Genomic DNA, 50,280 nt, shown 5'->3' on the forward strand with positions numbered 1-50,280 from the left:
CCCGCCCCGCGTGACCCGCCCCGCGTGACCCGCCCCGCGTGGCCTCTGGCCGCTCCGGAACCGGGCGCTGGCACGGGTGGCACGTGGCCCCACCCCGCGCCGGGTGGCGGGCTGGACTGGGTGAGCAGTTGAGGGTCCGGTGCGGTGGGAGCCCCGGTGCGCGCGCGGGCGGGCCGGGCACGATGTGGGCTTCGGGGCGGGCGAGGTGGCTCAAGCGGGTGAGAAGGCCTGGTGTGGTGGGTGTTGCGGGGGTGCGGCTCCCCAGTACGTCCGATGAACGGACGCGTTGCCAAAGCGCCTGGTTTGTGTCCTGCATGTAACAACACCTCAACGGCCCTACCCGTTCGGTCGCCGGAGGGCTAGGTTTCCGCCAACTCGGCGGGGTCGTGCCACGGGGCGCCGGAAGTCATGTTCGATGCCCTGTAGCGCCCGTCGAAGCAGGAAGACCGAAGCGGTTCCGATCATCATGACCGGTACCCRCACCGCATCCTCCGCGGCCGCTGGCGGCCCGCCGGAATCCTCCGGTGGATCGTGGCGGTCCGCGGGTCGGGGCGTCACGCTGGCGGGTCGTCCGGGCACACGTAGGAGGAAGTTGATGGCAAGACGCAGGCTCCTGGGCGCGCTGGCGCTCGCGACGGCGGTATCGCTCACCGCCGCCGCCTGTGGCAGCGATGACGGAGACTCGGGTGGCTCGGATGGTGGCAAGCCGTCCTACACCATCGGCTTCCAGGGCCCGCTGTCCGGCGACAACCAGCAGCTGGGCATCAACGGTGAAGACGGCTTCAAGCTCGCCATCGACGAGGCGAACAAGAAGGGTGACCTTCCGTTCACCCTGAAGACCGTCAGCTCCGACGACGTCGGCAGCCCGGACCAGGCTCCGGCCGCGGCGCAGAAGCTCGTCGACAACAAGGACGTCATCGCCCTCGTCGGCCCGATGTTCTCCGGCGCGACGAAGGCCAGCGAGCAGTTCTTCTCGGACGCGAACCTGCTGTCGGTGAGCCCGTCGGCGACCAACCCGACGCTGACCTCGCTCGGCTTCACGACGTTCTTCCGGGTCATCCCGACCGACGACGTGCAGGGCAAGGCCGCCGCCGACTACATCTCCAAGGCCCTCAAGCCGACCAAGGTGTACTCGGTGGACGACGCCAGTGAGTACGGCACCGGCCTGTCCAAAGTCATCGAGACGGAGCTGACGGCGAACGGCACGACGTTCGTCCACGAGAGCGTGAACCCGACCAAGGACTACACGTCCGAGGCCACCAAGCTCGTCGCCGAGAAGCCGGACGTGATCTACTACTCCGGCTACTACGCCGAGTTCGCGCTGTTGACCAAGGCGCTGAAGGACAAGGGCTACACCGGCAAGATCCTCTCCGGTGACGGTTCGCTCGACCCGCAGTTCATCGCGCAGGCCGGTGCCGCCGCTGCCGAGGGCGCCCTGATCAGCTGCCCGTGCCTCTGGGCGCAGGCGGACCCGAACGCGGCTGGCTTCGTCAGCGCCTACAAGGCCCTCAACGGCCAGGACCCGGGTACCTACTCGGCCGAGGCGTACGACGCGGCCAACGCGATCATCGAGGTCCTCAAGAAGCTCGGCCCCGGCGCTGACCGCGCCGCCGTCTCCGCGGCCTTCAAGACCATCGACTACAAGGGTCTGACCAAGCAGATCAAGTTCAGCGACAAGGGCGAGGTCAGCGACCAGGCCGTCTTCATCTACACGGTGAAGAACGGTGCGATCAGCCTGGTCGGCCCGGTGTCGAAGCTGGTCCCGACCAGCTGACCAATCGGTCGGTCGGTTGGGACCCCCGCCGCGGGCCTCGCGCCCGCGGCGGGGAGTGCCGCTCACCCGGCAGGTTCGTGACGGACGGGCGGCGGGCGTACGCGTCCGCCGCCCGTTCCGACGTTCGCGGCAGGTCAGGGAGTGGCAGCGGTGGGTCCGGCGGCCCGGTGGGCCGCCGGCAATAATCGCCGCGGCTGGGGAGTGCCGTGCCGAGACGTGGCACCGCCAGCCCCACCATGAACGAGTGACCGCGAGGCGGTGGCTGCCTCCGGTCATGCACCTCAGGTTTTGCGTAGTGATGTTGCCTGCCTGATGCGCGACCATATTCTGGTCAGCCGCCCCAGGCCGGAACGACTTTGCCCCAGGCTGGAAAGATCTTGCCTCGGGCCGTGCGGCCCTGTTCCGCCGCGCCGTGGCTGTAGATGATATTGACAAGGCGGATGCATGGGCTTCGTCCACCAGTTCTGGCAGCTGACCATCGACGGGCTGATGTCCGGCTCGTTGTACGCCGTGATCGCGCTTGGCTACACGCTGGTGTACGGCGTCCTGCAGCTGATCAACTTCGCGCACAGCGAGGTGTTCATGCTGGGCGCGTTCGGCGGCCTGTTCGCGGCCAGAGGATTGGTCAACGGCTTCAGCGACACCCCGTCCGGCCTGGCGTCCGTGGGGATTGTCCTGGTCGGCCTCGCTGTCGGCGCGCTGTGCGGCGCCGCCGCCGCGTTCACCCTCGAGCGGGTCGCCTACCGGCCGCTGCGCAAGCGGAACGCGCCCCGGCTGGCCTACCTGATCAGCGCCATCGGCGCCTCGCTGTTCGCGGTGAACATGGCCGGCAAGCTGTGGGAGCGTCAGAACGTCACGATGGAACTTCCGTTCACCAACGGCACCGTCTTCCACGTGTTCAGCGCCGAGGTCAACACCAAGACCCTGGTGATCATCCTGGTGGCGGCGGTGATGCTGGTCCTGCTCGACACGCTCGTCGCCCGTACCCGGCTCGGCCAGAGCATCCGCGCCGTCGCGCAGGACGCCGACACCGCGACCCTCATGGGCGTCAACGTCGAGCGGGTTATCCTGCTGACGTTCATCATCGGCGGGCTGCTCGCCGGTGCCGGCGGGTTCCTGTACGCGATGACCTTCAGCGCCTCCAACAACATGGGCTTCATCCCCGGCGTCAAGGCRTTCACCGCCGCGGTGCTCGGCGGCATCGGCAACGTGCGCGGGGCCATGCTCGGCGGCATCGTGCTCGGCCTGGTCGAGAGCTACGGCGGCTACATCTTCCAGGCCTCCTACAAGGACGTCATCGCCTTCCTGGTGCTGGTGCTGATCCTGATGGTCAGGCCGACCGGCCTGTTGGGCGAGCGGCTGGGGAGGGCAGCATGAGCACGACCTCGGCGACTCCCGCCTCCCCTTCGGTGGCGCCAACCCCGCCACCGTCACGACCGGGCGGCGCGGCGGGGCTCGGCCGCGCGGCCACCGCGGCGCTGTTCAGCCTGGCGGGGCTTCGCCAGCTGGGCGTCTGCGTCCTGATCGGCCTCGCCGTCGCCCTCATGACCGGCCCCAACGGCAAGGCGGCGAAACCACTGGGCGCCGTCCAGGACGCCATCCTCGCGCCGCGGATCGTCAAGTTCCTGGTCTTCGCCGTCCTGCTGTGGCTGCTCACCGCGCTCTGGCCGCTCGCTCGCCCCCTGTGGTTGATGGTCAAGGCGGCGGTCAGCGAGCCGGTGACGGCCGTGGCCGAGAAGCGCTTCGCCCCGCTCGGCCTGAACCTCGTTCTGCTGGTCGTGGCGATCATCATGCCGATGTTCTTCTCGAACGCGGCGGTCACGTGGATGGTCGACGGCGTCGGGATCTACGCGCTGCTCGCGCTCGGCCTCAACGTCGTCATCGGCTACGCCGGCATGCTCGACCTGGGCTACATCGCCTTCTTCGCGATCGGCGCCTACGCGACCGCCTACTTCGGCTCCAAGACCGCGATCCCCGCGCACTTCCCGCACTCGCTCAACCCGTTCTTCATCTTCCCCATCGCGTTCCTCCTCGCGGCGGTCGCCGGCGTCCTGCTCGGCGCCCCGACGCTGCGGCTGCGCGGTGACTACCTGGCGATCGTCACGCTGGGCTTCGGCGAGATCATCCAGCTGATCGCGAACAATGCCCATTGGACCAACGGCCCGCGCGGGGCGTTCGGCGTCCCGCACCTGTCGATCCACCTCCTGGGGATCAACTACTCCTGGAAGCTCGATCCGAAGCCGTACTACTACCTGCTGTTGGTGATCATCGTGCTGGTGATGATCGCCTTCGGCCGGCTGGAACGGTCGCGGATCGGCCGGGCGTGGGCGGCGATCCGGGAGGACGAGATCGCCGCCGAGGCGACGGGCGTGCCGACCCTGCGCCTCAAGCTGCTCGCGTTCGCGATCGGTGCGTCGGTGTCCGGGTTCGCCGGGGTGCTGTTCGCGAGCAAGCAGTTCTTCAACCCGCAGATCTTCAGCCTGCAGGCGTCGTTCCTGGTGGTCACGATCGTGATCTTCGGCGGGATGGGTAACCGGCTGGGTGTGGTCGTCGGCTCGGTCGTCCTGCAGGGGCTCGCCTTCTACCTGCGTGACACGGTGCCGGCGACGGACCGGTTCATCTATTTCGGCGCGGTGGTGATCGTCATGATGATCTTCCGTCCGCAGGGCATCATCCCCTCGCGGCGCCGTAAGCGTGAGATCAGCCTCGCCGAGCACGGCGTCGGTCATGCCGACTCGCTCGGCAGCGCGCCGACCTCGGAGAGCGGGGCCCGATGAGCAAGCACCGCGCGACGGGCGCCGGGGGCGCCGTCCTCGTCCCCGGCGGCCCGGGCAGCGTCGTGGATACGACCGACGAGGCCGGCGCGGACCTGGTGGTCAACGCGCGCGACCTGACACTGCGCTTCGGCGGCGTGACCAGCCTCGACGGGGTGACGCTGCGGCACCGTCGCGGCGAGATCCTCGCGGTCATCGGACCGAACGGCGCCGGCAAGACGTCGCTGTTCAACTGCCTGACCGGCGCCTACAAGCCGCAGCAGGGCTCGGTGGCGTTCTCGCCGGAGCCCGGCAGATCGCACTCCATCGTCGGGAAGACGCCGCACTCGATCACCAAGCTCGGCGTCGCGCGGACGTTCCAGAACATCCGGCTGTTCCCCGCCCTGTCCGCGCTGGAGAACGTCCAGATCGGCGTCGAGATGCGCCAGCGCTACGGCTCGATCGGCGCGATCTTCGGAACGCCGCGGATGCGGCGCGAGGAGCGTTCCGGGGTCGAGAGGTCGCTCGAGCTGCTCGACCTGGTGGGGCTGCGTCACCGGGTGCACGAGCTTTCCGCGTCGCTGCCGTACGGTGAGCAGCGCCGCCTGGAGATCGCCCGGGCGCTCGGCACCAACCCGAAGCTGCTGCTGCTCGACGAGCCGGCGGCCGGCACCAACCCGTCGGAGAAACTGGAGCTCGCGGAGCTGATCCGTACGATCGCCGGCACCGGCGTCTCGGTGCTGCTGATCGAGCACGACATGCGCCTGGTCATGTCGGTCGCGGCGAACGTCACCGTGTTGAACTTCGGGCGGGTCATCGCGCACGGCACGCCGGCGGAGGTCCAGCGTGACCCGGCCGTCGTCGAGGCGTATCTCGGTAGCCAGGACGACGAGTCCGCGGGCGGGGACGACGCGCCGGACGACGCGCCGACGGAACGGCTGACGCGTAACGGCGGCACCGGAAGGGACCAGCACTGATGCTGTTGGAGCTCGTCGACGTCGAGGTCGCGTACGGCGCCGTCACGGCGCTGCGCGGCGTCCGGCTGACGGTCGACGCCGGAGAGATCGTCACCCTGCTCGGGGCGAACGGCGCCGGCAAGACGACGACGCTGCGCACGATCTCCGGCCTGCTGCGGCCCCGGGCCGGGCAGGTGCTGCTCGACGGCGAGCTGCTCTCGAAGATCCCGGCGCACCAGCTGGTGCGCCGCGGGGTCGCGCACTCGCCCGAGGGCCGCCGGATCTTCCCGTCGATGTCCGTGCGCGAGAACCTGCTCATGGGGGCTTTCCACGACCGCAAGCACGTCGGGCCGGACCTGGAGCGCGTCTTCGGGCTGTTCCCCCGGCTCAAGGAGCGGGTCTCCCAGGCCGGCGGCACGCTGTCGGGCGGTGAGCAGCAGATGCTGGCGATCGGCAGGGCGCTGATGAGCCGGCCACGGCTGCTGCTGCTCGACGAGCCGTCGATGGGCCTCGCTCCGCTGGTGGTGCAGACCATCTTCGACGTGATCGCGCAGATCAACGCCGACGGGGTCGCGGTGCTGCTGGTCGAGCAGAACGCGGCCCAGGCGCTGAAGATCGCCAATCGTGGCTACGTGCTGGAGACCGGCCAGGTAGTGCTGGACGGGCCGGCGGGCGACCTGCTCGCCGACGACCGGGTCCGCCAGGCATACCTGGGCGAGGACGTGTCCGTGCCCGAGCAGGAAGTTCCCCACCAGCTGGCCAAGTAGCGACGCGGCGCTCACTGGCGCGTCCGTCGCCACCGCCACCACGACCGCCACCACCTTCCCGCTGTCCCGCCGTCGCCGTCACAGTCGTTCGCCTCGCCGGCAGCCAGCCGGCGGGGCCCCGCCTCGGCTGGCGGGGACCCGCGGAACGGCTGACGCGGACGGAAGAAGGCTGGAGCCTCCCACGTCTCAGGACCGGGGCCAGGGGTTGTCCAGCGGCCGGCAGCCACCCAGCTCGGCGGGCAGCTTGAGGGTGACGAGGTCCGGGGCTCGGTGGTCGCGGGACTGGAATCCGGCGACCCAGGGATGACTTCGGCTGATGCTCTCGACGGGCTTCCAGTCTCTGCCGTCGCGGGAGTCGGTGCCGAAACGCCGGACGCCGACCACGAGCAGCAGGACCGCCAGGACGATGAGGGTTGCGATGACCATGTGAAGAGAGTGCGTCCGCGCGGTTATCGCGGTCCATCTAATTTTTGTGGCCGAGACCGTTAAGCTGTTCTACGTGATCGATGTCCGACGGCTCCGGCTGCTCCGCGAGCTCGACAATCGGGGGACGGTGGCCGCGACCGCCGCCGCGCTGCACCTGACCCCGTCCGCCATCAGTCAGCAGCTCGCCGCGCTCTCGCGTGAGACCGGTGTCATGCTGCTGGATCCGGTCGGCCGGCGGGTACGGCTCACCCCGGCCGCCAGGGTGCTGCTGCGGCACGCCGACGAGATCTTCGCCCAGCTGGAGCGGGCCGAGGCGGACCTCGCCGCGTTCGACGAGGGCCGGCTCGGCGAGGTGACCATCGCCGCGTTCGCGACGGCGATCACCGGGATCGTCGCGCCAGCGCTCCAGGAGCTGCGGATAACCCATCCCGGCCTGCAGATCACCATCGTCGACGTCGGACCGCCGGACTGCTACGACATGCTGATCAGCGGCGAGCTGGACATGGCGTTCGACTTCGTGGCGACCAGGCCGGACGACGCCCGCTTCGAGATGGTCAAGATGGTCGACGATCTGTTCGACGTCGCGCTGCCCTGGGACCATCCGCTCGCCTGCCTGGATCAGGTGCACCTGGCCCAGCTCGCCGACGACGACTTCATCGCCAGCCGGCCAGGGACGGCCTGCCTGGAGATCATGCAGGCCGCGTGCGCGGCGGCCGGGTTCGCGCCGCGGCTGCGGCACCGCACCGACGAGTTCATCGCGGTCCTCGGCCTGATCGGGGCGGGGTGCGGGATCGGGCTGATCCCGCGGCTCGCCGGCCTCTCCTCGACGGACCAGGTCGTGCTGCGGCCGCTGGTCGACGCGCCGGCGCGCCGACTCGCGGTGTCGCTGCGGCGCGGCTCCGCGGGCGCGCCGCATCTCGCGGCCGTGCTGCGCGCGCTGACGACCGCCGCCGGGTCCGCCCTGACGGAGCCGCCGACGGTGCCCCCGCGCAGCGTCCGGCCGGCGTCCGTCCTGGCGGCGGTGCCGGCCCAGGCCGGCTGACCCGGGGGCTGGCTGACCCGGGGCCGGTTGACCGGGGGCTGGATGATCGGGGGGCTGGCTGGCGGCCGATGGCGACCCATCGACTACCTGGCGTAGTCAATCGCCGATTGTTGTTGCGCCAATGACTTGCGCGCGCACGCGCGTTACCAGGTCAGCCGGCTGTCGCCGCGCCCCCTCTCGCCGACCGCTGGCCGTGGCCGTCACCCCGCGCGACCATCGCCGGCCAACGGAAAGCTGACGGATGGTCAGGGCACGCGGGGTTTCCGTCGGTGATGGCCCGCGAAGGCTCCGAGTCCTGATACACCAGCGCTACAGCACAAACGAATAGCCGATCAAGAAGCAGGGACAGTCATGCATCCGACGGTGGAGCGTTTTCAGACGCGCCTGCGGGACCTGGGCGCCATGGGCGAGGCCAGGGAGCTGCCGAACAGCTCGCACACCGCCACCGAGGCCGCGGAGGCGCTCGACGTGTCCGTCGGCCAGATCGTGAAGAGCCTGGTCTTCCTGGCCGGCGAGAAGCCCATCATGGTGCTGGCGTCGGGTGACAACCAGGTCGACACGGAGAAGGTCGCCGAACTGCTCGGCGAGCCGGTCGGGCGTGCCGGCGCGAAGACCGTCCGCGAGGCCACCGGCTACGCGATCGGAGGGGTGCCGCCGGTCGGCCACGCCACCGAGATGCGCATTCTCGTCGACCGCGACCTGCTCGCCCACGCCGAGTTGTGGGCCGCCGCCGGGACCCCCAACGCCGTCTTCCAGACCAATCCCGACGAGCTCATCGCCATCACCCGCGGCGAATGGGCCGACATTCGCCACGAGTTCTAGGAGCTATCCCACCGCTCCGGCAGGGACCCCGGGGACCCCTCGTCTGGCTGCTGACCAAGCGCCGTAGCCGCTGACCTGGCCGCTCAGGGCCAGGCGGCCGCCGGACGGGCGGTGTCTACCGCCGGACAGAACCCTGGCGAGTGACGATAGTCACGATAGTCTGCCGCAGACCGCTGATCCCGATTGTCCGAGGCCGGTGAGTGCGCCATGCGAATGGGCCGGGAAAATCTTCGAAAGACCACGGACCGGGCGCCGCGCGGCGCGGCGGCGGCCCACGGTGGCAGGCATTTCCCGACCGGTTGGACGCGCGGCCGCAGCTACACCCTTACCCAGGACGTGGAACTCGCCGACGACGTGCCCTGGCAGACCGACGACTGGTCGGCCGACGACTGGAGCGCCTGACGCGCCAGCCTAGGGCTGGACCGGGCCGAGGACCTTGTCCAGGTAGTCGTTGGTGAGGACGCCCTTCGGGTCCGCCGCGGCCCGGACGGCGAGGAACTCGTCGAACTTCGGATAGCGGGGGCGAAGCGCCTCGGCGTCCTGGGTGTGCAGCTTCCCCCAGTGCGGCCGGCCGCCGGCCGTGGTCATGATCTTCTCGACGAGGGCGAAGTACTCCTCGTGCGGCGTGCCGTGGTCGACATGGACCGCGACGTATCCGGTCGCCCGCCCGTACGCCGTCGACAACCAGATCTCGTCGGGGGCCGAGACCCGGACCTCCACCGGGAACGAAATCCTCAGGCCAGATTTCTCCAACGCACTCGTCAGCTCACGGACGACACCGACCAGCTCGTCTCTCGGAACGGCGTACTCCATCTCCTTGAACCGCACCCGCCGCTCCGAGGTGAACACCTTGTACGACACGTCGGTAAAGGTGCGGGAGCTGAGCGCGCGGGAGCTGACCTTCGCCGCGGGCGCAATCGTGCGCGGCAGGCGGCGGCCGGTGGCCACGACCATGCCGAACACCCGGTTGGACAGGAAGTCGTCGTCGAACCAGCCGCGTAGCCGGGGCAGCGGGTCGAGCCCGTCGGACAGCGGCGCGCGGGTGTTGCGTTTCGTCAGCGTCCGGTCGGTGTGCGGGAACCAGTAGAACTCGGCGTGGTCGGCGCCGCCGACGAACTCGTCGAACCCGTCGAGCAGGTCGGCCAGCCGCGCCGAGCCCTCCTCGGCGCGCAGCGCGAACAGCGGTACCGCCTGCAGGGTCACCGACGTCACCACGCCGACCGCGCCCAGGCCCACCCGGGCGGCGGTGAACAGGTCGGCGTGCTCGTGCGCCGAGCAGAGCACGATCGTGCCGTCGCCGCGTACCAGCTCGAACGCGCGTACCTGGGTGGCCAGCCCCCCGAACCTGGCGCCGGTGCCGTGCGTGCCCGTCGCGAGCGCGCCGGCGATCGTCTGCTGGTCGATGTCGCCCAGGTTGGTCAACGCCAGCCCCGCCTCGGCGAGCAGCCGGTTGAGCCGGCGCAGCGTCATCCCGGCGCCGACCGTCACCAGCCCGCTGCCCGCGTCCAGCGCGAGCAGGTCGGCGCAGCGGTCCATCATCAGCTGGGTGGTCCGCTCGTCCGGCCTGCCGACCGGAGTGAACGAATGCCCGCTGCCGATCGGGCGCACCCTGGTGCCGTCGTCGAGCGCCTTGCGCACCAGCGCGGCGACCTCGTCGGCATCCGTCGGGTGCGCCACCGCCATCGGTGTCGCCACCTGGTTACCAGCCCAGTTCGACCACGACGCCGACGCGTCGGACCGCATACGCCGCCAGCCGGCGGAAGAGCCCACGGATCACCTCCGAATATCCGCACCCAGCTTCCCTGTACCCCGCGCGCGGCGCGACGCGGGGGTGGGTGTGCGCGACCAACTGCCCGCCCTTGGCCGAATCTGGGGTGATCCGGCTCCCGTCGTACAGATATGGCGAACGAGCCCGACAGCCGACACGATGGGGATGTGGTAGCGCTGGAGAATCTGGTAGGGATCTTTACGCGGCCGGCTGCCTCGTCACGGTCCGGTCATCCACCAGCGGCGCCGCCACAGCCCGACTGGGACCGGCTTGCGACGGCCACCGCCACGCTCGACCMGCCGTTCGCCGTCGTTGACCTGCCGGCGCTGTGGGCGAACGCGGCCGACCTGGTCCGGCGGGCGGCCGGCAAGCCGATCCGGGTCGCCAGCAAGTCAGTGCGGTCGCGGGCGGTGCTGCGCGCAGTCCTGGCGACCGACGGATTCGCCGGCATCCTCGCCTACACCCTCCCCGAGGCGATCTGGCTCGCGGAGGAGTTCCCCGACGTCGTCGTCGGCTACCCGACGGCCGACCGGGCCGCGCTGCGCACGCTCGTCGACCACCCGTTCGCGGCGAGCCGGGTGACGCTGATGATCGACTCCGTCGAGCAGCTCGACCTGATCGACACGGTCCTCGGCGCGGCCCGGCCGCAGCTGCGGGTCTGCCTGGACCTGGACGCCTCGCTGCGGCTGGCGGCCGGCCGGGTACACCTCGGGGTGCGCCGCTCGCCCGTGCACAGCGCCGAGCAGGCGGGTGAGCTCGCCGAGGCCATCGCCACCCGGCCGGGCTTCGCGCTCGTCGGCCTGATGGCGTACGAGGCACAGATCGCCGGCATGGGCGACGCGCCGCCCCCGCCCCCACTCCCGTCGGCGGCCGAGCCCGCCGACGGCTCCGGCTCTGGTTCCGGCTCGGGCTCTGGCTCGGGCTCGGCTCCCCGCCTCGAGCCCGCGCGCCGGGCGGCGGCGTCGGCGCGGGCCGAGGCGGTCCGGCGGATGCAGGCGCGATCGAGGGCCGAGCTCGCCGAGCGGCGGGCGGCGGCGGTGGCGGCCGTGCGGGAGGTCGCGCCGGGGCTGGAGTTCGTCAACGGCGGCGGCACCGGAAGCGTCCACCTGACGACGGCCGAGCCGGCCGTGACCGAGATCGCCGCCGGCTCCGGCCTGTACGGGCCGACGCTGTTCGACATCTACCAGGCGTTCACGCCCGCCCCGGCGGCACTGTTCGCGCTGCCGGTGGTGCGCCGGCCAGCGCCCGGCATCGTCACCGTCGCCGGCGGCGGCTGGATCGCCTCCGGCCCCGCCGGCCCGGACCGCGTACCTCGCCCGGTCCACCCCGCCGGCCTGCGGATGATCGGGACGGAGGGGGCGGGCGAGGTGCAGACCCCACTGCGCGGCCCGGCCGCCGACACCCTGCGGATCGGCGACCGGGTCTGGTTCCGCCACGCCAAGGCGGGTGAGCTGTGCGAGCACGTCAACGCGCTGCACCTCGTCGGCGCCGACGGCTCCGTCCAGGCCGTCCCGACCTATCGCGGCGAGGGCCGCGCCTTCTGAACCGCGTGTGCGGCCCACTGGGCTTACCAGGTCGTCCTCCCGCTGCGCGCGAGGAAGTGGCGGCGGCTGGCCGGCAGCGCCAGCAGCGTCGCGCAGGCGGCGGTGAACGCGAAGAACACGAACGACGCCGACTCGTGGTAGACGGTCAGCTTGACCAGGCCGAACGCGGTCTGGGCGGCCAGCAGCCCGGCGGCGAGTCGGGCAACCTTGTCCCCGCCGCGGCCGAGCCGCAGCCCGGCGACGACGCCGGTCGCGGCCATCAGCATCGCCCAGCCGGCGACGAGGTACTCCGCGTCGCTCAGGCTCGTCGTCACCGAGAAGCCGATGGACGCGGCGAGCTGGAACAGACCGAGCGGCACCAGGAACAGGGCCTGCGCGGCGCGGATCGTGCCCGGGACGCGTAGACGGGCGCCGGCCGCCGGTCCGGCCGCGACGACCTCGGGCGCGATGCCCTCGGGCGCGGCGACGTCCGTGGTGGTGATGCGGGTGGTGGTCATCGAGCGCTCCAATGCGGTGGGAGACGCGCTCCTGCTCGGAGCGCCGGCCCCGCTCGTCGCGGCGGGGTCGTGGCACTCACAGTCCGGGCGAGGGCGTCCCGGGCGCATGGTCCCGATGTCGCCTTTCGGCGGGGACACCCCGCCCCACTGGCTGGGACCTCGCGTCCCGAGAAGGACGTGACGGCCGCATCGGGTCCGCGGGACGCGCCCCCGCCGAGCATGAGCGCCACCACCGGGCCGCCTCGGTCCGGTCACCTCGGGAGGCGTCATGACCACGATCACCAGCCAGGCCCGCTCCACCGGCCAGGCCCCCGCCACCGCGCCCGCCGGCCAGGTTCGGTCCACCGCGACCGCCGGCTTCGTCGCGTCCGCCACGGCTTCGCCGGCGGACGTGGACGCCGCGCGCCCCGTCCACGTCCGCCGAAAGGCCCTGCTCGGGGCAGCCGCGGCGGGCGTGTGTGCCATCGGTTTCGTCTATCTGTCCCTCGACTCGCTCGTGCACCCGGGTGCGAAGTACTACCGGGACGTCGTGTTCCTCTGGCCGTGGCTGTCGGGCGCGGCCGCGCTCGTCGCCCTGCACCTGGTCCAGCGGCGGCCCGGCCGGCGGACGGAACGGGTCGGCGCGTGGCTCACGCTCGGCGGCATGGCGCTGTCCGTCCTCGGGATGGCGCCGCGCATGGCCGGCGGCGACGAGCCCTGGACGGCTCTGCTCGGCCCCGCGATGCTCGCCTGGGTCGTCGGCATGGTGGTGCTGGCGGTCGGCACGTGGCGGGCGGGTGTCGTCCCCACCTGGGCGGCCGTCGCCCTCGCCCTGGCCGAGCCGTCGACCGTGGCCCTGGCCTGGGTGCTGCGCTCGGTCTCGCCCCTGGAGGACGTCGGCAGCTACAGCGGTGCCCTCGGCAACGCCGTCGCCTGGCTCCTGCTCGCCTGTGCCCTGCTCACCACCGCCGACCAGCACCGCGACCCCGCCACGCGAACCATGCKCCAGAGATAGCCGAATGGTAGGCGCTATCTATGAAGACGCCATCTGCATAGATAGCGCCTACATACATCTACAGACGCCGGGACAAGGCCGATCGAACAGGGCTGCTGGGTGGCTCGTGGGGTCGCGGTCGCGGGTGGAGGCGGGCCGGTCGCGAGAATGGGGCATGCTCAGTCACGACGATGTTGACGACATCACGACCAGGGCGGCGCGGGACGGGCGGCACGGGGCCGCGGCCGCGCGGTTCGAGGAACTGGCCGCCCAGCCCGAGCGCCACGGCGGGGAGGTCAACCGAGCGGCGCTGCTCGTCGAGGCCGGCAGCCAGCACGGGCTCGCCGAGGACTGGGACGCGGCGATCCGGTGCTACCAGGAGGCCATCGCCGACGGCGGCTGCGAGGGGATCGACCCCCGGGTGTGGCTGCACGACGCGTATCTGCGCGCGGGGCGGCAGGACGACGCCGCGGGTCTGCTGCGCGAGCTGAAGGCCAGCCGCAGCAAGGATCCGGACCTCTACGCCGCGGTCGCCGAGTCCCTCGAGGTGAGTGGGCAGCTCTCCGATGCCCATACCTGGTTCACCATGGGCTACCACCGCTGTGAGAACGCCGACGTCCCCGAGTTCATGATCGATCTTCTGCTCGTCGGTCGCCGCCGGATCCGCGCCGAGCTCGGCTACCCGCTGGACGACCTCGACGAGCTGGCCGACGACTACCTCGCCGCCGTCGGGGACTGACCTCGGCGAACGGCTCGACCGAGATCGCATCTGGTAGCCACATCGATACGGCTGAGCCGGCCGCTGGCGGGCGAACGTGGCCGGCCGGGGTGATGCCCTGGGACCGTCCCAGGTCCCGTCACAGGCGTCGCGCTGGCGTCTCACCCTCCACCCGCGAACTGCGTTGGATGGCCGTGCGTATAGGCACCCCCATCCGACACGCTTCCGCCAGCGATCGGTGAAGTGTGTCGGATGGGGGTGTCTAGAGGCTCGCCTATCCGACACAGAACCGGGGTCGGGGTCAGGCGGTCGGGTCGGGGGCCAGGACGGGGCGCAGGGTGTCGAGCACCGTCGGGTCCTCGATCGTCGGCGGCACGGCTGGGGAGCGGCCGTCGGCGATCTCGCGCATGGTGCGGCGCAGGATCTTGCCGGAGCGGGTCTTCGGCAGCGCGGCGACGACGTCGACCCGCTTGAAGGACGCCACCGGACCGATCTCGGCGCGCACCCGGGCGACGAGCTCGTCGGCGAGGACCGCCGGGTCGATGCCCACGCCGCTCTTGACGACCACCAGCCCGCGTGGCACCTGGCCCTTGTACGAGTCGGCGACCCCGACGACCGCGCACTCGGCGACCGCCGGATGCGCCGCGAGCACCGCCTCCAACTCCCCGGTCGAGAGCCGGTGGCCGGCGACGTTGATGACGTCGTCCGTGCGGCCCAGCACGTACAGGTAGCCGTCCTCGTCGACGTAGCCGCCGTCGCCGGTCAGGTAGTAGCCGTCGAACGTCGACAGGTACGACGACACGTAGCGGTCGTCGTCGCCCCACAGCGTCGGCAGGGTGCCCGGCGGCAGCGGCAGCCGGATGGCGATCGCGCCCGCGGTGCCGGCCGGTACCTCCACAGCGGCCGGGTCTGACGGGTCGAGGATGCGGACGTCGTAGCCCGGCATCGGGACCGTCGGCGAGCCGGCCTTCGCCGGCAGCCGCTCGAGGCCGATCGGGTTGGCGGCGATCGGCCAGCCGGTCTCGGTCTGCCACCAGTTGTCGACGACCGGCACGCCGAGCATGCTCGTCGCCCACTCGTAGGTGGCCGGGTCGAGCCGCTCGCCGGCCAGGTAGAGCGCCCGCAGTGAGGCGCCCACGTCGTACTTGGCGAGGTGCGTGCCGGCCGAGTCCTCCTTCTTGATCGCCCGGATCGCCGTCGGGGCGGTGAAGACGACCTTCACCCCGTGCTCGGCGACCACCCGCCAGAACGCGCCGGCATCCGGCGTGCCGACCGGCTTGCCCTCGTAGAGGACGGACGTCGCGCCGACGAGCAGCGGGCCGTAGACGGTGTACGAGTGGCCGACCGCCCAGCCGATGTCGGAGGCGGTGAACATGACGTCGCCGGGGCCGATGTCGTAGACGTTGGTCATGGACCAGGTCATCGCGACGGCGTGGCCGCCGTTGTCGCGGACGATCCCCTTCGGGTGGCCGGTGGTCCCGGACGTGTAGAGGATGTACAGCGGGTCGGTGGCGGCGACGGTGACCGGGTCCGCCGGGGTGGCGCCGGGGACGACGTCCGCCCAGTCGTGGTCGCGGCCGGCGACCAGGTCGCACCGCTGTTGCTCGCGTTGGACGATCAGGCACCGCGTCGGCGGGTGGGCGGCGAGACGCAGCGCCTCGTCGAGCATCGGCTTGTACGGGACCAGCCTGGTCGGCTCGATGCCGCAGGAGGCGCTGACGACGAGCGTCGGGCGCGCGTCGTCGATCCGGGCGGCGAGCTCCGCGGGCGCGAAGCCGCCGAAGACGACCGAGTGGACCGCGCCGAGCCGGGCGCAGGCCAGCATCGTGATGACCGCCTCGGGGATCATCGGCAGGTAGACGATGACCCGGTCGCCGCGGCCGACGCCGAGCGCGGCGAACGCGCCGGCGGCGCGCGCGACCTCGTCGCGCAGCTCGCGGTACGTGTAGCGGCGCAGGGTGCCCGTCACGGGCGAGTCGTAGATGATGGCCGCCGCGTCGCCCCGGCCGTTCACCACATGCCGGTCCACGGCGTTGAAACAGGTGTTCAGCTCGGCGTCGGGGAACCAGCGGTACAACGGCGGCCGGCTGGCGTCGAGGACCCTTTCCGGCGGGCGGGCCCAGTCGATCGCGCGTGCGGCCTCGGACCAGAACTCCTCCGGCCGGGCGAGGCTCTGCTCGTAGATCCGTCGGTAGTCACCCATCTCGCGCTCCCTCTCGGTCTCCACCGCCCGGCCCGCCTCGACCATGCCTGCCCGCGCCGCCCGCCATGGACGGAGATCCGCGGCGTCCGCGTTCGCCGTTCGCCGTTCGCGGTCGCGTCCAGCGCGGTCACGGTCGCACGGGCGGCCGGCCAGCCACCACCATCGTCCGCTCCGCGACACGGCCGCCACGACGCCTGACCTGCCCGTCTGCCCAGGACCTGCGGGCCCCGACAGACAGGCCAGGCGGGGAAGGCGTCAGACCGGCTCGGGGAGAGCCTCGCCGGTCCGGGGCGGCGGCACGGTCGCCCGCTCCGCGCCCGCGCCGGTCAGCGACCGGACCTCCATCTCGGCGTACTTCGCCTCGTCGACCCGTTCCCGGCTGGTGACCGTGCCGAGCCAGCCGAGGAAGAACGCGAGCGGGATCGAGACGATCCCCGGGTTGTCCAGCGGGAACCAGTGGAAGTCCACCGACGAGTCCTTGATCATGGAGGCGCTGCCGGCCTTCCCGGAGACCACGGGGGAGAAGACGATCAGCACGATGGCGGAGATCAGGCCGCCGTAGATGCTCCAGAGCGCGCCGCGGGTGTTGAAGCGCTTCCAGAACAGCGAGTAGAGGATCGTCGGCAGGTTCGCCGACGCGGCGACCGCGAACGCCAGCGCCACCAGGAAGGCGACGTTCTGGTCCTTGGCGAGGATGCCGCCGACGATCGCCACCAGGCCGATGACGACCGCGGTGATCCGGGCCACCCGCACCTCCTGCTCGGGCGCGGCCGTGCCCTTCTTCACGACGCTGTTGTAGACGTCGTGCGCGAACGACGCGCTCGCCGTGATGGTGAGGCCCGCGACGACGGCGAGGATCGTCGCGAACGCCACCGCGGCGATGATGCCGAGCAGCAGTGTGCCGCCGAGCTCGAAGGCCAGCAGCGGCGCCGCCGAGTTCGCCTTGCCCGGTGCCGCGTTGATCTTGTCCGCGCCGACCAGGTACATCGCGCCGTAGCCGAGCACCAGGGTGAACAGGTAGAAGACCCCGATGATCCCGATCGCCCAGGCGACGCTGCGGCGAGCCTGGATCGAGCTCGGCACGGTGTAGAACCGCATCAGGACGTGCGGGAGCCCGGCGGTGCCGAGCACYAGCGCCATCGCGAGCGAGATGAAGTCGATCTTCGTGGTGTTGGTGAGGCCGTACTTGACGCCGGGATTGAGCACGGCGTCCTTCTTGGGACTGGCCGCGGCCGCGTCGCCGAGGACCGAGGACAGGTTGAAGCCGGCCTTGCCGAGCACCCAGAAGGTCATCAGCGCGGCGCCGAGCACCAGCAGGACCGCCTTGATGATCTGCACCCAGGTCGTGCCCTTCATCCCGCCGACGAGGACGTAGACGATCATCAGGACGCCGACGATGGCGATCGTCAGGTTCTGCCAGGCCGTGCCCTTGACCCCGAGCAGCAGGTTCACCAGTCCGCCGGCGCCGGTCATCTGGGCGAGCAGGTAGAACAGGCTGACGGTGAGCGTCGAGATGGCGGCGGCGGTGCGTACCGGGCCCTGGCGCAGCCGGAAGCTCAGCACGTCGGCCATCGTGTAGCGGCCGGTGTTGCGCAGCAGCTCGGCGACCAGCAGCAGCGCCACCAGCCAGGCGACGAGGAACCCGATCGAGTAGAGGAACCCGTCATAGCCCTGCAGGGCGATGGCGCCGGCGATGCCGAGGAAGGACGCCGCCGAGAGGTAGTCACCGGAGATCGCGATGCCGTTCTGCCGGCCGGAGAACGCGCGCCCACCCGCGTAGAAGTCGGTGGCGGTGCGGTTGGCCCGCGAGAAGCGGATGACGATCGCGAGGGTGACGACGACGAACAGGGCGAAGATCGAGATGTTGACGGCCGGCCTGCCGACCGTGTCGGCCGCGAGGTTCACCGTGGTCCCCGTGCTCCCTGTGGTCACCGCGCATCACCCCCGACCTGCGTGCCCTCGAGCTGCGTGCCCTCAAATCGAGCGCGCAGTGCGGCCGCCGCCGGGTCGAGCCGGCGGTCGGCCCAACGGACGTAGACCGCCGTGATCACGAACGTCGACAGGAACTGGCCGAGCCCGAACAGCAGGCCGACGTTGATGTTCCCGCCGACCTTGTGTGACATGAAGCCGGACGCGAAGGCGGCCAGCAGCACGTAGAGGAAGTACCAGGCCAGGAAGAGCGCGGTCATCGGGAACACGAACCGCCGGAAGCCGCGCCGCAGCTCGCCGAACTCGGGACTGCGCTGTAGATCGAGATAGCTCTCCTGCCCGCTGGCGGACGCGCCAGGGGCGGCCTCGCCGGGGGATGACTGGATGGTGCTCACGCGGCTGCCTCCACTCCGCTGGAGGCCACCGGCCACGCCTCCGCCTCGCGGTCGCGCGGCCCCTGGCCCGGTGTGGCCCGGACGTTGGGATACTCCGGGCGATCGGTGTGACGGCCGTCACCGTAGGGGCGTGCGCGGGCGCCGTGGAGACCGCCGCGCGGACCAAGCTGTCGGCGGCACGAACCCGGCGCCCGACGGGCCGGCACGCCGCGCCGAGCGGTCGGTCGGCCGAGCCCGGCGACGAGCGGTCGATTCCGCGCGACGAACGGCCCGCGCGATGACCGGCCCCGTGCGGCGACCGGCCCGTGCGGCGACCGGCCCCGTGCGGCGACCGGCCCGTGCGGCGACCGGCCCCGTGCGGCGAACGATCCAGCGCGGCGACCGGCCCCGCGCCGCGAACGATCCAGCGCGGCTGACGGCCCCGCGCGGCTAACGGTCCGGCGGGCCGAAGGCCAGCGCCCGGTCGGAGGGCGTGCTGTCGGGGGGCGTGGCGCGGGCGGCGCGGACCCCTTCGGGGACATGCAGGCGGGTCAGCACCCGCCCGACGCCCGCGGGCACGGTGGCGGGCGTGCGCAGCGAGACCAGCACCATCACCGCGAACGCGAGCGGCACCGTCCACGCGGCCGGCTGCGCCAGCAGCGCGCCCGCGAGCCCCGCGGGTGCCCAGCCGAGCATGGTCGCCATCGCCGCGGAGGTCGCCGTCAGGCCGCCGACCGCGAGGCCGCACAGCGCTCCGGCCACGCTCAGCCGGCGCCACCAGATGCCCAGCACCAGCAGCGGGCAGAACGTGGAGGCGGCGACCGCGAACGCGAGGCCGACCGTGTCGGCGAGGCCGACCCTGGTCGCCAGCAGCGTGCCCGCCGCCGGCGCGGCGACGGCGAGCACCGCGCCGGCCCGGAAGCCGGCGACGCCGGTGCGGGTGCGGTGGCGCAGCAGGTCCTGGCTCAGCACCCCGGCGACCGAGACCGTCAGCCCGCTGGAGGTCGACAGGAACGCCGCGAACGCGCCGCCCATCACCAGCGCCGCCAGCGCCTCGCCCGCGGCCCCCGGCAGCACCCGCGCCGGCAGCGCGAGCACCACGGTGTCGGTGCGCCCCGTCAGCAGCAGGTCGGGGGCGTACACCCGGCCGAGCGCCGCGTACACCGGCGGGAACAGGTAGAACGCGCCGAGCAGCCCGATGACGGCCGCGGCGGTGCGCCGGGCCCCGCCGCCGTCGGGGTTCGTGTAGAAGCGGACGATCACGTGTGGCAGGCCCATCGTGCCGAGCAGCAGTGCGACCAGCAATGAGTACGTGCGGTACAGGGTGTGGTCGCGGTGCGCGGAGCCGGCCGGCGCGGAGCCGGTGCCACCACGGCTGAGGATCGTCTCGGCGCGCGGAACCGGCGTCCCGACCGGGAGAGTCACCGTGCTGCCGGCCGCGAGCACCGCCGTCCCCGTCGGCCCGAGCGCGACCGGGTCGAGGCGGACGGGGCCGGCGACCGGCTCTCCGTCCAGAACGCCGTACATCGTGAACGTCGTGGGGGTGTCGACCCGGACCCGGACCGTGTCAACGAGGCGGACGGTGACCGGCCGGACCGTCACCGGGTGACTGTCGGCGGGCGCGGCCGGGGCGCCGTCGCGCCACCACACCGCCAGCAGGAAGAACACCGGGATCGCGATCGCGGTGAGCTTCAGCCAGTACTGGAACGCCTGCACGATGGTGATCGAGCGCATCCCGCCGGCCAGCACGTTGAGTACGACGACCCCGGCGACGATCACCACGCCCAGCCAGGCCGGGGCGCCGGTGGCGGCGCGCAGCGCGAGGCCGGCGCCCTGGAACTGCGGGAGCAGGTAGAGCCAGCCGATCCCGACGACCAGCACCGAGGCGACCCGGCGTAGCCGCGCCGAGCCCATCCGGATCTCCGCGAAGTCCGGCAGGGTGAACGCGCCGGACCGGCGCAGCGGGGCCGCGACCAGCACCAGCAGCACCAGGTAGCCGGCGGTGTAGCCGATCGGGTACCAGAGCATGTCGGCGCCGGCCGCGAGCACCAGCCCGGCCACGCCGAGGAAGCTCGCCGCCGACAGGTACTCGCCGCCGATCGCCGACGCGTTCCACCGCGGGCTGACCACCCGGCTGGCCACGTAGAAGTCGCTCGTCGTCCGGGACAGCCGCAGGCCGAGCGCGCCGACGGCGAGGGTGGCGACGCAGACCATCGCGACGGCGAGCGCCGCCGGCCAGGCGGGCGCCGTCACGGCCGCTCGCCGCCGGCCTCGTCTCGCCCGGACAGCAGGTCGGTGAAGTCGTTCTCGGTGTGTTCGGCGGCGCGCACGTAGGCCCTGGCGACCACGACGAGCGTCGGGTACACGGCCACGCCGAGCACCAGCCACGGCACGCTCACCCCGAGGCCCGGGACGCGCGTCCCGGCGAGGTCGGGCACCAGCGCGAACAGCGCGGGCAGCAGGCCGAGCACCACCCCGAGCGCCACGAGCACACCGATCGCGAGCCGGCGCTGGTCGCGCAGCAGGCCCCGCAGGTAGACGTCGCCGAGGACCGTCTGCTCCTCGAGGTCCCGGCTGGCCATGCCCCGGGCTGGCCGCACGGCCGTCCCGGGCCGCTCAGCGGGCCGGCCTGATCTGCTCCGCCGATCGGGCAGGAAACCCGAGCCTCCGGACCTCCCAGATCGACTCCGCAAGCTCCGTCGATCCGGCAGGAACCCCGGATCCGGTGGGGACCCCGGCGCGGACGTTGTCCGCGGTCCCGTCACCCGCACCCGACGCGGCGGTGACGCCGCCTTCGGAGGCGGCGGGTCAGCCGGAGCGTCCGGGGGCACGGGTGAGGCTCGCCGCTCGGATCAGCCGGTCGCGCAGCGCACGGGTGTGCCGGCGGCTGACGGGCAGTACCCGGTCGCCGAGCCGGACGGTGCAGTGGCCGTCGTCCATGCGCAGTTCGTCGACGTAGGCGGTCGCGACCAGCGTGCTGCGGTGGATCCGGACGAAGCCCGCCGCGGCCCAGCGTTCCTCCAGCGTGGACAGCGACACCCGGACGAGGTGCCCGCCGCCGGCGGTGTGCAGCCGGACGTAGTCGCCCTGGGCGACGGCGTAGCGCACCTCGGACCGGTGGACGAAGCGGGTGACGCCGCCGAGCTCGACCGGGAACGTCTCGTCCTCGGCGGTGGTCATCCCGTCGTCGGACCGCCCGCCGGCGACGCCGACGAGGGCCGGTCCGTCGACCGGGCCGGTGAGGCCTGCGAGGGAGGCGGCGCCGGTGAGGGCGGCGGTACCGGCCGGGCCGGGCCGGGCGGGTGCCGTGGCGGCGGCTCCGGGCGCCTGGCGAGCGGCGCGGATCGTTTCGACGACCCGGCGCACGGCCTCGGCCAGCCGGTCGGGGCGCACGGGCTTGAGCAGGTAGTCGGTCGCGCGCAGGTCGAACGCGTCGACGGCGTGGCCCTCGTGCGCGGTGACGAAGACGACCTGCGGGGGCGCGGCGAACCGGCCGAGCACGCGGGCGAGGTCCAGGCCGTCGAGCCCTGGCATCCGTACGTCACAGAACACCGCGTCGAACGCCTGGGCGTCCAGCGCCCGCAGGGCCTCGGCGCCGCCGTCCACCGCGCGTACCAGCCCGATCCGCGGGTCGGCGTCCAGCAGCCAGGCGAGCTCGTCCCGGGCCGGCGCCTCGTCGTCCACCACCAGCACGGCGAGCGCCCCCGGCGCCCCTGCCCCTGACCCCGCTGCCCCTGACCCTCCTGCCACCGGCCGGGCTGACGCAACACCCGCACTCATGATCACGGATCGTAGCCGCCGGGGCGCCCGGTATCCATAGCCCGATCTTCCTCGGCTCGATCTTCCTCGCCGCTAGGGGACCTGGACGCCGGGGGCGAACTTGGGGACGCGGAAACTGACCTTGGTGCCGGCACCCAGCGCCGTCTCGACGACCAGGCCGCACTCGTCGCCGAAGACCGAGCGCAGCCGGGCGTCGACGTTGCCGAGACCCACCGAGTCGCCCACGTGCGCGCCGGCGAGGATGCGGCGCACGACCTCCGGATCGCTGCCCGCGCCGTCGTCCTCGACCCAGATGTGTGCCGCCGCGCCGTCGTCGGTCGCCCCGAGGGACACGTGCCCGACGCCGGGGCGCCCCTCGATGCCGTGCCGGACGGCGTTCTCCACCAGCGGCTGCACCGCCAGGAACGGGATGACGACCGGCAGCACCTCGGGCGCGACGAGGATCTGCACGGCCAGCCGGTCGCCGAACCGGGCCTGCTCCAACGCCAGGTAGCGCTCGACGTTGCGCAGCTCGTCGGCGAGCGTCGTGAACTCGCCGCTGCGGCGGAACGCGTAGCGGGTGAAGTCGGCGAACTCCAGCAGCAGCTCGCGTGCCCGCTCCGGGTCGGTGCGCACGAACGACGCGATCGCGGCCAGCGAGTTGTAGATGAAGTGCGGGCTGATCTGTGCCCGCAGCGCGCGCAGCTCCGCCTCCACCGCCCTGGTGCGGGACGCCTCCAGCTCGGCGAGCTCGACCTGGGTGGAGACCCAGCGGGCCAGCTCCTCGACCGCTCTCGCCAGCCCCGCGCCGACCGTCGGCGCGTAGGCGATCAGCGCTCCGACCACCTCGTCACCGCTGGTCACCGGCGCGACCACGGCCGCCCCGATCGGGCAGCCCGGATCGTCGCAGCGCCCGGCCCCGACGGCGTTCGCGTCGTCCGTGGCGAGCTGGTCGTCCGTGGCGAGCTGGATGTGGTCCGCGGTGAGGACGGCGGCGCGGCCGGCGGTGAGCGCCGTCGCGGCATGGCGGACGGCGTCCGCGCCGTGCCGCGACTCGCCGGGGCCGTCCCAGGCCAGCGTCCTCGTCGTGTCCGTGATCGCGACGGCCGACGTGCCGAGCAGTGCGCGCAGGTGGCGGACGGCCCGCGCGGCGCCGGCCGGGCCGAGCCCTTCTCGCAGGTGCGGCGCGGCGAGCGACGCCGTGTGCAGGGTGGCGAACGTGGCGCGCTCGGCGGTGGTCCCCAGCCCGGCGGGGGTGCGGACCGTCCGCAGCAGGAGCAGAACTCCGAGCGTCGCCGCGCCGCCGGCCACCACCCCGATCGCCAGCCAGACCAGCTGAACATCGCCGATCTCCACGCCGGCACGGTAGCCCGCCAGACCCGGCGAAGGCGGCCCAAGACGGATGACCGGCGGGAGAACCGCGATTTTGGRGCGCGCGACTGAGAACATTTGGGACATGACGTCGGGGCAGAAGGATGTGCGGTCTAAGGAGGCGGAGGGCAAGGGCGGGCCGGACGAGCCGGGGACGCTGCCGGGTCCAGAAGATGGGCAGCAGCTGCCGCGGCGGCAGCCGGGTCCGCTGCCGCGGCGGCGGACGAGTCCGGGTCCGGCGGACGAGCCGGGGGCGCTGTCGGGTGCGGCGGACAGCCCGGAGCCGCTGCCGAGCCCGGCGGGCGAGCCGGCGACGCGGCCAGGTCCAGCGGACGGCCCGGAGCCGCCGCTGGATCCGGTGGACGAGCCGGAGGCGCGGCCAGGTCGGGCGGAGGCGCCACGGGCGCGGCCGAGCCTGGAGGAACGGCGGCGCGGGCTGCCCGCCGGGCGGCCGAGCCGGCGGCGGGTGGTGCTCGCGGGGATCGGAGCGGTCGCCGGCGTGGCCGGGGTGACCGCGGCCGCCGGCGGCGCGGTGTACGCGGGCTGGCTGCCGGGGCGGTCGCGGCTGATCCGGGCGGTCGAGGGCTGTGGCGAGCCGGGCGCCGTTCCGGCGGTCGAGCCGGGGCCGGTCAGCGTCACGTCGTTCAGGAGCGCCGCCCGCCGCCGTCAGGTCGACCTCGTCGTCGCCTACCCGCCCGGCTATGAGCCGCGCGCCGCCACCGACGACGAGGCGCCTGGCGGAGCGCCTGGCGGAGATGACGCGGCCGGTGACGACGCCGGTCTCACGCTGCCGGTGTGCCTGGTGCTGCACGGACGCGGCGACACGGCGCGCGGCCTCGTCGGCCCGCTCGCGGCCCAGGCCTTTCTCGCGGCCGCGGCCGCCACCGGCGTGGCCCCGTTCGCGCTCGCCGCGGTCGACGGCGGTGAGACCTACTGGCATCGGCGAGCGGACGGCGATGACCCGGAGACGATGCTGCTCGGCGAGGTGCTGCCCAGGCTGGCCGCCCAGGGGCTGAGCACGGACCGGTTCGCCGCGTACGGCTGGTCGATGGGCGGCTACGGCGCGCTGCTGCTCGCCCGGCGCCATCCGACGCGGGTGGTGGCCGTCGCCGCGAGCAGCCCGGCGGTGTGGCACTCCTACGGCGACGCGGCTTCCGGCGCGTTCGACTCGGCGGCCGACTTCGACGACCATCGCGTCCTCGGCGTCGGCCCCGCGCGCGGCGTCGCCTACCGGATCGACTGCGGTAACGCGGACCCGTTCAGCCGCGTCGACCACACGCTCGCCGCCGAGCTGGCCGCCGCCGAGCGCGGCTTCCCCGTCGGCTGCCACGACTTCGGTTTCTGGCGCCGCCAGCTCCCCGCCCAACTGGCCTTCCTCGGCCGCGCCCTGTCGACCTGACCGGCGGGAGCCCGCTCGGCGCGGGAACCCGACCAGCCCAGGAACCTGACCAGCACGGGAAGAGGCCGACCCGGGCCGGCGGTTGACCTGGACGTGATGTCGCAGCCTTCAGGGCCGGTCCCGGCTCCCTTCCCGGTGCCGCTGTCCGTGCTCGACCTTGTCCCGGTGGGCAGCGGGGTGACGGCCGGCGAGGCCATCCGCAACTCGCTCGACCTGGCCCGGCGTACCGAACGGCTGGGCTTCGTCCGCTACTGGCTGGCCGAGCACCACGGCATGCCGGGGATCGCGAGCTCGGCGACGGCGCTGCTGATCGGCCAGGTCGCGGGGGCGACGTCGACGATCCGGGTCGGCTCCGGCGGCGTGATGCTGCCCAACCACTCCCCGCTGGTGGTCGCCGAACAGTTCGGCACCCTCGGAGCGATGTTTCCCGGCCGGATCGACCTCGGCCTCGGCCGTGCCCCCGGCACCGACCAGGCCACGGCCCGGGCGCTGCGCCGCATCACGGGTGGTGCCCTCACCGAGGACGAGTTCCCCGACCAGCTCGCGGAGCTGACCACCTTCCTCGCCGGCGCCGAGTTCCCCGCCGGCCACCGGCTGCACGGGGTGAGCGCCTTCCCGCGTGCCGAGGTGCCGCCGATCTGGCTGCTCGGGTCGAGCGGCTACAGCGCGCAGGTCGCCGGGATCCTGTCGCTGCCGTTCTCGTTCGCGCACCACTTCAGCTCGCAGAACACGATTCCGGCCCTCGACCTCTACCGGTCGTCGTTCCGCCCGTCGCAGGGGCGGGAGCGGCCGTACGCGATGGTCGCCGCCGCGGTGCTGGTCGCCGAGACCGACGAGCGGGCTGACTGGCTCGCCGGGCCGATCCGGCTGACGATGATGCGGTTGCGCAGCGGCCGCCCGGCGGCCTACCCGACGCCCGAGGAGGCCGCGGCCTACCCGTGGACCGACCTGGAGCGCTCCGCGGCCCGGCAGGCGACCGCGTCGCACGTCGTCGGCTCGCCGGAGACGGTCCGCGCCGGGCTCCAGCAGCTGCTCGACGCGACCGGCGCCGATGAGCTGATGCTCACGACCAACGTCCACGGCCACGCCGACCGCGTCCGCTCCTACGAGCTGCTCGCCGAGCTCGCCAGGGACCTGATCCCTCGGTCACGCCCACCGGCCAACGCCAACACCAACGCCAACGCAGCCGCCTCCGGCCGAGGCCACCAGCGGGGCTGACGTCACCAGCGGGCTGAGTTCACCAGGCGGCCCGAGGCCGTCAGGCGGGCGTGGACAGGGCCGGTTCAGGCGGCGCTGGTGTTGGCACCCGCTTCGGCGTCGTCGACGAGGAGCGGCCGGGACGGCCGTGCGGGGCGGGTCATCTTCGACGGGTGCAGGACGCGCTCGGTGATCCGGGCGACGAAGCCCCGTGGCAGGAAGCGCGGGGCGTTGGCCGACAGCCGGTACTGCCAGCCGTCGATCACGTAGGGCGCGCCGCGCCGCAGGCCACGGAAGGCGGTGGCGACGACCTCGTCCGGCGTTCGCATCCGGCCGCCGGTGGCCACCTGGTAGCCGAGGTCGTCGAAGAAGCCCGTCTCGGTCTGCGCCGGGCACAGCGCCATGATCCGCACGCCGCTGCCGCGGTACTCCGCCCACAGCGCCGTGGTGAACGACAGCACGAACGCCTTCGCCGCGCCGTAGACGGCCATGTGCGGCACGGCCTGGAACCCCTGCACCGAGCTGAGGTTGATCAGCGTGCCGCGCCGGCGCTCGAGCATGCCGGGCAGGAACAGGTGGGTCATCCGCTCGACGGACGAGCACAGGAGCATGACCTCGCGGTGGTTCTGCTCCAGGTCGAGCGTGTGGTAGTTGCCGTGGACGCCGAAGCCGGCGTTGTTGACCAGTACGTCGATCGTGAGGTCGAACTCGGCGACCTGCGCGGCCAGCTTGTCCGGCCCCTCCTCGACGGCGAGGTCGACGCCGATCTCGTGGACCGCGACCGGGTGGCGGGCGCGCAGCCAGGCCGCCGCCGCGGGCAGCCGCTCGTTCGGCAGCGCGGCGATCACGATGTCGGCCCCGCGGCGGGCGAACCCGTCCGCGAGCGCCAGCCCGATGCCCGATGAGGCGCCCGTGATCAGAGCCGTCTGGCCCCGATAATCATCCATAAGATCACCAGCCGCCGCTCCGATCCGACAATTCACATTCGATCGTAGGCTGACCGGATTGCGCCCCCATAGCGGGCGGTCGGTTAGTCGACAGCGGCGGACCAGGATTGCGGCCCGCGCGAACCCTGACGGAAGTGCCTGGTCAGGGCCGCGTCAACCCTCACGGAAGTGCCTGGTTGGGGTCCGGGCCGAATTGGCACCGGCGCTCCTCGACGTCCGTTGTCGAACAGCGAGCACGTCAGTTGTCGAGCAGTGAGCGCAGCGCCTTGCGGTCGGTCTTGAGGACACCGGTGAGCGGCACCGAATCCACGATCCTGACCTCGCGCGGGTACTTCACCGCCGAGATCCGCTCGCGGGCGTACGCGACGAGGTCCGCCGGCGTCACCGCCGCGCCGGGGGCGAGCTGGACGAACGCCACCACCTCCTCGCCGTGCGCCGGGTCCGGCCGGCCGACGACGCCGCAGGCGATCACGTCGGGGTGGGTGAGCAGCACGTCCTCGACGTCGCGCGGGTAGACGTTGAAGCCGTTGCGGATGATCACATCCTTGATCCGGTCGACGACGTAGAGGTAGCCGTCCTCGTCGAGCCGGCCGACGTCGCCGGTGTGCAGCCAGCCGCCGCGCAGCGTGCGCGCCGTCTCCTCGGGCGCGTGCCAGTAGCCGCTCATCAGCGACGGCCCGCGCAGGCAGATCTCACCGGTCTCGCCGGCGGTCGCCCAGGTTCCGTCGTCCAGCTCGATGCGCACCTCGACGCCGGCCGCCGGCCGCCCGACGCTGCCCAGCCGCACGGCGCTGCCCGGCGTCGACGTGGCGATCGCCGCGACCTCCGTGCAGCCGTATCCCTCGGCGAGCGTGGCGTGCGGCAGCCGGCGCGCCCACTCCAGCGAGACCTCCCGCGGCAGCGGGGCGCTGCCGCTGACGACCTTGTGCAGGCTTCCGGTCTCGTACTCCTCGACCGGCACCTCGAGCAGCATCCGGACCATCGACGGCACCAGCGCGCTCGAGTGGACGCCGTGCCGGGCGACGAGCGTCAGCCAGCCGACCGGGTCGAACCAGCGCATCAGCACCGCCGTCGACGGCCCGGGCGCGTGCAGGGCCATGACGCTGATGGTGAGCCCGTAGACGTGCGAGAGCGGCAGCGGCGACAGGCCCACGGGGGGCAGGCCGACGTCCGGGGAGTCCTGCTGCCGGGCGAGGTGGGCGGCCCAGGCGGCGGCCGACAGCGCGTCATGGCTGAGCACGACGCCCTTGGAGCGCCCGGTGGTACCCCCGGTGTAGAGCAGCGCGGCCATCTCAGCGGACGGGGTGTCCAGCAGCGGTGCCTCGTCGCCCGCCTCCAGCTCGGCGAAGTCGAGCACCGGCGGCACCGGGCCGGCCTCCCCGTCGCCGCCGCCGTCGCCCGGCTCCGCGGCGGCGCCGGGGGTACCAGGGCTACCGGGGGTACCGCCAGCGAGCACGATCGCCGTCACCGTGGGGACGCCCCTGGCCGCGCCGAGCACCTTCGCCAGGAACTCCGGCGTCGTGATGACCAGCCGGGCACCGCTGTCGGCGAGCACGTGCCGCAGCTCCGGTTCGCCGATCAGGAACAGCACCGGGGCGACGACGCCGCCCACCCGCCAGACCGCGTTGTAGGAGATCCCCACCTCGGGGCAGTTCGCCATGCACACGACCACCGGGTCGCCGGGCCGCAGACCGGCGGTGACCAGCCCGCTCGCGAGCCGGTTGGACCGGCTCGCGAGCACCGAGCCGGTCCAGCGCTGGTCCTCGAACACCAGCAGCGAGCTGTCGCCCACCCGCTCGCGCGCGAGCTCCGCCAGCAACGCCAGGCTGCTTCCGGTCGCCGCGGCCACTCTCGTCGCCACCGTGCACACCCCCTTGACGGCCATCGCCGCGCCGACGCCTCCAGGCGGGTCGAACAATGGGTGAGTTACACCACATGCCCGCAATCGTCATGTTGCACCCGGTGTCGCTGCGGCGCCACACCTGCCAGCCACCCGCCGAAACCGGCCAGGTCAGCCTTCTTAGGCTCCAGTGTCGTACCTCGGCCGCCACGCCGGTGGAMCGACCGGCGGGCGGTCGCGGCCAGGGTGGTGGATGACACGGCCGTGGCGGCCGTGGTGGCCGTGGCCGTGGCGGCCGGTGGACGGCGCCGTGGCTACAGCGGACCGGTGCCTAGGCCGGCGTCGCGGGCTCTGGCGACGGCCTCCGCGCGGTCGGCGACCTGAAGCTTGGTGAAGACGTTCGAGACGTGGTTACGGATGGTCTTGTCGGACAGGTGCAGCCGGCGGGCGATGGCCGGGTTCGTGAGGCCGCGGGCGACCAGGTCGAGGATCTCCCGCTCCCGGTCGGTGAGCTCGGGGAACGGGGCGAGCGGCGCCCGCCCGCCGCTGGCGAACCAGGCGAGCACCCTGCTCGCGATCGCCGCGCTGAAGACCACCTCGCCGGCGGCGACGGCGCGCAGCGCGCGGGCGATCTCCTGGCGGTCGGCGCCCTTGAGCAGGTAGCCGCGGGCGCCGGCGCGCATCGCCGCGAACACCGAGTCATCGCCATCGAGCATCGTCAGGACGAGGACAGCCACGCCGGGGTGCGCGCCGACGATCCGTCTGGTCGCGTCGATGCCATTGGTTCCGGGCATGTGCAGGTCCATCACGACGATGTCGGGCGCGAGCCGTCCGGTGGCCTCGACGGCCTCGTCACCGTCGCCCGCCTCACCGACGACCTCGACGTCGGGCATCGTCTCGATCGCGATGGTCAGCCCCTCGCGGAACAACGGGTGGTCATCGACCACGAGAACGCGCACGTGTGCCTCACCCTTCGGTCGTGCCTGATGCCGCCGGGAGCAGGGCGGCCACCCGGGCGCCGCGGCCGTCCGGGCCGGGGCCGATCTCGAACGTCCCGCACAGCTCGTCGACCCGCTCGCGCATCGAGCGCAGCCCCATCCCGCCCGCGGCGGCCGGCACCGCCTCACCGGCCTCGCCGGCGGGATCGCCGGCGTCCGACGCTCCCAGCCCGCGGCCGTCATCGATCACCTGGACGTCCAGGCCCTCGGGCTTCCTGGCCAGGACCACCCGCAGCAGCGACGGGCGGCCGTGGCGGACGGCGTTCGTCAGCGCCTCGGCGACGATCCGGTACGCCGCGACCTCGGCGGCCGCAGGCAGGGTGCCCAGGTCCTCGTCGGCCGTCACCTGGACCCGCAGGCCCGGCGCGGCGAAGCGGGTGGCCAGCTCGCGCACGGCCGGGCCGAGACCGAGGTCGTCGAGCGCCGGTGGGCGCAGGCCGTGCACGAGCGCGCGCACGTCGTCGACGGTCCCGCGCAGCCGCGGGACGACCCGGTCGAGGATCCGCGCGGCGGCGGGCGGGTCCGCGGGCAGCAGGTCACGCGCGGTCTCGGCCTGCAGCGCCGAGGCGGCCAGCACCGGCCCGAAGCCGTCATGCAGCTCGCGGTAGAGCCGGCGGCGCTCCTCCTCCCGCGCGGCGACCAGTTGCTCGCGAGATCGACGCAGGTCGCGGGCAAGGACGACGGAGTGCAGCGCGACACCGGCGTTCTCGGTGACCTCGATGAGCAGCCGTCGCTCCGCCGGGCGCAGCCAGTCTGCCCGCCGGGCCAGCAGCAACGTCCCGACCCTCGTTCCGGCGTACTCCAGCGGGATCCGGTCCAGGCCCTGTCTGGCCGCAGGCCCGGCGGCCTCGCCGGTTCCGGGACGGTCGCCCGGGACGTTGCCCGAGCCGCTCACCGGGCTCGCGGGCGGGGGCGTACCGTGCTCGATCGTCTCGCCGCCCACCACCTCGATCGCCGCGTACGGCACCCGCAGCGCCGTCGCGGCGGCGGCGGCGAGCTCGGGAAGGACGCGGCGGCTGATCGTGTCGGCGTCCTCGGCGGCCCGCAGCCGGGCGCCGACCAGGCTCAGTACGGTGCGCGGGTCGTGCTCGCCGCCGAAGACCAGCCGGTTCGCCTCGGCGCGCAGCCGGCGCGCGAGCGGCTCGGCGAACACCGCGACCAGCGCCGTCGCCACCAGCGGCGCCCCGGTGGTCCGGCCGAGCAGGGCGCCGCCGAACCCGACGCAGGCGGCGTAGCAGGCGCCGATGACGACGGTGAGCGCGCCGTAGGCGAGCGCGCGGCTCACCACCAGATCGACGTCCCACATCTGGTAGCGCAGCACCGCGACCAGGCAGGCCACCGGTAGCGGCAGCATCGCGAGCGCCGTGAGGACCGGTCCCAGCCAGAACCCGGCGACGAAGAGGACCACCGACGCGGCGAGCCCGAGCAGCACCCAGCGGGCCTGCCGCCGCTCCCGCTCGGCCGGGTCGCCGGCGGTACCGGTAGTACCGGCGGCGCCGGCGGTACTCGCAGTACTGCCGGGACCGGTGGTGCGATCGGCGCCGGCGGAGCCGTTGGTACCGGCGGGGCGGCCGCGACCGCGGCGTGACAGCGACCACAGGGCCGCGAGCGCCGTCGTCGCGGTCAGCGCGACGAGCGGGGCTGTCACCCAGGCCTCGACGGCCCAGCTCAGGCCGGTCGGGTTGCGGACGCCATAGCGGGGGAGCGTCGGGGCGAAGGTGCCGTAGGGCGTGGCCGCCGCCTGCGCGGTGGAGCCGACGACGGCCATGACGGCCACGGCCAGCACGGGCCGCCAGCGCCGCGACGGCAGGCGCCCGCCGGGCAGCAGCAGCGGCAGCACGCTCACCGTGCCGATCACGGCGATCATCCAGGTGGCGTTGCCCACCCACATCGCGGCCCTGGCCGCCGTCGAGACCCGCTCCGGTCGGTGCGCCAGCTCGTACACCAGCCAGCCGGGCCCGGCGAGCGCGAGCGCGTTCGCCAGCCCGAAGCCGAGCAGCAGCCAGCCGACCGACAACCGCGGGCGCCGGGCCGCGAGCCGCCCGCCCAGCAGGCCGTACCCGAGCGCGGCCACGGCGCTGGACAGCCACCAGGCCATCACCTCGTCGGCGGCCGGCGCGTCCCAGGCGGCGAGCCGCAGCCACACGCCGAGCCCGACGACCGTGACCGTCGCCGCGGTCCCGGCCCCCGCGAGCGCCAGCCCGATCCGTCCACCCCGCACGAGACGATCGTGGCCGACCTTGCCGGAGGTGTCACGGGACGCGATGTCCCGACCTGCTCTGTCCCGGCCTGCTCTGGCTCCGGCCTGCTCCGGCCCCGCCCTTCGGGCGTCACCGATCCGTCGGGCCTCATGGAAAAGCTGGGATGCCGGGGTCCGAACCGTAGTCCGGACCCGGCACCCCAGCCGGGAGTTCTGAGTTCTGGTGCCAGCCGGGCTGGCCGCGACGTCAGGAGCGGCTGCCCCTGGCCATCTTGATGGTCTTCTCGAGCTGGTCGCGGTCGACCTCGGCCACCCGGCCGTTGCTGGAGACCGTCGGGATGTGGCCGCCGTTGAGGACCAGGTCGGTGGTGTGCCGCAGGCCCATGTCCTTCTGCTCGACGTCGAGGATCGCCTCCTCGACGCGGTAGAGCTTCTCGACCTGGGCGACCCTCGCCTCGACCTGGGCGGCCACCACGCGCAGGCGGCGCTCGGCCTTGGCGAGGTGACGCTCCAGCCGGCGGTCACGCCAGTTCGGCATGGGGTCGTCGCGCTCGGTCGGGTCGTGCAGGTAGAGCTCGACGACGACGGCCACCAGCGGGATGAGGCCCTGGAACAGGATCAGCGGCAGGCTGACGTCGGAGGCCGAGCCCTCCACCCGCACCAGCACACCGGCGATCATGAGGACCAGGAAGATGAGCGCGGTGAGCCACAGGGCGAGCGGGGACGACTTGGAGTCCACCAGCTGCGGGCGGATGTCCTGGTCGATCACGAGCCGGCCGTTGTCGGCCGCCGACAGGAACTGCCGCTGGGCCCTGGCGAAGATCGAGCCCTTGATGGCGTGCGAGAGGGCGAAGCCGGCGAAGAACACCGCGATGCCGAGCAGACCGCCGAGCCACCAGCCCACGCTGAACTGCGGGGTGTCGTCGAGGGCGGCGTAGGCGCTCGCGAACACGTAGAAGTCCAGCGCCGCGAGCACCAGGAGCACGACGGTGCGCGCGCCCTTCCCCAGGTGCAGTTGGGGAATGCGCTCCTGCACGCCGACGCTGCGCCACAGGCGACCCTGCTCGATCTTGTGGCGCATCAGCTCGGACTGACGCTCGCGTCGCTCCGCCCGAGCGTCGATCTCGGTGCGCAGCTCGGCGATCTCCTCCTCGAGCGACCGAGCGTCGGCCCGGGTCGCTGCCCGGATCTCCTGCACCTCGGCGTCCTCGAGGGTCTTGAGGACCTTGGGACGGGTCTCGGCGCCAGCCAGCGCGATGTCGGCGTCCCCGACCCGGCGAATCAGCTGCTTGGCCAGTTTCCCCGGCTGGTTACCCCTGCGCAGCACCTGGGTCTCGCTTTCCGTATCTCTTCGTGCCTGTGTCGATGTGGTTCTGGGCCGAGACGTCTGTCCTGGCCGGTGTGCGGGGCCGGTGGGGGGCTTCGGCCTGGATGGGAAATACCTGGGTCGGTCGTCGAGTAGCCATGCGAATCAGCCGGGCGTCGTGGCCGTCAGTCGATCGGTCGGGAGTAGCTTCCGGCGAGGAAGCACAGCATCGCGAAGATCGCGCCGATGATCGGGGCGATGACCGTCTCGCTGCCCGAGCCATCGCCGTTCGCGAAGACCGCGATGAAGACCAGGGCTGTCAGGCCCACGAACGCCGCGACCGCGCCGATCATGAAGCGGCGCTGGATGGTGTCTCGTGGCGGGAGCTCGGAAAGCGCGTCGATCGGAGCGATCAGGCCCGCCCGGGCACGGTTGCCGATGCGCCGACGGACGTCACGCAGCCGGAAGGTGTTGCCGGACAGGAAGAAGCCGATCGCCGTCACGAAGATCGAGCCGCTGACGGAGACCCGGATCGACGACGAGGACGGCATCGTGAGCCAGAGGAAGCCGACGACCAGCACCATCGAGAGGCCACAGATGAAGATGACGACGGCAGACCGCATGAGCGCCGGGGCGTAGTGCTGGTCCCGATGTTCGCTGAAGGCGCTGCCCCGGGCCTTTTTCGCACGGGCCATCGTCTGCGTGGACGCGATGAACGACCCGTCCGGATTGGTGGTCGATTCAGTCCCAGGCCTAGGTTGCTGCTCGTAAATGCTCATACCGGTGCCTCCGGTCCATAACCCTCAGTGATGAGGCCTCCGGCGGCGTGCAGGCGGCGTGGCAGCGCGCCTGTTGCTGGCTGGGTGGCCCTGATGCGTGCGTAGCCCGTGGCGGCCGGTTTGGTCCCGCCGACGGCAAGGCCGCGTGGTGTCACCCTGGTGGGTGAAACCACGCGGCTCACGGTGGCCGCCGGGCGGCTAGCTGCAGTCACTGCTCAACCGCCGACACAGTTCGCCTCTCAGGTAGCGCGAAAGATCCTGCTGGGGGGCCGTAAGGTCCCCCTGGCTCGTGCCAATGAACCGGATCTTGGCGTCCTTGACGGCACTGATCTGTGAAGTCGCGAAGCAGCGCTCGACGATGCCCTCGGCCACGCCCACGGTCGCCTGCTTGTTGTCCAGGTTCATGCAGTCGCCCTGCTCGCCGGTGCCCATCAGGTCGCTCCAGACGACCACCGTGACGTCGCCGAGCTTCACGCCGGGGGTGTTGCGCAAGGACTGGATGTCGTCGTTGACGGCGCCAAGCAGGCTGGTGAYGCTGCCGGTCGCGCCGACCGGGGTCTCCTGCACGACGTGGCTGAACTCCGTCTGCAGCGCCTCGCCGCCCTTGCCGCGGTCCTTGGCCTGCCGAGTGCTGTTGGCGCGCTTGACGAGGAACGGCTTGTCGCCGGCGAAGCAGGGGAAGGTCTTCATGCCGGTGCCGGTGCCGCCACTGGCGATGACCTTGACGTACTGGCCATTGGCGAGCGCTATGTCGATGTAGGGGCGCATGGCCGTCGCGACCTGCTCGCCGGTGGCGGCGGAGTTGTTGGACAGGTCCAGCAGGACGAGGAGAAGGGGTCTCGTCGCGCCCTTCTTCGTCGTCTTTTCCTGGTAGGCCGAGCAGTCGCCAGCCTTCTTGCCGAGGAGGCTGTTCAGGTCGCAGCCAGCCAGCACGGGCATCAGAACCARCAGACCGGCGAGGGTCATGGCGAGCCGGCTACGCAGGCGGGTGGCGTTGAGGGTGCTCACTTGAGGACGATCTCCACCTTGCGGCGGGTGGAGTCCGGCACGCCGTCCTGCGCGCCATCCTCACCCTTCGGGACAACCTGAAGGACCGAGCCGTCGATGCCGTCCCCGACGAGGACTGCCTTCACCGCGTCGCCGCGGCGCCTGGACAACTCCAGGTTCGCGTCGGTGGAGCCGAGACCATCGGTGTAACCGACGATCTGGATCTCTCCGGCGTGCTCGCGCAGGGTCGGCACGATCTCGGCGAGGGCCTGGGTCGCCTCCGGCAGCAGCTGGTCGCTGCCGACGTCGAACAGATAGTCCGAGCTCACCGTCGTCACCTGGCTGCCGTCGGACTGCCTGATGAACTTGCCGATCGGCGGCAGCTCGTTGGGGACGATGGTTGGCTTCGCCCGGGTCCCCGTCGCGGCCGGAGTAAAGGCCGTGTCGTCGGCGCTGGTCGAGCAACCGGCAGCCGTGACCACGAGCGCGCCGGCGGCCAGCACGGCCGCGGCGCGTAGACGAACTACCGGGGTGAGTCGCATCGTGGGCGATTCCTCCCCGGTAGTGAGGTTGGCGTGGTACACAGTCAGCCCCTAACTGCGAACGCGGGGCCAAACATAACGGGGCAAGCCGGATCGGCCTGCGGCAGGCCGGCTCGTTGTTCTCCAAGTGGGGCAGAAGCGGGCGTCGTTGTCGAATGGGTCACTCAGGGGTTGAGTGGGGCCAGTGCGACTCTTCGCCATGAAGTACGTTAGCCGGTCCCCCGAAGCGTCCGTCGTGAGGGGCTCACATCCCCGGTGACCTGGTGCGATGCGTTGATCTCGGCGGTACGCCCGCGGCGCCGAGGCAGAGGTGCCAGGCGAGGTGGTCCGGTCTTTGCTCGGGCCTAGCGCGGCCTGGCGGTGACGAAGATCGCGGTGGAGGGGAGGTAGTGGCCGCGGACGGGGCCCCACTGACCCCAGACCTCGCGGTTGTCCTCCGGCCACTCCGGCTCGACGACGTCGAGCAGCGTGAGCCCGGCGGCCACGATCTCGCGGACCCGGTCGCCCATGGTCCGGTGCGTCTCGACGTAGGCCGGCCGGCCGGAGTCGTCACGCTCCAGGTAGGCGCGCCGGTCGAAGTAGCTCTGGATGACCCGCATCCCGGCCTCGTCCGGCTCGTCCGGCAGGCACCAGATCATCGGGTGGTTGGTCGAGAACACCCAGCGCCCGCCGGGCCGCAGCACTCGGGCGACCTCGCGCATGACCGCGCCACTGTCCGCCACGAACGGCACGGCGCCGAACGCCGAGCAGGCGAGGTCGACCGACTCGGAGGCGATGGGCAGCGCGGTCGCGTCCGCCTGGGCCAGCGGCACCGGAATCCCGGTACGCCGGCCGAGCTCGGCGCCGTGGGTGAGCTGACCCAGGGAGATGTCCACGCCGACGACCTGGGCGCCCCGCGCGGCGAGCCAGCGGGCGCACTGTGCCGCCCCGCAGCCGACCTCGAGCACCCGGCGGCCGGCGACGTCGCCGAGCAGGCGGACCTGGGACTCGCGCAGCCCCTCCGGGCACCAGCAGAAGTCGACGTCGCCGAGGAAGTGGCCGTGCTCGCGCTGGTAGGCGCTCGCCTCGTCCTCCCAGTAGCGCCGGCTCGCCGTCCGCGCCGTCGCCTCGTCGACCTCCTCGTAGCGCACCAGCGCCGCGTCGCTCACCGGGCCAGTCTCCCGCGCGGGCGCCGGCCGCCTGCCGGTGGCCGGCGCGCCGCCGGTCCGCGGGCCCCGGGCCAGGGTCGAGGCCGCCAGGACGCCGCCTGCCTGGCCGTCATACCTGGGTGACGGCCGCGCCGATCACGGCGCGCTCGCCGGCGACGCTGACCGGGGTGTAGACGACGCCCGAACCGCCCTCGGGGTCGAGGAACCGGCCCCGTCGGCTCTCACCGACGAACCGGGCCCGGCCCTCCAGCGAGCCGCGGCGCACCTCGTGGCCCGCGGGCCCGAACGGCCCGGTACCAGACAGGCCCGACCCCGTCGCCACCGGCGTCGCGTAGAGCTGGACGACGGCGCCGGGCACCGTCGTCCAGCGCAGCGCGATCCCGGCCAGGGTCGCCCGGCACTCCAGGTCGGTCACGGGGCGGGGGAGGGCCACCGCGGTGACGGTGACCTCGGCGCAGCTCGACGGGTCGAACAGGACGCTGGCGACGGCCGGGGCCACCCAGACGCGGTAGCGGTAGGTCGCGCCGGCCTGGACGTCGTTGTCGAGGTACTGGCCGCCGGACCCGCGGAACCGGCGCATCGCCCCCTGGAAGGACGACGCCTCGTCGAAGATCCGCTCGATGACGACCTCGTTGTGGCCGGGGATCGGGCGCCAGGACAGCGCGACCGAGTCGCCGACGAGGTCGGCGCGCAGCGCCGTCACGCTGGGCACGAGGATGCGGGGCTCGGTGCTGACCGGGACCGACGCGGCCGGCGACGGCTCCTGGCTGGTGCCACCGCCGCCGCCCGAGTGCCCGGTCGCGTCGCGGAAGGTCGCGACGACCTGATGGCGAAACGGCACACCCTTGGGGGCTCCCGCGTCGAACAGCTCGGTGACCCCGGTGGTGCCGAGCCCGCGGGAGCGCCAGCCGCCCGGGGCGGCGGGGTCCGCGATCAGGCGGAACACCCGGTAGACGACGCCGGGCGTGGGCGACGGCGCCCAGCGCAGCGCGATCGCGCCGTCCTCCTCGAGCGCGGTGAGCTCGGCGGGCGGCAGCGGCCGGGTTCCCGTCGGCTGGGGACGGGGGTCACCGCCCGCCCGGCCGGCGGCGGAGGAGCGGGAGGCGACGGAGGCGGCGGCCGCCGCCGGCGACGGGCCCGGCACGCCCCGGTCCGCCGACGGGTGGTCGGTCCCGCCGTGCACCCGGGTGGGCGGGATGTCGACGGTCGCGTCACGGATCCGGCGGGGCGTGGTCGCCGTCGCGTCGACGTCCACATAGCTTGGGTCGACCGCGCGGATCGTGTCGAGGAAGATCTGTCGAGCCGCGGCGGGGCGCATCCGCGTCCTTGGGTTCTTCTCCAGCAGGCCGAGCAGCGCGGCGGTGATCGGTCCCGCGTGCTGGGGCCGTGGCGCCGGGGCGAGCACGATCGCCGCGAGCATCGCGCTGAAGCTTTCCCGCGCGAACGGGGCCTGACCTTCTACCGCGAAGTAAAGAGTGCCGCCAAGGCTGAAAAGGTCAGCTTCCAATGTGGCTGGCTCGTTGTTCAGCCGTTCCGGGGCCATGTAGAGCGGGGTGCCGATAACGCCGGTCACGGTCAGTGTCGGATCACCGTCGGCGGTCGCGATCCCGAAGTCGGTGAGGACGACGCGGCCGTCGTGCGCCATCAGCACGTTCGACGGTTTGACGTCGCGGTGGATGACGCCGAACTCACCGGCGGCCGAGAGCGCGTCGACCATCGCGAGGCCGACGCGGGCGACCTCGGCCGGCGGCAGGGGCCCGTCCTCGCGAACGACGTCGAACAGCGACCGGGACGGCACCAGCTCCATGACGATCCAGGGCAGGCCGTCCTCCAGGACGACGTCGAGGATCGTCACGACGTGCGGGTGGGCGCGCAGCTTCGTCGCGTGCCTGGCCTCGCGCAGCGCGCGCTCGACCCGGTCGGCGCGCTCCTCGTCGGGCACCCCGCCGGCGAACTCGATCTCCTTGAGCGCGACCTCGGCGTCGAGGAGCTGGTCGAAGGCGCGCCAGACGGTCCCCATCGCGCCCGCGCCCAGCGGAGCGAGAAGCCGATAACGTCCCGCCACTACTCGGATTGCGCCTGGACCGGCCGTCACGTCACCCCCCATAACAGCGTTGGGACGTGTACCGCCGCGGCCCGGCGGGCGAGCTTTCCCCGCCCCGCGGGCCCGAACGGGCGTTCCCCGCGGCCATTTCATCATCCCGGACGGCAATCTGGGCAGCCGTCACGGACAGCTTCTCGCGTCTTCCCGGAACAGTCGTCAGCGCCCATCCCAGCTCACGCGGCGCGCCGACCTATGCCTACGTCATGAATCTGACTCGTCACTCAGTGGCGCAACTTTCGTGCGTGACCGAAAGTCCTCGGCCGGCGGCCGGCGGCCGGCGGCCGGCGGCGGGCGTCAGGGCCGGAATGTCTCCGCCCAGAGCGCGACGTCACCGGGCTCGTCGACCGGGCGGTGGCCGGTGAGGCCGTTGACCAGCTCGACCAGCGCGGCCCGGTTGCGCCCCGGGCCGACGAGGACGGCGTCCGGCCGCAGCGCACCGTACGCCTCGCGCAGGCCGGGCAGCGCGAGCGCCTCGGCCGGCGTCAGCGTGCCCGCCTCCACCCGCAGCACGGCGGTGGTCAGCGGGCTCGGATCGCCGTGGAACTGTGCCCCGCCGTTCGGCGCGGGGACGGTGCAGTAGCAGCCCGCGAGCCTGAACCGATAGTCGGCCTCGGCCTGCCAGAGCATCGCGGCCGGGGTGTCCGGCCGCGGGTAGGGCGCTACCAGCACCGTCGAGCCGCGCGGGATCACGTCCACCGCCGCCGTCGTGAAGAACTCGGGCGTCCGCATCTCGCGGGCGTGCAGCGACGCCGGGACGAGCGGGACCAGCGCGGCGGCGGCGAGCACCGCCGCGCCCGCGCGCCGCCGCCACGGCCGGAAGCGAAGCTGCTCCAGCCAGATCGCGAGCGCCAGCCCGGCGAACATCGTCAGGTAGAGCGACAGCCGGGCCGGCAGCGCGCTGCCCAGCAACGGCAACCGCTGGAGGGCGGCCCACGGCAGCGGGACCCGGGTGATCCGGCCGTCGACGTGCAGGTGCCCGCCGAGCGAGAGCAACGCGACCAGCAGGAACAGCGGGATGAGCACCCGGACGAGCGGTTCTCGACGCAGCCGGACGGCGAGCACCACGAGCAGCACCACCAGCGGCGCGCCCAGGTAGCCGCTGACCTCCACGGCGTTGCCAGTGAACCCGAGGCTGTGGTGGAGCGCCTGGTCCGGCGCCAGCCACTGCAGCGGCGTCGGCACGACGATGGTGAACAGGTCGGCGACCGCGACATCATGCGGCTGGATCGCCCCATGGACCCGGTACGGCCCGAAGAACTGCGCCGCCAACGGCCAGGCGAGCAGCGCGGCGGAGACGAGCGCGCACCAGCCCAGCATCCGGGCGAGCTGGCCGGCCTTCGCCAGCGCCGCCGAGCGGTGGTGTGCGGCCAGGATCAGCAGGCCCAGCGCCCCCACCAACGCGGAGGTCGCCAGCAGTTCCTCGCTGATGAGCGCCTGCGCCGCGACGGCGAGACCGAGCAGCAGACCGGTGCGCCGCGCGCCACGGCCGCGCACGAGCAGGTCGTGCAGCAGGGCCAGCAGGATCGGGGGGAACGGCGCGAACGTCAGGTGCAGGTGGCCGAGGGAGGCRCCGACGATGTACGGGCTGAAGCCGTAGATCAGGCCGGCGACGGCCGCCGGCCCGGTTCCCACCCACCGGCGGGCCACGCCGTACATCGCGATGGCCGAGACGGCCGGGGCGAGCGTGAGCAGGGTGTTCAGCGCCGCCACCGGCCCGACCAGCAGCGTCACCGGCGCGACCAGGACGGCGAGCAGCACCACCGGCGTGCTCCACAGGATGTTGACGCCGTCCGGTGCGTTGATCATGTCGCTGACGAACGGGTTCATCCCATGGCCGATGGCATGCGGGACCCAGCCGATGTACCAGCTGAACAACGTCGCGTCCGAGACGCCGTAGCCGCGGCCGCCCGGATCCACCCAGAGCGAGCGCAGCATCAGCGTGGCCAGCGCGCAGTAGCCGACGAACAGGAACGGCCAGCGCGGCAGCCGTCGGGGGTCGCGGCGCCGATGCCCCGACCCGGCCGGCCGGCTGCCCGCTCCGAGCGGCGAGGGACTCACGGGCCTGGGCATCGGCGCGGTGGACGTCGACGTCCGGGCCGACGTCGGTGCCGACGCTGGCGCTATGGCGGTGGCCGAGTCGGCCAGGGGCTGGTCGGCCATGGGCTGGTCGGCCGTGGTCGACGGGACGTGTCCGTCGTGGGCGGCGGCGATCGGACGCTCGTCGGTGGCGGACATATCACCCCCAGGCAGGCCTYGCATGGCCATACGCGCGCCGTCACCCGCGGCGCGTCGCCCGGAACTTTACCGGTAAGGGGGGATTGGTCGCTTTCGGTAACCTAAATTGATCAAGAAGTCCTTAGGCGGCCGCGGTGGAGGTGCCCGGGTGCCACTCCGAGACCAGGGCGCGCCATTCGCGGTAGCGGGCCAGCTGGTAGGCCGTGGCGACGACGCCGACGGGGTCGAGGACGGCCACGGGGTAGCCGAGCTCGGCGCGGTAGCCGCGCTCGCCGACGATGATCCGTCCACCGAGCCGGGCGACGCCGACGACGATCGGCAGCGACGTCCAGCGAGGACGCGGCGCCCCCGCCAGCTCCGTGGGATCGCGCCAGGCATACAGCCCGCAGCCGCACCCCTGGTCCGGGATGCCGCCTGAGCCCGACCCGCCGAACTCGCCCGGGTCGGGCGGCATCCCGGGTTCGCCGTCCTCGCCGTCCTCGCCTTCCCCGCTGTGCGCGCTGTGCCTGGAGTGTTCGCTGCGCTCGGGGCGCTCGGGGCGCTCGGGGCGCTCGGGGCGCTCGGGGCGCTCGGGGCGCTCGGGGCGCTCGCCGGGCGGCCGGTCGTGGGGGCCGCGCAGGCAGTGGGCGCGGGTGAGGCCGTCCGCCCGCCACAGCAGCAGCTCGGGCGGATGGGGCGACCAGGGCGTCCAGGCCGGCCGGAGCAGCCCGGCGCGGTCGACGGCCCACTGCCGCCAGCCCAGCAGGCTCATCGCCCGCTGGCGCCCGTTGTCGCCCCGGCCGGGACGGGCTCGGCGGGTTGGAGCGGTTCGGCCGGTACGGTCAGCGGCTCCTCGTCCGGCCAGGAGATCGGCTCGTCCTCGACGATGCGTTCCGGCTTACCGATGTCACCCATGCTTCCAGGGTCGGTCCCGACCGGTGACCGGTCAATCGCCTTCACCCGTCGATCTTTCGGATCCGCCGAAGCCCCGCGCCACCGCCGCTCCCTCCCGTCCTCCCGCTCCCTCCCGTCCTCCCGCTCCCTCCCGTCCTCCCGCTCCCTCCCGCGCCTCGCCGTCCTCGGCCCGTGCCACCGCCCTGTCGGCCGCATGATCGTGGTTTCCGCCCTCGGATGGTCGCGAACGGGGCTGGATGACAGCCACCGGAGGGCGCAGGTGGCGATCAAGCGGCGGGCGTCGCCCGGGGCACGACTTGATCGCGGTGAGCTTGCCGAAAATTGYGCGAAATATGTGCTTTACGTGGGTCGCTGGTCTGGCGCGGGTCGAACGTGCCGTGCGCGGGCTTCATCTTCTACATCGCAATAGGACTTAAGGTGCCGTAACTGGATAGTCATCCTCGTTTCCACAATGACCTGTCTGTGCTATATGTAGCCGTCGGCCCTGGTTAATGGCGGGCGGAGAAAACTGCGGAGGTCCTGCGTGACGGCGACGTCGAGGCCGGCGGCTCCGGGGGTCACGCGCCCGCGGGCGTGGGTGCCGCCATTAGCCGCGGACGAGGTGGACGCGAACGTCCTCGAACGGTTTCATTTGGTCGCGCGTCAGTGCGCCGACGAGGTAGTGCTGCGGTCACATCGTGGAACTCTCACCTTTGGTGAGATTGACCGCTGGTCCGACGATCTGGCTAACCGGCTACTGGACCGTTCCAAGACGACAACGGACGCTTCCCGCCCGGTCGCGCTGCTTTTCGGGCATGATCCGGCCGCCGTTGTCGCAATGATCGGCATTCTCAAGGCCGGTCGGCCATTCGTGCCGCTGGACGGGCACCTGCCGGCCGAACGGATGGCAAGGATCCTCGAGCTCGCCGGCGCCGATCTGTGCGTGTGCGCGGGCCCTTCCGCCGGTCCCGTCGTCGGCGGCACCGGCGGCCTGGCCGACGAGTCGGACGCGACGCTCGACCTGGCCGGCCTGCTCCCGCCCTGGGTCGAGCCGTTCCCGGTCGGCGAGCGCCCCGGCACCGGCTACGAGCCCCGGCGCGCCAGCACGCTCGACGGCCTCGGCCTCGACGGCCTCGACGGCCTCGACGGCCTCGGCCTCGACCGCCTGGACGGCCCGGACCCGGCGGCCGCCGCCCGCCCGGCGGTCCGCGCCCCCCGCCGGGAGGGCCGCGACCCGGCAATGCTGATCTTCACGTCCGGCTCCACCGGGGTGCCGAAGGGCGTGGTGTGGAACCACAGCACCTTCCTGTTCCACCACCAGGTATTCCAGCACGCCGTCGACTTCGGTCCGGACGACCGTCAGGTGCTGCTGCTCCCGTACAGCTTCATCTCCGGGATGAGCATCATCTTCCGAACCCTGCTGGCCGGGGCGACGCTGTCGATGTACGACCCCAGGGTCCGCGGTCTGCGTGACCTGCCGGCCTGGTTGAGCGAGGAGCGCCCGACGCTCCTCTGTGCCACCCCGTCCCTGCTGCGGGGCGTCGTCGGGGCGTTCTCCCCCGGCGAGGTGCTCGACGGGCTGCGCTACGCCCAGACGGTCGGCGAGGCGCTCTACGCCCGCGACGTCCGGCTGTTGCGCCCGCTTCTGCCGGCCGACGCGCGGATCATCACCACCTACGGCTCCTCGGAGTCCGGCCTCACCACGCTCGGCCTGATCGCGCGCGACGACGAGGTGCCCGACGGCGGCGTCGTCCCGGCCGGTCGGGTGCTGCCGGGCAAGGAGGTCCGGCTCCTGCGGGAGGACCGCTCCCCGGTGGCTCCTCTGGGTACGGAGGCGGGCCCCGGCGAGGCCGGCGAGATCATGATCTACTGCCCGTACCTGTCCGGCGGGTACTGGCGCGACGAGGAGCAGACGGCGACGCGGTTCGGCGTCGACGAGAACGGCGTCGCCTACTACCGGACCGGCGACATGGGTCGGTTCGGCCCCGACGGCCAGCTGCGGATCACCGGGCGCCTCGACGGCATGGTGAAGATCCGTGGCTACCTGGTCGAGCCGATCGAGGTCGAATCGACGCTGCTGGCCGCGCGCGAGGTCGCCGACGCCGTCGTGGTGGCGGACAAGAATGCCGACCCGCCCCGGCTGGTCGCCTACGTGGTGCCGTCACCGGACAGCCTCCCGTCCGCGGCGGCGATCCGCCGGCTGCTGCGCTCCCGGCTGCCCTCGTACATGGTGCCGGCGACGATCGTGACGCTCTCTGTGCTGCCGCGCACGGAGCGCGGCAAGGTCGACCGGATGGCGTTGCCGCCCGCGCCGCCCGCCCTGGCCGGCGACCCGCCGCGCAACGACTGGGAGGAGGCCGTCGCGAGCATCTGGGCGCGGGTCCTCAACCTGGACACCGTCGGCATCCACGACGACTTCACCGAGCTCGGCGGCGACTCCCTGGCCGCGCAGGACGTCGCCGCCCGGCTGGCGAGCGAGCTGGGCGTGCGGCTGCCCACCTCGGCGCTGGCGCAGGCACCGACGGTCGCCGAGCTCACCGCGTTCGTCTCGCGTTCGTCCGCCGACGCCGACACGCTGCGCCACCCCGACGTGATGCCGCTGCGCACCGGGGGCGCCGGGACGCCGCTGTTCTGCTTCGCCGGCGCGGGCGGGCTCGCGATCGCGATGCTCTCGCTCGCGGCGAACTTCAGCGGCGAGCGCCCGGTCTACGGGCTGCAGGCGCACGGGCTCGAGCGGCGCGGCGTCCCCGACTGGTCGGTCAGGGCGATCGCGCGCCGGCACGCCCGCCACATCCGGCTGCTGCAACCCGCCGGCCCCTACCTGCTGCTCGGGCACTCCTTCGGCGGCCTGGTCGCCTTCGAGGCGGCGCACCAACTGCGCGCGGCCGGGGAGGAGGTCGCGCTGCTGACCATCGTCGACAGCGCCCCGCCCGGCCGGATGCGCCTGTCCAGGGGCGGGGCGCTCGTGCCGTCGAAGCGGCACACGCCCGGCGCCGGCGAGTGGGCCGGGCCGGTCTTCGACGGCAGCCCCTCGCACCAGCCGCGCGAGGGTACGCGCGGCCCGGCGGACGCGCTGCGGGTCGTCGCCGACCGGGCCGGCCAGTTCGCCCGGCTTCCGCTGACGGGTGTCGTCCGCTTCCCCGGGATGCGCCAGTACGACGTCTTCTTCAACCAGGGCCGCATCCTCACGATGACCTACCGGCCGCGGCCGTGGACCGGCCGCGCGCTGCTGTGGCAGGCCTCGAACGAGGTGATCGACGGCGGCCTGCGCCCGGTGGAAGGGCTGTGGGCGCCGCTGCTCACCGGGCAGGACGCGGTCGCGCGCACGGTCCTGGGCAACCACGACAACGTGCTGCGCGAGCCGCTCATCGGCCAGCTCGCCGACGACATCCGCGAGCGGCTCGCTCAGATCGACGGCGTCAGCTAGGGCGGTCGGCTCGAGGTCGCCGGCTCGACCCCGCCTTCCGCGACCTCGCCCTTCCGCGACCTCGCCCTTCCGCGACCTCGCCCTTCCGCGACCTCGCCCTGTCGCGACCCCTACCTCGACCTCGTGCCTCGACCCGCCGGATCTCTTCGCTGACCAGGTCGGAGGGCACCGGTTCGGCGTGCCCCGCCGGCCAGACGCGACATCATCATCAAGTGCTTTATATCAAGTGCTTGCGAACGGCGAGGTCGCGCCGGTAGCGTCCGATCCACGCTTTCCGGCCGGCCGACACCGGACCGAGCCGCCTGCCGCCGGTCCGCCGGCCGCGCAACTCGCATGCAGAAGGTGGTGATCGCGATGGTCGCAAGACGGTACCGGGTCGCGCAGTGGGCCACGGGACATTCGGGCGTCAAGGCGTTACGAGGCGTCATCGAGCACCCGCTGTACGACCTCGTCGGCGTCTACGTGTACTCCGACGAGAAGGCTGGTCGCGACGCCGGCGACATCGCCGGCGTGGCGCCGACCGGAGTCATTGCCACACAGAGCATCGAGGACATCATCGCGGCCCGGCCGGACTGCGTCCTTTACATGCCTCTGTCGGACGGCTCCAAGATCGAGGAAATCGCCCAGCTACTGGGGTCGGGCGCGAACGTCATCACCATCGTCACCGACGAGTACGCCTACCGGCACCCCGCCAGCCTGGGCCCGGCCGACCGGAAGCTGCTCGAGGAGGCGTGCGAACGCGGCCAGTCGTCGCTCTACGCGACGGGACCGAGCCCGGGTTTCATCACCGAGCAGCTGCCGCTGGCGTTCCTGGCGATGATGCGCCGCCTGGACTCGCTCACCATCTACGAGTTCGCGGACATGAGGACTCGCAACTCGCCCGAGATGATCGACATGATGTTCGGCGGCGATCCGGCGGCCATGGATCTGCAGGCCACGGCGGACACTCTCCGGGACGATTTCGGCAAGCCGTTCCTCCAGTTGGCGGAGGCCGTCGGGCTTTCCATCGACGACTTCACCGCGACCGGTTCGGTGGCCGTCGCCACACACGACGAGCAGGTCGCCGTGACCACCATCAAAGCCGGCACGGTGGCCGCGTGGCACTTCGAGATCACCGGTCGGCGCGCCGGCAGGCCGCTCATGACGTTCCACCCCATCTGGTATGTCTCGCCGGACCTCGACCCACCGCTGCCGGTGCGTGACTCCGGCTGGAGGGTCGTCATCGAGGGCGACCCGCCGTTCGAGGTCGACATTCATTTCGCCCAGGGCGACGCGTACGGCCCCGTCCAGCCCGGCTACAACGCCTACATTCTCGTGAACGCAATTCCGAACATCGTCGAGGCCCCGCCGGGCATCCGGACCACGGTGGAGCTCCCGCCGATCATTCCGACGTTCGCCGTCGCCACGGCGGAGTCCTGATGCCGTCGACCGGGCGGGCCGGCGGGTGGAACGAGTGGAGCGGACGGGCGGCAATCCGATGATCTCCGTCGAACGGTACGGCCCGTGGGCGCTCGTCACGGGCGGATCGGAGGGTCTGGGCGCCTCCTTCGCCCGCCAGCTGGGGGCGGCGGGACTCAACCTGATCCTGCTGGCCCGGCGGGAAGGACCGCTGGAGCGGACCGCCGCCGAGATCCGCGCCGAGTGCGGCGTCGAGGTACGCACGCTCTCCGTGGACATCTCCGCGCCGGACCTGCTCGACCACATCCGGAAGGTCTCCGACGACGTGGCCGTCGGGCTGCTGGTCAGCAACATCGGCGGCTATTTCGGCAGCGGCCCCTTCCTGGGGCTGGACGCTGACGACGTCCGCCGGAACGTGCGGTCCAGCCCGCTGGCGCACGCGACGCTGGCTCATCACTTCGGGGCGCGCATGCTGCCGCGCGGGCGCGGCGGGATCATCCTTGTCGGCTCCCTCGCCGGCAGCGCGGGCGGCCCGGCCCGGGCCATGTACAGCGCCGGCAAGGCGTTCACCCAGATCCTCGCCGAGGGCCTCTGGACCGAGGCGGGACCCGACGGGCTCGACGTCGCGTACCTCGTGGTCGGCTCGACGGACACGCCCGCCCGGGCCCTCGCGGCCGGGCCTGTCACCGAGGGCCAGGTCGTCGACGACCCGGACGACATCGCGACCTTCGCGCTGGCCAACATCACGGACGGCCCCGTCCTCGTCCCGCCCCGGCTCCTGCCGGCGTTCACCGAGCTTGCCGCGATGCCCCGCCGGCAGGCCGCCGAGACGATGCGCGCGATGTTCGGCGGACAGCGCGCCAACTGACGGCGCGCCGACCGAGAGCGCATCTCCGTTGATGCGCGCCAACGGAGATGCGCATCGACGGAGAGCGTTTTGGCCCGGGGCCGCAAGTGCTGGCTCCGGGCCCCACCCACCCGACCAGGCCCGCCGTTTCACGACCTCGGGCCTCACCTAGYATGTGGCGACGCTGAGCAGCGCACACTGAGGGCCGAGAGCGCCGTGACYGAACGTCATCCGCGGCGCTTCGCCCGCCTACAGGCCGGACGGTGAAGATGATCGTCGTGGACGGTGAGGAACACATCACCTGGCTGCTCAAGCGGGCATTCCACCACTGGCGCCGAACGCTGAACGACGCGGTGAGCGTCGAGAACGTCACGTCGGAGCAGATCGGTGTCATGCGACATCTGAGCGGCACCCCGGGGCTGTCCGGCGCCGAGCTCGCCCGCCGCAACTTCATCACTCCGCAGGCGGCGCAGCTGTCCCTGGCGACCCTGGAACGGCGCGGCCTGATCGAACGTCGCCCCGACGCGAAGGGCGGGCGCTCGCTGGGGGCCTATCTCACTCCCGAAGGCGTCCGCGTCGCGGACGAGGCTGTGGCGCACGCCCACCAGGTGGAGGAGGACCTGCTGTCGGTGTTCGACGCCGCCGAGAAGGAGGCGTTCCGGGAGTTCCTCATCCGGCTGACCAGCCGCGCCCGACCGATCGCCGAACGCGACGGCGAGCCGTAACAGGCGACGGGGTCCCTCCCGGATCGGCGGACGGGGTTCCTGCCGGATCGGCGGAGCCGATCTGGAAGGTCGTGATCTGGGAGGTCGGCGATCAGGGAAGCCTGCGATCTGCCCGGTCGTTGACACCTGGCGACTGTGCCGAGCGGTGTCGACGCGACGATCTGGCAGATCGGTGGGGGAGCGTATGAAGGTCCGGATCGGGGTTGGGTTCGGCGGGGTTCCAGGCGATGAGCTGTCCAGCTTGGTCAAGCAGATCGCTCAGTTGGGTATCGACTCGCTGTGGCTGTCCGAGCAGCTCTCGTCGCCCACCGTCGACCCGATGATGGGGATGGCCTGGGCGCTGGCGCGCACGAACCGGCTCAAGGTCGGCACCGGCGTGGCCGTGCTGCCGGGCCGCAACCCCGCGCTGTTCGCCAAGCAGGTCGCGTCGCTGGCCGCGCTCGCGCCGGGCCGGGTGCTGCCGGTCGTCGGGCTGGGGCCGGCGCGTGCCTCCGAGCGCAGCGCGTTCCCGGTGCCGCCGGGCCGCCGCGGCGATGTCTTCGACGAGGCGCTGACGGTGGTGCGCCGGCTGCTCGTCGAGGAGTCCGTCACCCACCACGGCGAGTTCTTCCACCTGGACGCCATCGGGATCGGCGAGCTGCCGGCCCGCCCGCTCGACCTGTGGCTCGGGGGCGCAGCCCCGGCGGCGCTGCGCCGGATCGGCCGGCTCGGTGACGGCTGGCTCGCGAGCCTCGTCACCCCGGCCGACGCGGCGGCCGGCATCGAGGTCATCAACGCGACGGCGGCCGAGGCGGGCCGTGAGATCGATCAGGAGCATTTCGGCCTGAGCCTGCGGGTCGCCTTCGACGAGGTCCCGCCGGCGCAGCTGGCCGGCATCCGGGCCCGGCGGCCGGACGTCGACCCGGGCGTGTTCATCCCGGTCGGCTGGGACGCCGCCCGCGCGTCGATCGCCGACTACGTGGCCGCCGGCGTCAGCAAGTTCGTGATCTACCCCGCGCTCCCGGCCGAGAGCCTGCCCGGCTTCCTCGACGACTTCGCCCGCGAGCTCATGCCGCTCCAGACCTGACCACCGCGGCCCTTCCGCCCTGCGAGCGGTTCGTCTTTCTGCCTTGAGTTTTCCGCGGGGTCCCCGCCGATTGGCTGCCGAGTGCGAAGGGCTGGCCGTACAGGTGGGCTGTGGCTCCGGCATAGCGAATCGGTGGGGGAGGCCCTAGATATCCCACGGTTCTAACTGTCAAGCGGCGATCTTCTGGTCGGTCTGGCTGGGCCAGGCGGTGGCTTCGTCGTAAGGGGTGTGGTGGCGTAGGCAGCCGTGGAGGATGCCGACGAGCCGGTTCGACAGTGCGCGTAGGGCCTGGTGGTGGGTGGCGCCGCGGGCGCGGTGGGCGTCGTAGTAGGCCCTCGCTCCTGGAGAGACGCCCAGCGCGGCGAAGGCCTGCAGGTAGAGGGCGTCRCGTAGTCGTTTGTTGACCGCGACGCGGGCGAGCACGATCCGCCGGGTGCCGGAGGCGCGGGTGATCGGGGCGGTGCCGGCGTAGTTCTTGCGGGCCCTGGCGTCGGTGTAGCGATCGGGGTCGTCTCCGAACTCGGCGAGCACCCGGGCGGCGAGGACCGCTCCCAGCCCTGGCTGGGAGAGCAGGATCCTCGCGTCC

General features: G+C 72.7%; 42 protein-coding genes. 18 read left to right on the forward strand and 24 right to left on the reverse strand.

What is annotated here, in order from left to right; genetic code table 11:
- Positions 1-595 precede the first annotated feature (595 nt).
- From BCD49_RS38390 to BCD49_RS38410, 5 genes are all read left to right on the forward strand, one after another.
- Entirely contained in the window at positions 596-1,774 is a 1,179-nt protein-coding gene (locus tag BCD49_RS38390) for a branched-chain amino acid ABC transporter substrate-binding protein (protein ID WP_007518652.1), read from the forward strand.
- Between the two features lie 444 nt (positions 1,775-2,218).
- Positions 2,219-3,151, forward strand: coding sequence for a branched-chain amino acid ABC transporter permease (locus BCD49_RS38395; protein WP_007518651.1), 933 nt, complete (start codon positions 2,219-2,221; stop codon positions 3,149-3,151).
- Positions 3,148-4,551: a branched-chain amino acid ABC transporter permease gene (locus BCD49_RS38400; protein ID WP_007518650.1), complete on the forward strand. Its 1,404-nt coding sequence runs from the start codon at positions 3,148-3,150 to the stop codon at positions 4,549-4,551. The genes BCD49_RS38395 and BCD49_RS38400 overlap by 4 nt, the downstream gene beginning before the upstream one ends.
- Complete coding sequence (locus BCD49_RS38405) at positions 4,548-5,504, forward strand: ABC transporter ATP-binding protein (RefSeq protein WP_007518649.1); 957 nt, start codon at positions 4,548-4,550, stop codon at positions 5,502-5,504. Before BCD49_RS38400 ends, BCD49_RS38405 begins: the two co-directional genes overlap by 4 nt.
- Positions 5,504-6,250 (forward strand): ABC transporter ATP-binding protein, encoded by a 747-nt coding sequence (locus BCD49_RS38410; RefSeq protein ID WP_007518647.1) that lies wholly within the window; start codon positions 5,504-5,506, stop codon positions 6,248-6,250. Before BCD49_RS38405 ends, BCD49_RS38410 begins: the two co-directional genes overlap by 1 nt.
- A gap of 186 nt (positions 6,251-6,436) precedes the next feature.
- Here BCD49_RS38410 and BCD49_RS38415 read toward each other — a convergent pair whose 3' ends face one another.
- Complete coding sequence (locus BCD49_RS38415; RefSeq protein WP_007518645.1) at positions 6,437-6,676, reverse strand: hypothetical protein; 240 nt, start codon at positions 6,674-6,676, stop codon at positions 6,437-6,439.
- A 73-nt stretch (positions 6,677-6,749) separates the two neighbouring features.
- Here BCD49_RS38415 and BCD49_RS38420 point away from each other — a divergent pair, with 73 nt between their 5' ends.
- From BCD49_RS38420 to BCD49_RS38430, 3 genes are all read left to right on the forward strand, one after another.
- Positions 6,750-7,718, forward strand: coding sequence for a LysR family transcriptional regulator (locus BCD49_RS38420; RefSeq protein ID WP_035926234.1), 969 nt, complete (start codon positions 6,750-6,752; stop codon positions 7,716-7,718).
- A gap of 351 nt (positions 7,719-8,069) precedes the next feature.
- Positions 8,070-8,540 (forward strand): YbaK/EbsC family protein, encoded by a 471-nt coding sequence (locus BCD49_RS38425; protein ID WP_007518641.1) that lies wholly within the window; start codon positions 8,070-8,072, stop codon positions 8,538-8,540.
- A 207-nt stretch (positions 8,541-8,747) separates the two neighbouring features.
- Entirely contained in the window at positions 8,748-8,942 is a 195-nt protein-coding gene (locus BCD49_RS38430; protein WP_007518639.1) for a hypothetical protein, read from the forward strand.
- 9 nt (positions 8,943-8,951) lie between these two features.
- On the opposite strand, the gene BCD49_RS38435 is transcribed toward BCD49_RS38430, so the two are convergent.
- Positions 8,952-10,283, reverse strand: coding sequence for a D-arabinono-1,4-lactone oxidase (locus BCD49_RS38435; RefSeq protein ID WP_027140242.1), 1,332 nt, complete (start codon positions 10,281-10,283; stop codon positions 8,952-8,954).
- 156 nt (positions 10,284-10,439) lie between these two features.
- On the opposite strand from BCD49_RS38435, the gene BCD49_RS38440 reads away from it, so the two are divergent.
- A complete protein-coding gene (locus BCD49_RS38440) occupies positions 10,440-11,852 on the forward strand; it encodes an amino acid deaminase/aldolase (protein WP_083401957.1) in 1,413 nt (470 codons plus the stop codon).
- A 23-nt stretch (positions 11,853-11,875) separates the two neighbouring features.
- Here the strand turns inward: BCD49_RS38440 and BCD49_RS38445 are convergent, their stop codons facing one another.
- Positions 11,876-12,349 (reverse strand): hypothetical protein, encoded by a 474-nt coding sequence (locus tag BCD49_RS38445; RefSeq protein WP_007518633.1) that lies wholly within the window; start codon positions 12,347-12,349, stop codon positions 11,876-11,878.
- A 268-nt stretch (positions 12,350-12,617) separates the two neighbouring features.
- On the opposite strand from BCD49_RS38445, the gene BCD49_RS38450 reads away from it, so the two are divergent.
- Both BCD49_RS38450 and BCD49_RS38455 read left to right on the forward strand, forming a co-directional pair.
- Positions 12,618-13,343 carry a hypothetical protein gene (locus tag BCD49_RS38450; RefSeq protein WP_083401958.1) on the forward strand — a complete coding sequence of 242 codons (726 nt, stop codon included), beginning with the start codon at positions 12,618-12,620 and terminating at the stop codon, positions 13,341-13,343.
- Between the two features lie 154 nt (positions 13,344-13,497).
- Entirely contained in the window at positions 13,498-14,061 is a 564-nt protein-coding gene (locus BCD49_RS38455; protein WP_007518630.1) for a hypothetical protein, read from the forward strand.
- Positions 14,062-14,341: 280 nt separating this feature from the next.
- On the opposite strand, the gene BCD49_RS38460 is transcribed toward BCD49_RS38455, so the two are convergent.
- The 7 genes from BCD49_RS38460 to BCD49_RS38490 all read right to left on the reverse strand — a co-directional run bounded on the left by BCD49_RS38460 (position 14,342) and on the right by BCD49_RS38490 (position 23,661).
- Entirely contained in the window at positions 14,342-16,243 is a 1,902-nt protein-coding gene (locus tag BCD49_RS38460) for a propionyl-CoA synthetase (RefSeq protein WP_027140241.1), read from the reverse strand.
- 255 nt (positions 16,244-16,498) lie between these two features.
- Positions 16,499-18,175: a solute symporter family protein gene (locus BCD49_RS38465; protein ID WP_007518626.1), complete on the reverse strand. Its 1,677-nt coding sequence runs from the start codon at positions 18,173-18,175 to the stop codon at positions 16,499-16,501.
- On the reverse strand, positions 18,172-18,567 hold the full coding sequence (locus BCD49_RS38470) for a DUF485 domain-containing protein (protein ID WP_007518624.1): 396 nt from the start codon (positions 18,565-18,567) through the stop codon (positions 18,172-18,174). The genes BCD49_RS38465 and BCD49_RS38470 overlap by 4 nt, the downstream gene beginning before the upstream one ends.
- A gap of 429 nt (positions 18,568-18,996) precedes the next feature.
- Positions 18,997-20,760, reverse strand: a complete 1,764-nt coding sequence (locus BCD49_RS38475) for a sodium/solute symporter (protein WP_051466600.1) — start codon at positions 20,758-20,760, stop codon at positions 18,997-18,999.
- Between the two features lie 35 nt (positions 20,761-20,795).
- Positions 20,796-21,128 (reverse strand): hypothetical protein, encoded by a 333-nt coding sequence (locus BCD49_RS38480; protein WP_051466129.1) that lies wholly within the window; start codon positions 21,126-21,128, stop codon positions 20,796-20,798.
- Between the two features lie 226 nt (positions 21,129-21,354).
- Positions 21,355-22,239, reverse strand: coding sequence for a LytR/AlgR family response regulator transcription factor (locus BCD49_RS45655; RefSeq protein ID WP_007518618.1), 885 nt, complete (start codon positions 22,237-22,239; stop codon positions 21,355-21,357).
- Positions 22,240-22,398: 159 nt separating this feature from the next.
- Complete coding sequence (locus BCD49_RS38490) at positions 22,399-23,661, reverse strand: sensor histidine kinase (RefSeq protein WP_007518617.1); 1,263 nt, start codon at positions 23,659-23,661, stop codon at positions 22,399-22,401.
- A 100-nt stretch (positions 23,662-23,761) separates the two neighbouring features.
- Between BCD49_RS38490 and BCD49_RS38495 the strand changes: the two genes are divergently transcribed.
- Positions 23,762-25,075 (forward strand): alpha/beta hydrolase-fold protein, encoded by a 1,314-nt coding sequence (locus tag BCD49_RS38495; RefSeq protein WP_083401960.1) that lies wholly within the window; start codon positions 23,762-23,764, stop codon positions 25,073-25,075.
- A 96-nt stretch (positions 25,076-25,171) separates the two neighbouring features.
- Positions 25,172-26,293 carry an LLM class flavin-dependent oxidoreductase gene (locus BCD49_RS38500; RefSeq protein ID WP_007508547.1) on the forward strand — a complete coding sequence of 374 codons (1,122 nt, stop codon included), beginning with the start codon at positions 25,172-25,174 and terminating at the stop codon, positions 26,291-26,293.
- Between the two features lie 65 nt (positions 26,294-26,358).
- Here BCD49_RS38500 and BCD49_RS38505 read toward each other — a convergent pair whose 3' ends face one another.
- The 13 genes from BCD49_RS38505 to BCD49_RS43870 form a co-directional block, all read right to left on the reverse strand.
- Positions 26,359-27,219 carry an SDR family NAD(P)-dependent oxidoreductase gene (locus tag BCD49_RS38505; protein WP_007508549.1) on the reverse strand — a complete coding sequence of 287 codons (861 nt, stop codon included), beginning with the start codon at positions 27,217-27,219 and terminating at the stop codon, positions 26,359-26,361.
- Between the two features lie 238 nt (positions 27,220-27,457).
- Positions 27,458-29,104, reverse strand: a complete 1,647-nt coding sequence (locus BCD49_RS38510) for a class I adenylate-forming enzyme family protein (protein ID WP_007508551.1) — start codon at positions 29,102-29,104, stop codon at positions 27,458-27,460.
- A gap of 269 nt (positions 29,105-29,373) precedes the next feature.
- Positions 29,374-30,018, reverse strand: coding sequence for a response regulator (locus BCD49_RS38515; protein WP_071042491.1), 645 nt, complete (start codon positions 30,016-30,018; stop codon positions 29,374-29,376).
- 7 nt (positions 30,019-30,025) lie between these two features.
- Positions 30,026-32,278 carry a sensor histidine kinase gene (locus BCD49_RS38520; RefSeq protein ID WP_007508555.1) on the reverse strand — a complete coding sequence of 751 codons (2,253 nt, stop codon included), beginning with the start codon at positions 32,276-32,278 and terminating at the stop codon, positions 30,026-30,028.
- A gap of 226 nt (positions 32,279-32,504) precedes the next feature.
- Positions 32,505-33,584: a hypothetical protein gene (locus tag BCD49_RS38525; protein ID WP_007508557.1), complete on the reverse strand. Its 1,080-nt coding sequence runs from the start codon at positions 33,582-33,584 to the stop codon at positions 32,505-32,507.
- A gap of 164 nt (positions 33,585-33,748) precedes the next feature.
- A complete protein-coding gene (locus BCD49_RS38530; RefSeq protein WP_007508559.1) occupies positions 33,749-34,342 on the reverse strand; it encodes a hypothetical protein in 594 nt (197 codons plus the stop codon).
- Positions 34,343-34,540: 198 nt separating this feature from the next.
- Positions 34,541-35,350, reverse strand: coding sequence for a hypothetical protein (locus BCD49_RS38535; RefSeq protein WP_071042492.1), 810 nt, complete (start codon positions 35,348-35,350; stop codon positions 34,541-34,543).
- Positions 35,347-35,871, reverse strand: a complete 525-nt coding sequence (locus BCD49_RS38540; RefSeq protein WP_007508563.1) for an OmpA family protein — start codon at positions 35,869-35,871, stop codon at positions 35,347-35,349. Before BCD49_RS38540 ends, BCD49_RS38535 begins: the two co-directional genes overlap by 4 nt.
- 344 nt (positions 35,872-36,215) lie before the next feature.
- A complete protein-coding gene (locus tag BCD49_RS38545) occupies positions 36,216-37,019 on the reverse strand; it encodes a class I SAM-dependent methyltransferase (RefSeq protein WP_007508564.1) in 804 nt (267 codons plus the stop codon).
- Between the two features lie 109 nt (positions 37,020-37,128).
- On the reverse strand, positions 37,129-39,126 hold the full coding sequence (locus BCD49_RS38550; RefSeq protein ID WP_051466127.1) for a serine/threonine-protein kinase: 1,998 nt from the start codon (positions 39,124-39,126) through the stop codon (positions 37,129-37,131).
- 291 nt (positions 39,127-39,417) lie between these two features.
- Positions 39,418-41,358, reverse strand: a complete 1,941-nt coding sequence (locus BCD49_RS38555) for a hypothetical protein (RefSeq protein WP_007508568.1) — start codon at positions 41,356-41,358, stop codon at positions 39,418-39,420.
- Between the two features lie 121 nt (positions 41,359-41,479).
- Complete coding sequence (locus tag BCD49_RS38560; RefSeq protein WP_007508570.1) at positions 41,480-42,109, reverse strand: hypothetical protein; 630 nt, start codon at positions 42,107-42,109, stop codon at positions 41,480-41,482.
- Positions 42,106-42,297 (reverse strand): hypothetical protein, encoded by a 192-nt coding sequence (locus BCD49_RS43870; RefSeq protein ID WP_035924308.1) that lies wholly within the window; start codon positions 42,295-42,297, stop codon positions 42,106-42,108. The genes BCD49_RS38560 and BCD49_RS43870 overlap by 4 nt, the downstream gene beginning before the upstream one ends.
- A 556-nt stretch (positions 42,298-42,853) precedes the next feature.
- Here BCD49_RS43870 and BCD49_RS38570 point away from each other — a divergent pair.
- The 5 genes from BCD49_RS38570 to BCD49_RS38590 all read left to right on the forward strand — a co-directional run bounded on the left by BCD49_RS38570 (position 42,854) and on the right by BCD49_RS38590 (position 49,694).
- A complete protein-coding gene (locus BCD49_RS38570) occupies positions 42,854-45,658 on the forward strand; it encodes a non-ribosomal peptide synthetase (protein ID WP_241832485.1) in 2,805 nt (934 codons plus the stop codon).
- Positions 45,659-46,012: 354 nt separating this feature from the next.
- Positions 46,013-47,077, forward strand: a complete 1,065-nt coding sequence (locus tag BCD49_RS38575) for an NAD(P)H-dependent amine dehydrogenase family protein (RefSeq protein WP_035926193.1) — start codon at positions 46,013-46,015, stop codon at positions 47,075-47,077.
- A gap of 34 nt (positions 47,078-47,111) precedes the next feature.
- A complete protein-coding gene (locus BCD49_RS38580; protein ID WP_051466126.1) occupies positions 47,112-47,924 on the forward strand; it encodes an SDR family NAD(P)-dependent oxidoreductase in 813 nt (270 codons plus the stop codon).
- 248 nt (positions 47,925-48,172) lie between these two features.
- A complete protein-coding gene (locus BCD49_RS38585; protein ID WP_007508580.1) occupies positions 48,173-48,628 on the forward strand; it encodes a MarR family winged helix-turn-helix transcriptional regulator in 456 nt (151 codons plus the stop codon).
- 184 nt (positions 48,629-48,812) lie between these two features.
- A complete protein-coding gene (locus BCD49_RS38590; RefSeq protein WP_007508582.1) occupies positions 48,813-49,694 on the forward strand; it encodes a TIGR03854 family LLM class F420-dependent oxidoreductase in 882 nt (293 codons plus the stop codon).
- A 168-nt stretch (positions 49,695-49,862) separates the two neighbouring features.
- Here the strand turns inward: BCD49_RS38590 and BCD49_RS38595 are convergent.
- On the reverse strand, positions 49,863-50,280 hold a 418-nt coding region (locus tag BCD49_RS38595), incomplete at its 5' end, for a transposase (protein WP_131803655.1).

Origin of the sequence: Pseudofrankia sp. EUN1h, from assembly GCF_001854645.1 — a bacterium.
In the GTDB taxonomy this organism is placed as follows: Bacteria; Actinomycetota; Actinomycetes; order Frankiales; family Frankiaceae; genus Pseudofrankia; species Pseudofrankia saprophytica.

Coding starts and splice junctions, on each gene's coding strand:
- BCD49_RS38455 (WP_007518630.1), top strand. CDS start 13,498: ATGCTCAGTCACGACGATGTTGACGACATCACGACCAGGGCGGCGCGG.
- BCD49_RS38560 (WP_007508570.1), bottom strand. CDS start 42,109: ATGAGCCTGCTGGGCTGGCGGCAGTGGGCCGTCGACCGCGCCGGGCTG.
- BCD49_RS38480 (WP_051466129.1), bottom strand. CDS start 21,128: ATGGCCAGCCGGGACCTCGAGGAGCAGACGGTCCTCGGCGACGTCTAC.
- BCD49_RS38540 (WP_007508563.1), bottom strand. CDS start 35,871: ATGCGACTCACCCCGGTAGTTCGTCTACGCGCCGCGGCCGTGCTGGCC.
- BCD49_RS38590 (WP_007508582.1), top strand. CDS start 48,813: ATGAAGGTCCGGATCGGGGTTGGGTTCGGCGGGGTTCCAGGCGATGAG.
- BCD49_RS38415 (WP_007518645.1), bottom strand. CDS start 6,676: ATGGTCATCGCAACCCTCATCGTCCTGGCGGTCCTGCTGCTCGTGGTC.
- BCD49_RS38430 (WP_007518639.1), top strand. CDS start 8,748: ATGCGAATGGGCCGGGAAAATCTTCGAAAGACCACGGACCGGGCGCCG.
- BCD49_RS38530 (WP_007508559.1), bottom strand. CDS start 34,342: ATGAGCATTTACGAGCAGCAACCTAGGCCTGGGACTGAATCGACCACC.
- BCD49_RS38495 (WP_083401960.1), top strand. CDS start 23,762: ATGACGTCGGGGCAGAAGGATGTGCGGTCTAAGGAGGCGGAGGGCAAG.
- BCD49_RS38460 (WP_027140241.1), bottom strand. CDS start 16,243: ATGGGTGACTACCGACGGATCTACGAGCAGAGCCTCGCCCGGCCGGAG.
- BCD49_RS38475 (WP_051466600.1), bottom strand. CDS start 20,760: ATGGTCTGCGTCGCCACCCTCGCCGTCGGCGCGCTCGGCCTGCGGCTG.
- BCD49_RS38500 (WP_007508547.1), top strand. CDS start 25,172: ATGTCGCAGCCTTCAGGGCCGGTCCCGGCTCCCTTCCCGGTGCCGCTG.
- BCD49_RS38435 (WP_027140242.1), bottom strand. CDS start 10,283: ATGCGGTCCGACGCGTCGGCGTCGTGGTCGAACTGGGCTGGTAACCAG.
- BCD49_RS38585 (WP_007508580.1), top strand. CDS start 48,173: ATGATCGTCGTGGACGGTGAGGAACACATCACCTGGCTGCTCAAGCGG.
- BCD49_RS38445 (WP_007518633.1), bottom strand. CDS start 12,349: ATGACCACCACCCGCATCACCACCACGGACGTCGCCGCGCCCGAGGGC.
- BCD49_RS38410 (WP_007518647.1), top strand. CDS start 5,504: ATGCTGTTGGAGCTCGTCGACGTCGAGGTCGCGTACGGCGCCGTCACG.
- BCD49_RS38390 (WP_007518652.1), top strand. CDS start 596: ATGGCAAGACGCAGGCTCCTGGGCGCGCTGGCGCTCGCGACGGCGGTA.
- BCD49_RS38405 (WP_007518649.1), top strand. CDS start 4,548: ATGAGCAAGCACCGCGCGACGGGCGCCGGGGGCGCCGTCCTCGTCCCC.
- BCD49_RS38400 (WP_007518650.1), top strand. CDS start 3,148: ATGAGCACGACCTCGGCGACTCCCGCCTCCCCTTCGGTGGCGCCAACC.
- BCD49_RS38505 (WP_007508549.1), bottom strand. CDS start 27,219: ATGGATGATTATCGGGGCCAGACGGCTCTGATCACGGGCGCCTCATCG.
- BCD49_RS38550 (WP_051466127.1), bottom strand. CDS start 39,126: ATGGGGGGTGACGTGACGGCCGGTCCAGGCGCAATCCGAGTAGTGGCG.
- BCD49_RS38510 (WP_007508551.1), bottom strand. CDS start 29,104: ATGGCCGTCAAGGGGGTGTGCACGGTGGCGACGAGAGTGGCCGCGGCG.
- BCD49_RS38425 (WP_007518641.1), top strand. CDS start 8,070: ATGCATCCGACGGTGGAGCGTTTTCAGACGCGCCTGCGGGACCTGGGC.
- BCD49_RS38575 (WP_035926193.1), top strand. CDS start 46,013: ATGGTCGCAAGACGGTACCGGGTCGCGCAGTGGGCCACGGGACATTCG.